General features: G+C 58.8%; 49 protein-coding genes and 1 tRNA gene (2 of these 50 running past the window's edge). 21 read left to right on the forward strand and 29 right to left on the reverse strand.

The window, feature by feature from the left end; all coding sequences use genetic code 11:
- On the forward strand, positions 1 to 2,301 hold the 3' portion of the coding sequence (locus tag ACR0C5_RS10385) for a flavoprotein (protein ID WP_170790134.1). 1,485 nt of this gene lie to the left of the window's left edge; only the last 2,301 of its 3,786 coding nucleotides appear in the window; its start codon lies beyond the left edge, outside the window; it ends in the stop codon at positions 2,299 to 2,301.
- On the opposite strand, the gene ACR0C5_RS10390 is transcribed toward ACR0C5_RS10385, so the two are convergent.
- The 8 genes from ACR0C5_RS10390 to ACR0C5_RS10425 all read right to left on the reverse strand — a co-directional run bounded on the left by ACR0C5_RS10390 (position 2,294) and on the right by ACR0C5_RS10425 (position 14,766).
- Positions 2,294 to 3,457 carry a hypothetical protein gene (locus ACR0C5_RS10390; RefSeq protein WP_480876335.1) on the reverse strand — a complete coding sequence of 388 codons (1,164 nt, stop codon included), beginning with the start codon at positions 3,455 to 3,457 and terminating at the stop codon, positions 2,294 to 2,296. The genes ACR0C5_RS10385 and ACR0C5_RS10390 overlap by 8 nt on opposite strands.
- A 12-nt stretch (positions 3,458 to 3,469) precedes the next feature.
- Positions 3,470 to 6,736: an adenylate/guanylate cyclase domain-containing protein gene (locus ACR0C5_RS10395; RefSeq protein WP_480876336.1), complete on the reverse strand. Its 3,267-nt coding sequence runs from the start codon at positions 6,734 to 6,736 to the stop codon at positions 3,470 to 3,472.
- A 117-nt stretch (positions 6,737 to 6,853) separates the two neighbouring features.
- Positions 6,854 to 8,563 carry an ABC transporter ATP-binding protein gene (locus tag ACR0C5_RS10400; RefSeq protein WP_480876338.1) on the reverse strand — a complete coding sequence of 570 codons (1,710 nt, stop codon included), beginning with the start codon at positions 8,561 to 8,563 and terminating at the stop codon, positions 6,854 to 6,856.
- Between the two features lie 4 nt (positions 8,564 to 8,567).
- Positions 8,568 to 9,518, reverse strand: coding sequence for an ABC transporter permease (locus ACR0C5_RS10405; RefSeq protein WP_170353864.1), 951 nt, complete (start codon positions 9,516 to 9,518; stop codon positions 8,568 to 8,570).
- Positions 9,515 to 10,492: an ABC transporter permease gene (locus tag ACR0C5_RS10410; RefSeq protein ID WP_170353866.1), complete on the reverse strand. Its 978-nt coding sequence runs from the start codon at positions 10,490 to 10,492 to the stop codon at positions 9,515 to 9,517. The genes ACR0C5_RS10405 and ACR0C5_RS10410 overlap by 4 nt, the downstream gene beginning before the upstream one ends.
- A gap of 48 nt (positions 10,493 to 10,540) precedes the next feature.
- Positions 10,541 to 11,488 (reverse strand): glutathione S-transferase family protein, encoded by a 948-nt coding sequence (locus ACR0C5_RS10415; protein ID WP_480876341.1) that lies wholly within the window; start codon positions 11,486 to 11,488, stop codon positions 10,541 to 10,543.
- A 4-nt stretch (positions 11,489 to 11,492) separates the two neighbouring features.
- On the reverse strand, positions 11,493 to 13,058 hold the full coding sequence (locus tag ACR0C5_RS10420) for an ABC transporter substrate-binding protein (protein WP_480876343.1): 1,566 nt from the start codon (positions 13,056 to 13,058) through the stop codon (positions 11,493 to 11,495).
- Positions 13,059 to 13,185: 127 nt separating this feature from the next.
- Positions 13,186 to 14,766: an ABC transporter substrate-binding protein gene (locus ACR0C5_RS10425; protein WP_170790142.1), complete on the reverse strand. Its 1,581-nt coding sequence runs from the start codon at positions 14,764 to 14,766 to the stop codon at positions 13,186 to 13,188.
- A gap of 390 nt (positions 14,767 to 15,156) precedes the next feature.
- Between ACR0C5_RS10425 and ACR0C5_RS10430 the strand changes: the two genes are divergently transcribed.
- From ACR0C5_RS10430 to ACR0C5_RS10460, 7 genes are all read left to right on the forward strand, one after another.
- Entirely contained in the window at positions 15,157 to 16,080 is a 924-nt protein-coding gene (locus tag ACR0C5_RS10430) for an alpha/beta fold hydrolase (protein WP_480876344.1), read from the forward strand.
- Positions 16,077 to 17,564 carry an FAD-binding oxidoreductase gene (locus ACR0C5_RS10435; protein ID WP_480876346.1) on the forward strand — a complete coding sequence of 496 codons (1,488 nt, stop codon included), beginning with the start codon at positions 16,077 to 16,079 and terminating at the stop codon, positions 17,562 to 17,564. Before ACR0C5_RS10430 ends, ACR0C5_RS10435 begins: the two co-directional genes overlap by 4 nt.
- Positions 17,561 to 17,971 (forward strand): hypothetical protein, encoded by a 411-nt coding sequence (locus tag ACR0C5_RS10440; RefSeq protein WP_480876348.1) that lies wholly within the window; start codon positions 17,561 to 17,563, stop codon positions 17,969 to 17,971. Before ACR0C5_RS10435 ends, ACR0C5_RS10440 begins: the two co-directional genes overlap by 4 nt.
- Positions 17,968 to 19,014 carry a hypothetical protein gene (locus ACR0C5_RS10445; protein WP_480876350.1) on the forward strand — a complete coding sequence of 349 codons (1,047 nt, stop codon included), beginning with the start codon at positions 17,968 to 17,970 and terminating at the stop codon, positions 19,012 to 19,014. Before ACR0C5_RS10440 ends, ACR0C5_RS10445 begins: the two co-directional genes overlap by 4 nt.
- Positions 19,004 to 19,294, forward strand: coding sequence for a hypothetical protein (locus ACR0C5_RS10450; protein WP_170771156.1), 291 nt, complete (start codon positions 19,004 to 19,006; stop codon positions 19,292 to 19,294). Before ACR0C5_RS10445 ends, ACR0C5_RS10450 begins: the two co-directional genes overlap by 11 nt.
- A 203-nt stretch (positions 19,295 to 19,497) precedes the next feature.
- The gene (locus tag ACR0C5_RS10455) at positions 19,498 to 20,184 is read left to right on the forward strand and encodes a sugar transferase (protein ID WP_480876352.1); all 687 of its coding nucleotides are present in this window, start codon (positions 19,498 to 19,500) and stop codon (positions 20,182 to 20,184) included.
- A gap of 90 nt (positions 20,185 to 20,274) precedes the next feature.
- Entirely contained in the window at positions 20,275 to 22,392 is a 2,118-nt protein-coding gene (locus tag ACR0C5_RS10460) for a GumC family protein (protein WP_480876353.1), read from the forward strand.
- Positions 22,393 to 22,419: 27 nt separating this feature from the next.
- Here ACR0C5_RS10460 and ACR0C5_RS10465 read toward each other — a convergent pair whose 3' ends face one another.
- Entirely contained in the window at positions 22,420 to 22,671 is a 252-nt protein-coding gene (locus ACR0C5_RS10465) for a hypothetical protein (protein ID WP_170771165.1), read from the reverse strand.
- 350 nt (positions 22,672 to 23,021) lie between these two features.
- Between ACR0C5_RS10465 and ACR0C5_RS10470 the strand changes: the two genes are divergently transcribed.
- The 6 genes from ACR0C5_RS10470 to ACR0C5_RS10495 are packed head-to-tail and all read left to right on the forward strand — an operon-like array spanning position 23,022 to position 30,515.
- A complete protein-coding gene (locus ACR0C5_RS10470; protein WP_480876355.1) occupies positions 23,022 to 25,052 on the forward strand; it encodes a YjbH domain-containing protein in 2,031 nt (676 codons plus the stop codon).
- Complete coding sequence (locus tag ACR0C5_RS10475) at positions 25,049 to 25,690, forward strand: YjbF family lipoprotein (RefSeq protein WP_480876357.1); 642 nt, start codon at positions 25,049 to 25,051, stop codon at positions 25,688 to 25,690. The genes ACR0C5_RS10470 and ACR0C5_RS10475 overlap by 4 nt, the downstream gene beginning before the upstream one ends.
- Before the next feature lie 25 nt (positions 25,691 to 25,715).
- Entirely contained in the window at positions 25,716 to 27,095 is a 1,380-nt protein-coding gene (locus ACR0C5_RS10480) for a polysaccharide biosynthesis/export family protein (protein ID WP_480876359.1), read from the forward strand.
- A gap of 57 nt (positions 27,096 to 27,152) precedes the next feature.
- Positions 27,153 to 28,433: a lipopolysaccharide biosynthesis protein gene (locus ACR0C5_RS10485; protein ID WP_480876361.1), complete on the forward strand. Its 1,281-nt coding sequence runs from the start codon at positions 27,153 to 27,155 to the stop codon at positions 28,431 to 28,433.
- On the forward strand, positions 28,430 to 29,632 hold the full coding sequence (locus tag ACR0C5_RS10490) for a glycosyltransferase (RefSeq protein ID WP_480876363.1): 1,203 nt from the start codon (positions 28,430 to 28,432) through the stop codon (positions 29,630 to 29,632). Before ACR0C5_RS10485 ends, ACR0C5_RS10490 begins: the two co-directional genes overlap by 4 nt.
- Entirely contained in the window at positions 29,625 to 30,515 is an 891-nt protein-coding gene (locus ACR0C5_RS10495) for a sulfotransferase (RefSeq protein ID WP_480876365.1), read from the forward strand. Before ACR0C5_RS10490 ends, ACR0C5_RS10495 begins: the two co-directional genes overlap by 8 nt.
- Here the strand turns inward: ACR0C5_RS10495 and ACR0C5_RS10500 are convergent.
- From ACR0C5_RS10500 to ACR0C5_RS10530, 7 genes are all read right to left on the reverse strand, one after another.
- The gene (locus ACR0C5_RS10500) at positions 30,466 to 31,782 is read right to left on the reverse strand and encodes a hypothetical protein (protein ID WP_480876367.1); all 1,317 of its coding nucleotides are present in this window, start codon (positions 31,780 to 31,782) and stop codon (positions 30,466 to 30,468) included. The genes ACR0C5_RS10495 and ACR0C5_RS10500 overlap by 50 nt on opposite strands.
- 151 nt (positions 31,783 to 31,933) lie before the next feature.
- Positions 31,934 to 32,821 carry a phage head spike fiber domain-containing protein gene (locus ACR0C5_RS10505; RefSeq protein WP_480876369.1) on the reverse strand — a complete coding sequence of 296 codons (888 nt, stop codon included), beginning with the start codon at positions 32,819 to 32,821 and terminating at the stop codon, positions 31,934 to 31,936.
- On the reverse strand, positions 32,818 to 33,087 hold the full coding sequence (locus ACR0C5_RS10510) for a spike base protein, RCAP_Rcc01079 family (RefSeq protein WP_480504249.1): 270 nt from the start codon (positions 33,085 to 33,087) through the stop codon (positions 32,818 to 32,820). The genes ACR0C5_RS10505 and ACR0C5_RS10510 overlap by 4 nt, the downstream gene beginning before the upstream one ends.
- Before the next feature lie 90 nt (positions 33,088 to 33,177).
- Complete coding sequence (locus tag ACR0C5_RS10515) at positions 33,178 to 34,272, reverse strand: glycosyltransferase (RefSeq protein ID WP_480876371.1); 1,095 nt, start codon at positions 34,270 to 34,272, stop codon at positions 33,178 to 33,180.
- Positions 34,273 to 34,539: 267 nt separating this feature from the next.
- Positions 34,540 to 35,292 carry a metallophosphoesterase gene (locus ACR0C5_RS10520; RefSeq protein ID WP_480876373.1) on the reverse strand — a complete coding sequence of 251 codons (753 nt, stop codon included), beginning with the start codon at positions 35,290 to 35,292 and terminating at the stop codon, positions 34,540 to 34,542.
- Positions 35,293 to 35,374: 82 nt separating this feature from the next.
- Positions 35,375 to 35,863 (reverse strand): hypothetical protein, encoded by a 489-nt coding sequence (locus ACR0C5_RS10525; RefSeq protein WP_480876375.1) that lies wholly within the window; start codon positions 35,861 to 35,863, stop codon positions 35,375 to 35,377.
- Between the two features lie 417 nt (positions 35,864 to 36,280).
- Positions 36,281 to 36,357 (reverse strand) — tRNA-Arg (locus ACR0C5_RS10530).
- Between the two features lie 114 nt (positions 36,358 to 36,471).
- Between ACR0C5_RS10530 and ACR0C5_RS10535 the strand changes: the two genes are divergently transcribed.
- The gene (locus tag ACR0C5_RS10535; RefSeq protein ID WP_480876377.1) at positions 36,472 to 37,497 is read left to right on the forward strand and encodes a LacI family DNA-binding transcriptional regulator; all 1,026 of its coding nucleotides are present in this window, start codon (positions 36,472 to 36,474) and stop codon (positions 37,495 to 37,497) included.
- 4 nt (positions 37,498 to 37,501) lie between these two features.
- The gene (locus ACR0C5_RS10540) at positions 37,502 to 38,713 is read left to right on the forward strand and encodes a winged helix-turn-helix domain-containing protein (RefSeq protein ID WP_480859500.1); all 1,212 of its coding nucleotides are present in this window, start codon (positions 37,502 to 37,504) and stop codon (positions 38,711 to 38,713) included.
- A gap of 3 nt (positions 38,714 to 38,716) precedes the next feature.
- Here the strand turns inward: ACR0C5_RS10540 and ACR0C5_RS10545 are convergent, their stop codons facing one another.
- A complete protein-coding gene (locus tag ACR0C5_RS10545; RefSeq protein WP_480876380.1) occupies positions 38,717 to 39,415 on the reverse strand; it encodes a fumarylacetoacetate hydrolase family protein in 699 nt (232 codons plus the stop codon).
- Positions 39,416 to 39,873: 458 nt separating this feature from the next.
- On the reverse strand, positions 39,874 to 40,308 hold the full coding sequence (hpaR, locus tag ACR0C5_RS10550) for a homoprotocatechuate degradation operon regulator HpaR (RefSeq protein WP_170771204.1): 435 nt from the start codon (positions 40,306 to 40,308) through the stop codon (positions 39,874 to 39,876).
- Positions 40,309 to 40,513: 205 nt separating this feature from the next.
- Here hpaR and ACR0C5_RS10555 point away from each other — a divergent pair, with 205 nt between their 5' ends.
- Together ACR0C5_RS10555 and ACR0C5_RS10560 are read left to right on the forward strand one after the other, a co-directional pair.
- Positions 40,514 to 41,926 carry a pyridoxal phosphate-dependent decarboxylase family protein gene (locus tag ACR0C5_RS10555; protein ID WP_480876603.1) on the forward strand — a complete coding sequence of 471 codons (1,413 nt, stop codon included), beginning with the start codon at positions 40,514 to 40,516 and terminating at the stop codon, positions 41,924 to 41,926.
- A gap of 10 nt (positions 41,927 to 41,936) precedes the next feature.
- Positions 41,937 to 42,707, forward strand: a complete 771-nt coding sequence (locus ACR0C5_RS10560) for an HpcH/HpaI aldolase family protein (RefSeq protein WP_170790162.1) — start codon at positions 41,937 to 41,939, stop codon at positions 42,705 to 42,707.
- A 4-nt stretch (positions 42,708 to 42,711) separates the two neighbouring features.
- On the opposite strand, the gene ACR0C5_RS10565 is transcribed toward ACR0C5_RS10560, so the two are convergent.
- On the reverse strand, positions 42,712 to 43,854 hold the full coding sequence (locus ACR0C5_RS10565) for a DUF3095 domain-containing protein (protein WP_170771209.1): 1,143 nt from the start codon (positions 43,852 to 43,854) through the stop codon (positions 42,712 to 42,714).
- A gap of 141 nt (positions 43,855 to 43,995) precedes the next feature.
- Here ACR0C5_RS10565 and ACR0C5_RS10570 point away from each other — a divergent pair, with 141 nt between their 5' ends.
- The 3 genes from ACR0C5_RS10570 (at position 43,996) to ACR0C5_RS10580 (ending at position 47,360) form a co-directional block, all read left to right on the forward strand.
- Positions 43,996 to 45,168, forward strand: coding sequence for an MFS transporter (locus ACR0C5_RS10570; RefSeq protein ID WP_170790163.1), 1,173 nt, complete (start codon positions 43,996 to 43,998; stop codon positions 45,166 to 45,168).
- A 23-nt stretch (positions 45,169 to 45,191) separates the two neighbouring features.
- Entirely contained in the window at positions 45,192 to 46,226 is a 1,035-nt protein-coding gene (locus ACR0C5_RS10575; RefSeq protein WP_480876383.1) for a glycosyltransferase family 4 protein, read from the forward strand.
- 111 nt (positions 46,227 to 46,337) lie between these two features.
- Positions 46,338 to 47,360 (forward strand): aspartate-semialdehyde dehydrogenase, encoded by a 1,023-nt coding sequence (locus ACR0C5_RS10580; protein ID WP_170771216.1) that lies wholly within the window; start codon positions 46,338 to 46,340, stop codon positions 47,358 to 47,360.
- Between the two features lie 72 nt (positions 47,361 to 47,432).
- On the opposite strand, the gene ACR0C5_RS10585 is transcribed toward ACR0C5_RS10580, so the two are convergent.
- From ACR0C5_RS10585 to ACR0C5_RS10630, 10 genes are all read right to left on the reverse strand, one after another.
- Positions 47,433 to 48,116, reverse strand: a complete 684-nt coding sequence (locus ACR0C5_RS10585) for an imm11 family protein (RefSeq protein WP_480876386.1) — start codon at positions 48,114 to 48,116, stop codon at positions 47,433 to 47,435.
- Between the two features lie 155 nt (positions 48,117 to 48,271).
- The gene (locus tag ACR0C5_RS10590; protein WP_480876388.1) at positions 48,272 to 48,724 is read right to left on the reverse strand and encodes an SRPBCC family protein; all 453 of its coding nucleotides are present in this window, start codon (positions 48,722 to 48,724) and stop codon (positions 48,272 to 48,274) included.
- A gap of 97 nt (positions 48,725 to 48,821) precedes the next feature.
- Positions 48,822 to 49,598 carry an XdhC family protein gene (locus tag ACR0C5_RS10595; protein ID WP_480876390.1) on the reverse strand — a complete coding sequence of 259 codons (777 nt, stop codon included), beginning with the start codon at positions 49,596 to 49,598 and terminating at the stop codon, positions 48,822 to 48,824.
- 12 nt (positions 49,599 to 49,610) lie between these two features.
- On the reverse strand, positions 49,611 to 50,798 hold the full coding sequence (locus tag ACR0C5_RS10600; protein ID WP_480504262.1) for a vWA domain-containing protein: 1,188 nt from the start codon (positions 50,796 to 50,798) through the stop codon (positions 49,611 to 49,613).
- The gene (locus tag ACR0C5_RS10605) at positions 50,798 to 51,664 is read right to left on the reverse strand and encodes an AAA family ATPase (protein WP_480876392.1); all 867 of its coding nucleotides are present in this window, start codon (positions 51,662 to 51,664) and stop codon (positions 50,798 to 50,800) included. The genes ACR0C5_RS10600 and ACR0C5_RS10605 overlap by 1 nt, the downstream gene beginning before the upstream one ends.
- Positions 51,665 to 51,764: 100 nt before the next feature.
- Entirely contained in the window at positions 51,765 to 54,182 is a 2,418-nt protein-coding gene (locus ACR0C5_RS10610) for an aerobic carbon-monoxide dehydrogenase large subunit (protein WP_480876394.1), read from the reverse strand.
- Positions 54,179 to 54,673: a (2Fe-2S)-binding protein gene (locus ACR0C5_RS10615; RefSeq protein WP_170771236.1), complete on the reverse strand. Its 495-nt coding sequence runs from the start codon at positions 54,671 to 54,673 to the stop codon at positions 54,179 to 54,181. The genes ACR0C5_RS10610 and ACR0C5_RS10615 overlap by 4 nt, the downstream gene beginning before the upstream one ends.
- Before the next feature lie 14 nt (positions 54,674 to 54,687).
- Entirely contained in the window at positions 54,688 to 55,521 is an 834-nt protein-coding gene (locus ACR0C5_RS10620) for an FAD binding domain-containing protein (protein ID WP_170771238.1), read from the reverse strand.
- A 140-nt stretch (positions 55,522 to 55,661) separates the two neighbouring features.
- Positions 55,662 to 56,747 (reverse strand): MHYT domain-containing protein, encoded by a 1,086-nt coding sequence (locus tag ACR0C5_RS10625; RefSeq protein WP_170771578.1) that lies wholly within the window; start codon positions 56,745 to 56,747, stop codon positions 55,662 to 55,664.
- A gap of 188 nt (positions 56,748 to 56,935) precedes the next feature.
- Positions 56,936 to 57,671 carry the 3' portion of an ABC transporter substrate-binding protein gene (locus ACR0C5_RS10630; protein ID WP_480876395.1) on the reverse strand. It continues 269 nt past the right edge of the window, so only the last 736 of its 1,005 coding nucleotides appear in the window; its start codon lies beyond the right edge, outside the window; its stop codon occupies positions 56,936 to 56,938.

Genomic DNA, 57,671 nt, shown 5'->3' on the forward strand with positions numbered 1-57,671 from the left:
CATAGTCTGAACATCGAAAAAGACCGGCATTTGATGATCAATATCGACTTCAACCGCGTGCTGGGGTTCGAAGTGATTCGCCCGCCTGCGAATGTGTATCGCGAGACCGCGCTGCTGGAAGAATTCTGGTGCCTGTGCATCGCCTATGATGAGGCAACCGATCTGGTGACCGTGGTGGATATGAGCCCCGCGACCTCGCAAGTCTGGCAAGCGCCGCGCGGGCATCTGTTCCGCGGCCTACGCGACCTGTCAAACCCTGCGATGCTGGTGATCGAGGAACACGAGCCGCCCGAGGACCCCACTGATGTGGAACGGATCGTACGCGAGAATCCGATCGTCCTGTTCTACGCGGATGAGGACCCGTGGTCCTATATGCTGCGCAGTATGCTGGCCAATATTGGCATCACCACCGCCCGTCTAATCGACATCGAAGGCCACGGGGCCAACGTGATGAAGATGCGGCGGCAATTGACGATGATGACCGGCAAGGAAACCGCGCCCTACCTGTTCTTTCAGGGCGAATGTCTGGGGCGGCGCAAGGATATCGTCGATGTTGTTCTGGATGGCAGTTTTCAGCAAAGCGTCAAAGATGCCGGGCTGCCGGTGTTGCTGCGCCATGAATCCCCCAGCCTCGACAAGAATATCTTCGGCTATCCCAAAGGCGGGCTGACCGATGCGCCCAGCGAAAAGCGCAATGTACTGCTGTGTGCCTGCGGGTCCTCGGCGGCGGATAAGGTGCCGGATCTGGTCAAACGGATCAAGGATGCTGGCCATAACGTCAAGCTGATCCCATCCGTCTCGGCCGAGAAATTCTTTCGCGATATCGAGGTCGAGGACGAAACAGACGGCCCCAGAACCATGCGCCCCAAAACGATCGAGGATTACATCTCGCATCATGATTACTACCGCGACGATGATGAGTGGAATTTCCGCTATACCGAGTTCGGAATGCCCCTTAGGGCCTCGCATCTGGCTCTGTGCGACTGGGCAGATTGCGTGATCGTGGCGCCGGTGACGTGCAACACGATGGGCAAGATCGCTAATGGTATTGCTGACAATCTGCTGACCTCGGTCTTTGTGGCGTGGCAGTACCGGAACAAGCCGGTGATCCTCTGCCCTGCTTGCAACACGAATATGTGGAACAATGTCACAACCCAGAACAATGTCGAAAAGCTGCGGGATCTGGGGGTCGATATCGTCGGACCGCGCCGGGGACGGCTTTCGAACGGCATGATGGGGATCGGCATGATGGCCACCCCGGATCAGATCATGGAGGTCCTGGACGAAGCCTTCGAAGAACTAGCCGATCAGGAGCACAATATCTGCAAATGGGCGCAGGAGGCCGCAGCCTCGGACGAGTTCGCCCAATGGGGGCGCGTCTTTGATGCCATCGACCGAGGCATGGCTGGGATAGACATCGTCGATGACAGCAATGGCGACACGCTGCTGCACTATGCGGCCGGTGGTGAGGGCGAGTTGCACGAGAACGGGCAAGACCTTGGCAAGCCCGACCTTGAAGCAGCGCAAGAGCTGATAGATCGCGGGATCGACGTCAACGCCACCAACGATCACGGCTTTACCAGCCTACATGTGGCGGTAATGAACAACTCGGCCAAGATGGTGAAGGTTCTACTGGGCGCGCCGGGGATCGACGCCAGTTCCTGCATCAATTTCCTGCGCGATCCCAAGAACGCAAGGGACGTGCGGAAGGTAAAGCCCGAGATTGCGGCGATGCTGGACGATTGGGCCAATGCGCACACGGTCATCGCCCCCGAAGAGGTGGACGAAGACGATCTGATCGACGACCGCGAGCGGACTTATCTGTATTTCACCTACGGGTCGCTGAAGAAAGGCTTCCCCAACCACGACGCCCATGCCGAAGTGCTGGATGATTTCGTCGGGCAGGCGGTGACGCGGCAACGGATGCCACTGATCGTTCCGCACGAACCCCATTGCGACAATCCCAATTGCGGCTATCTGCACCGGATGGCCACGCTGGTCGATCAGAAAGGCCGAGGCGAACCGATCCAGGGCGAGGTTTATCGCGTGTCATCCTCGGGGTTGAAGGATCTGGACAAGCTCGAAGGCTATCACGGCCCCGGCTCGCCCGAGAATGTCTATGTCCGCAAGCGGATCAATGTGCTGCTGGATGGGGTGAAGAAACCCGCCTATGTCTATGTGATCGCGCATCCGACCAAATATCTGGACCAATGGGCCGATGGGTCTGCCGGGGTGGTGGCGGAATACACGCTGGATATGGCGACCGGCACGCCAAAGCCGGGTTTTACGCCCCCTAGTTAAGCATCTCGATCACGGCCTCATCCTCGGGGTCCGCCTTGAGGCTGAGGTTGTAGGCCGTGATCGCCACCATGCACAGCAGAACAAAGGGCCAGAACGCGGCCTTGGGGATCAGGTTGTCCTTGTAGTGAATGAACCGCAGGGATGGCACTGCCTCGGACGCAAACAGATAGGTGTTCACCGACACGGCCAGCAGCAGGAAATACATCAGGAAAAAGAACGACTCCATGTAGATCACCGGCGAACCGGCAAAGCCTTCGCGTAGTTGCACATGGGCCAGCAGGATCACGAAGAACAGAACCGAGCAGGTACCGATCACGCTGGAGGTACTGAAATCATGCCTCTCGACCAATTCGGGGCGACGGGTCACGGTCATCACCGCGCCAAACAGCAGCATCGTCACAACGATCAGCGGTATCATATGCACGATGAACGCGTTGCCGAAATTGCGCTTGATGACAAAGTTATAATGCAGCTCGGGCAGGTTGGTCTGAAAGTCGATATCCTTCAGGCCCATCGTGGTGCCCAGATCGGACAGGCGATAATCGAAATAGGTATTCTCACGCTCCCACGTGCCCATGACGATGCGCTTGTCGATGCCGAAAATATCCTTGGGCCCTGTGGCGGGATAGGCGTCGAAATCGGGGATTAGCGCCACGGCAGTGTCGAAACTGGCAGGCCAGAACCGCACCCAGACGGTTTTGTGGTCGAACGGATAGCTGGTGTAGTCGAAACGCTGTCTTAGGGTCTGTTCAAAATACCAGCCGATCAGCTCTTCGTCGCCCTGATCAATGCGATACGCCTCTTCAATCGTCCCGCTGGCCGCGTCCGAGGCATCGGGCAAAACGAACCCGACATCGTCCTTGGCCGGTTTGATCGCATCATGCACGCCATCCTTGTAGTGCTGCCAAACATAGCCGGTCACATGAACGTCGCTGGCACCGGTAAAGACAAAGGACTTGATGAATATCCCGGTTTTAACGCGATATTCGGGCACGGTCTCAAGGTCTTTCAGATAATCCTCGACCGAAGCCTGATCGGGCAATTGCGTCGGATCGCCTTCGAAATGGTTCAGCGCGTTCCAAAGTACGATCAGCAAAACGGACAACAGAACCGTCAATACACCTGAGATGCGCCAGACTTTGCGTTCGATACTCATTCAACCCCTTACCTAATCGTCCAGCCGCCCGACCAGCGTCTGCGTGATGCCCATGTCGCGGAACCCGGCGCGCAGGGCCTCCAGCCCTTCATGTGCGGATAGCGGAATGCCCCACGCACCGCATTCCGCCAGCGTTTTGGTTTGCTGAATGGACAGGTCCACCATGGGCAGCGGCTCTTTCGCAGTAAAGGCGGCCAGGGCATCGGCATAGGCCGTGGCCCGGTCCCATTCCTGCCGGTTCAACATCACCGCGCTGGCATCGGTGTAGAAATGCAGGTGGCTGTGGCCGACGCAGCCCTCGGCGATGATCTCGGCCCCCAGTTTCAGATGACGATCCTGCACCTCGGGGTCCGGCTCGGCCATGGCCAGCGCCGAAAGCGCCTTGGGGCCCACAAAATTTCGACCGTGTTCCAGCGCGATCTCGACCGCATGCTGGCCCGTCTTCCGGGCCTGATCCAGTTGCCCGGCATAAACCTGTGTGCGGGCCAGATGCTCTAGCGCCTGCGCCTCAAGCCGTTTGGCCCCGACCCGGTTGGCAATCTCGGCGGAAACCGAAAAGGCCTCGGACGCCTGATCCAGCTCACCCAGAAAGGTATGCGCCACGCCAAGACAGGTTTGAGCCACGCATTCCGGCACAAAGGCAAAATACTTTTGCGACACCTCGATGGCTTCTTGCGCGTCCATCTTGCCCTGCGCCACATCGCCGGAATAGCTGCGCGCAACGCTGAGGTTGTGCAGGTTCGCCGCAAGATCCCGAACAAGGCCCTTCTCACGCGCCCGCTCTACTGCCTGCGTATAGAACCCGACCGCCGTCTGCATCGTGGCGCTCATGAAATTGGCATCGCCAAAACCGCTGAGCGCACCAACCTCAAGTCGCACCGAATCCAGCTTGCGCGCCAGTGTTAGAGCCGTTTCATTGCTGGCCAGCGCCTTGTCGACCTGCCCCAGCGGGAAATAGACATTGCCGCGCACATAGTTGATCTGGGCGATGTCCCGATCCGAGCCACAGCGCTCGGCGGCGGCCTCAGCTGTCGCCAGACTTTCCAAAGCCTCGGTATACCGGCTGGCCTGACGCGCGGCCTGCGCCAACCCGATATGGGCGCGGCAGGTCTGTTCGTCGGTATCGGCCAGCGATGCGGCCTCGTGGAACTCGCGCAGGGCCTCATCAGACAAGCCCTGTAGGCGGTGTGTCTCCCCCCGCGCGCAAAGCAGATCAAACCGCACTCCGGCCGGTGCAGGCAGTTCCAGTGCCCGTTCAATCAGCGGGCTGGCATCGTCGAACTGGAAGGCCTGGATCAGCTTGTCCGCAGCCTCAAGATAGGCTTGCGCAGCGTTATTTGCCCCGGCGCGGTCCAGATGTTGCGCGCGTAGGGTGGCGTCGCGATCCTCGAACCATTTTGCTGCCTGCCGATGCAGCCGCGCACGTTCGGATTTGACCAGCGTGGCGTAAGACCCGTCGCGGATCAGAGCATGGGCAAACATCAGATCCTGCCCCGCCTCGCGGATCAGGGCCGAGCGGATCAGGGTGGACACATCCAGATGCCCCTCACCCAGCACGAAATTCAGCACCTCGGGCGAGAACCGCTGCCCCAGGACCGAGGCCGCCTGAATTGCCGCCCGGTTCTTGCGGTCCAGTGAATCCAACCGCGACTGAACGATGCCCTGTATGCTGCCGGGCACGGATTCGCGTTTCAGCACGTCGATATTGCGCAGAAGCTGCTCAAGAAACAGCGGGTTGCCACCGGCCCGTTCTACGCAGGCCTCCAGCAATTCAGGGTCTATTCCGGTGAATTCCTCGACCAATTGCCGCGCCTGATCATCTCCCATCGGCGCCAGTTCCAGCTTGGAGATCAAGGCACCCTCCGTGCCCATCTGCCATTCCCGGTCGATCGGGTCGCCTTCAACGCGGCTTGTCATCAATAGTACACAGGGCAAGTCACGCGTCGCCGCCGCCATATGCGCGCAAGCGGTCAGGATATCTGGCGCGGCCCAGTGGATATCCTCGATCTGGATCAATAGCGGGTTGTCTCGGCTGCGCCCGGCGATCAACTCATCGATCACACTACGCCGCCCGCGCAGGCGCGTGGCGTTGTCCATCACGGCATAAACTTCCGCCAGACCGGGGTCCTGTTCCAGCTCAAGCAAGGCATTCAGATGCGCGGCATTGGAGGGCGACACCCACCCTTTCGCAACTGCCCGCTTGGCAGCGTCGGCGCTGGTGGCGGCATCGGCGCTAGGCTCTAATCCCAGAATGCTCCGCGCGACGGATTGAATGGCGGAATGCCCCTCGCGCGCGCCGAAATCCATCACGACGCCTGTATGCGTGGAATAAGACAGCCCACTGGCCAGCTCGGCCACCTGTTCCGACAAATGTGTTTTGCCGATACCGGGTTCGCCCAGAATGATATGCACCTCGCCCTTGCCGTGGCGCTTGCACCGGTCAAATGTGGCCTCGAAGATGGACATCTCGCGCTCGCGCCCGACAAAGCGGTGACGGCGCGACCGGATGTTTTGTGCCAGACGCTCCAGCCGCCACAGCTCGACCGGGTCATTCAGACCCTTGATCGCCTTCTCGCCCATCGACTCGCCCACGAACAAGGGCCCCAGCGCGCGCTGAATGTCGTGGGACACCAGCGTCTCGCCAACCCCCGCCATATCGGTCACGCGCGAGGCCAGGTTCACCCCATCGCCCGTCACCGTGTATTCGGTATGCGCTTCGCTGCCGGTCGTGCTGGCGATCACCTGCCCCGAGGCGATGCCGATATGGCAGGTCAAAGGCCGCGTCAGGCTGGGAAGGACCGCGTGAATTTCCAACGCCGCCCGCGCCGCCCGTTCGGTGTCATTGGTGTGCGAGATCGGCGCGCCAAATACGGCCATGACCGCATCGCCGATGTGTTTGTCGATCCGCCCGCCGTATTTCTCGACCACGTGATCGACCTTGTGAAAGAACTCGTTCAGCAGCGCGTGCATGTCTTCTGCATCCAACTCGCTGGACAGGCGCGTGAATCCGGTCAGGTCCGCGAACATGACGGTGACTTGCCGCTTGGCAGGCTCGAGCGGGGCCTGCGGCGTGTAGGCCGAGACCATTTCGGCCACGTCCAGTTCCGAAATCGCACGCAGAAGCCGTCGGCGATCACCGACTGCGGTCACTCCGATTTCGATCAAGTCTTCGCCCGTCAGATCGGGCAAAATGGCGAAATCAATTTTGTTATCCAAAAAGGCTTGCGCATAGTCAGACAATCCAAGCGCGCTCAGCCAGTCCCTAAGGTCCTGAGACATGTCGCCCCTCTGAAGCCCCCAACTCCAAAGGTGAGACTAGCACGGCAGACACGCCCGAGTCTGCAATGGTTAACGAATTTAATGTTTATTTTCGCATATTTGCACGGATTGCGAGAGTTAGGTTTCGGCGTTCAACCCTTCCGTGGACAGATCGTCCAGTTTGGGCATCAACCGCAACAGCTCGCTCGCATATTCGGTCTGTGGATTGGCGAACAGGTCGTTGGTCTCTTGCAGCTCGACCACCTTGCCCTGTTTCATCACGGCCACCCGGTCGCACATCTGGCGCACAACTGGCAAATCGTGACTGATGAACAGCAAGGTCAGACCCAGATGCTCCTGCAAATCCTTCAGGATGTTCAGGATTTGGGCCTGAATTGACACGTCCAGCGCGCTGGTCGGTTCGTCACAGATCAAAAAGCGGGGCTGCGTGGCAAGTGCGCGGGCAATGGAAATCCGCTGACGCTGACCGCCCGAGAATTCATGCGGGTATTTCAGCCCGGCCTCATGACCCAGCCCAACCTGATCCAACAGCTCATCCACGCGGCGCTTGATATCAGCCCCGTCCATCAGCTTGTGATGGCGGATCGGCTCTGCCACGATTTCATCCACGCGCATCCGGGGGTTGAGAGAGGAATAGGGGTCTTGAAAGATCATCTGGATGTTCTTGCGATACGCATCCAGCGCGGCTTTGTTGGTCAGATCGCTGACTGTCTGCCCTTCGAATGAGATCGTGCCGCCATCAACCGGATAGAGCCCCGCAATCATCCGCGCGACGGTGGACTTGCCCGAGCCGGACTCCCCCACGACGCCAAACACCTCGCCCGCGCGGATGTCAAAGCTGACATCGTCCACAGCGGTGAAATAGGTGCGGTCCCACGGCAGAAGCCCTCGCTTTTGCAGGAACTTCTTGGTCAGGTTGCGGATCTCAAACACCGGTTTGCTGGTGTCATTGTCCACTTTGGGCCAGTGGCGGGCCATGTCTTCGATCGCAAAGCGGGTCTCGCGCCCGCCATAGCTGATTTGCGGAAAGCGATGCAGTTTGAGTGTTGGGCGCGGTACGGCGGCGATCAGGGACTTGGTGTATTCGTGGGTCGGCTGGCCCATGACCTGAGACGTAGGGCCGCTTTCGACCACCTTACCCGCATACATCACCGTCACCTTGTCGGTGGTGTCGGCAATCACGCCCATGTCGTGGGTAATTAGGATAACCCCTACCTGCCGCTCGGTCGCCAGCTCTTTGATCAGGTCCAGAATCTGCGCTTGAACGGACACATCCAAGGCTGTCGTCGGTTCATCCGCGATGATCACGTCGGGCTCGGTACACAACGCCAAAGCAATCACCACACGCTGCCGCATCCCGCCCGAGAACTGGTGCGGGTACTGGTCCAGCCGTGTATCGGGGTCAGGGATACCTACACGGTCAATCAGATCGCGGGCGCGTTTGTTGGCCTCACTATCTGAACCACCCAGATGCGCCTGAATGGTCTCGACCAGTTGCTCGCGCACGGTGAACAGCGGGTTCAGCGAGGTCAGCGGGTCCTGAAAGATCATCGAGATCTTTTTGCCGCGCAGCCCACGCATCGCCTCGGCGTCGATACCGCTGATCTGGTCACCGCTCAGCTTGATCGTACCGCTGGCGATACGGCCGGGTCGGTCGAGCAGACCCATAATGGCGGCTCCGATTGTGGATTTACCGGCCCCGGATTCACCCACAAGCCCGTGGATTTCGCCGGGCTCAACCGACAGGTCCACATGGTCCACGGCAGTGAACAGTTTGCGGCGGGTCGGGAATTCGACCGTCAGGTCATTGATTGTCAGAAGGCTCATGAAATCACCGCAGCTTGGGGTTCAACGCATCGCGCAGCCAGTCGCCCAGCAGGTTCACAGACAAAGCCAGCGCCAGAAGGGTGCAGGCCGGGAAGAACAGAATCCACCACTCACCCGAGAACAAGAAGCCCTGTCCGATGCGGATCAATGTCCCCAGAGAAGGCTGGGTCGGTGGGGCGCCGACGCCAAGGAAACTCAGCGTCGCCTCGGCGATGATAGCCAGAGCCAGCGAGATGGTGGCAATCACCAAAACCGGACTGAGAACATTGGGCAGGATGTGGCGGAACATGATCGGGAAGGACCCACGACCGATCAGGCGGGCCGCTTGAACATATTCCTTGTTTTTCTCGACCAGAGCCGCGCCGCGCACCACGCGGGCGAACTGGACCCAGTCAGACAGCGCAATGGCGACGATCAGGACGTAGATCGCCATCTCATCGCGGTATTCCGGCGGGGTGACGCCTTTGGCAATACCAAAGATCAACATAGCGACCAGAATGGCCGGGAAAGTCAGCTGCACATCGGCGACCCGCATGATCAGGGTTTCAATCCAGCCGCCGAAATAAGCAGCGACCAGCCCAAGAACGATACCGATGATCAAGGCCAACAGCACGGCAGATGCGCCCACGAACAGGGAAACGCGCATCCCGTACAGGATGGTCGAGAATACGTCGCGCCCCTGATCGTCGGTGCCCAGCAGAAAGGTTTCCTGCGTAAAGGCGTTGGGTGTTCCGGGCGGCGTAAACCCGTTCATCAGGTTCAGTGAGGACGGGTCGAACGGATTATAGGGCGCGATCAGCGGCGCAAAGATCGCCGAAAGCACAAGTATGGCGACAACCAGAGTCGCGACAATAGCAACAGGTGAATGCCGAAAGGACCATGCGAAGTCGCCGTCCCAGAACTTGGCGAACCGCGACTTTTCCGGCGCTTTGGGGGTATCGAGAATATCGGTCATGTGGCCCTCGCGTCGACACGCAGGCGCGGGTCAATAGCATAGTAAAGAAGATCGACAATAAGGTTGATCGTCACGAACATGACCGAAATCAGCATCAGATAGGCGGCCATGACGGGGATATCGACGAACTGGATCGCGTTGATGAACAGCAGACCGACGCCCGGCCATTGGAACACCGTCTCGGTGATGATGGCGAACGCAATGATCGAGCCTAGTTGCAAGCCGGTAATGGTGATCACCGGCACCAGTGTGTTCTTCAGCGCATGACGGAAGTTGATCACCCGGTCCGACAATCCGCGGGCACGGGCAAAACGAACGTAGTCGGCGCGCAAAACTTCCAGCATCTCGGATCGGACCAGCCGCATGATCAGTGTCATCTGATACAGGCCCAGCGTAATCGCGGGAAGGATCAACGCCTTGAGGCCCGACGACGTCAAAAAGCCCGTAGACCAGTTCCCAATCATAACGGTTTCGCCCCTCCCGAAGCTAGGAAGAAGATCAAGCTCGACCGAGAAGATATAGATCAGCAGTATCCCGATCAGGAAGGTCGGCAACGAAACCCCAATCAAACTGACGGTCATAATCACATTCGCCGCGATCCCTTGTCGTCGGATCGCTGTGAAGACGCCCAGAGCAATACCCATTGTGATGGCCAGAAAACCTGACACAAAGGCCAGTTCCAGCGTCGCGGGTGCACGTTCTGCGATGATGGTCGAAACCGGACGACCCTGGCGGTAAGAGACGCCAAAATTGCCCTGAACGGCCCCTTGCAGGAACTTGAAATACTGGACCGGGAAGGGCTTATCCAACCCAAGCTCGCCCCTAAGCCGGTCGATATCGGCCTGGGTGCGCTCTTGCCCCAGCATGTTGTCGATCGGATCGCCGACAAATCGGAACATGGAAAAAGCGACCAGACCCACGACCAAAAGTACGATCACGGATTGGAACATCCTTCGAACGATATATGCGAACATTTAGTTTCCCCGTTGATCTGCCTCTCTACGCATGCCCCGCCCGAATGGTCAAGATGTCGCAGAGGACAACGCCGCCCGGTCCTGTGGCTCAGCCCAGTTTATCTTTGGCCCCAACGGCACGATCCCCAGCGGGTTTCGCAGCTCGGAGGGTGAGAAATACCCGGCCTTGTATATCTCGGGCTTCACTGTCCGGGCAATCTCCGGTCGAGAATACAAGTCCCGCGCATAACCCCACAGATGCGGATAGTCGACCAAACGCCGCAAATTACAGCGGAAGGCATAGTGATAGGCCACATCGAACCGCGCCAGGGTCGGGAACAGGCGCAGGTCGGCCTCGGTCAGATCATCGCCGCACAGGTATCGGTTGGTGGCCAGATGCGCCTCGATCTCGTCCAGCATGGTGAAGACATCGTGAAACCCGGCCTCATACGCCTCTTGCGTGCGGGCGAACCCGGCGCGATAGACACCATTGTTCAGGCGCGGATAGATTTTGTCGTTCCAGGCATCGATCTGATCCAACTTGTCTGGCGGGGCCAGATTGGGGCCATAGCCTTCTAACGTGCCCAGCATACGCACGAGATCGGCGGATTCATTCGATATCGCGCGGTTTTCAGCGCGATCCCACAGCAAAGGCACGGTGATGCGCCCGGTATAAGCAGGATCAACCTTTGCATAGGCTTGATGCAACGCGGTGACACCGAACAAAGGATCGGCATATTCTCCTTCGGCGTCGAACACCCAACCGTCCGGCGTGCGGCGCGGGCGGGCATAGGCGACGGTGATCAACTCCTCCAATCCCTTAACGGCGCGCGTCAGCAGGACCCGATGCGCCCAAGGGCAATTCCACGCGGCATACAGGTGGAACCGCCCCGGCTCATAAGGACCGTTTGGCAGAGCGTTGCGGATGGTCGACGCCTGACGACGGTATGCGCCGTCAAGCGATGTGTCGGGGGCGGGGTCGTCCACGTGGTAGACCCCGGCAATCATGACGCCCATGCGGTTAGTTCACCGTGACCCAACGCAAGATGAAGAAGTTATCCGGGCGTTGCGTCAGGTCGATATTGCTGCCGGTCCCCCAAACCAGAGGCTGCACATACATCGGCACATAGACATGATCATCCTGATAGATGGCCGTCACCTCATCCAGCATGGCCTGACGCTTCGTCGCGTCTAGCTCGGATTGGATCATCGGCAACAGTTCATCCACCCGTTCGTTCGAGTAGCCGCCGAAATTCCAGCTGCCCAGCTTCTTTTCCTCGTTCGGCGTGGCTACCAGAAAGCGAACGGGATGTTCGGCGTCGAATGTGCCGGGGCTCCAGCCCAGCATATACATGTCGTAGTTATCCTCGCGCAGCTCTGGCCAGTAGTTGCGGACGGGCATGGCATCCAGTTCCGCCGTGATCCCAATCTGCGCGAGCATGGTGACGACAGCCTGACAGACCGGTTCGTCATTCAGATAACGGTCATTGGGGCACTTCAACCCGAACGAGAACCCATCCCCGTAGCCCGCCTCGGCCAGAAGCGCCTTGGCACCTTCGACATCAAAGGCGGGGCGATCTGCATTGGCGGCGGAATAGCCGCTCATAGCCGGGCTTACCAGTTGCGAGGCGGCTTCGGCATTGCCGCGCATGATCGTGGCCAGAATTGCATCCACATTGATCGCCTGCGCCACCGCCTGACGGACCCGCGCATCACGGAAAGGGTTCGGTTTGCCCGCGTCATCGGTGTATTTCAGCGTCTCGGCTTCATGATCGAAACCCAGCATGATCACGCGCGCCTCGATCCCCTGAATGACGTCCACATCGGCGTTTTCCTTCAGGCGTGCAACGTCTTGGATCGGGACAGGATTGATCATGTCCACATCACCCGACAGCAGCGCCGCAACGGCAGTCGCTGGGTTCTGGATCGGGTTGAATTCGGCGCGAGTAATGTTGTGTTCAACCTCACCCCACCAAACGCCATGTGGCTCTAACACGGTCTTAAGCCCCGGTTCGCGGGCCGTCACCTTGAATGCACCGGTGCCATTGGCATTGATCGTGGCGTAGTTGCCGGTTTCCTTGTCAGGCACCAAGGCGTCATTCGCCTCGGTCCAGCCTTGATCCATGATCATCCAGTTGGCGATCGAGGACGGGAACAGCGGGTTCGGCGCCGAGGTCATGATATCGACCGTATAGTCATCGACTATGATCACCTCACTGACCGGCGCAAACCAGCTGCGCGTATCCGCCGCCTCGCTTGAGGCCCGCTGATAGCTGAACAGCACGTCTTGCGCATCGAAGGTGCTGCCGTCGTGAAAGGTCACGTCCTCACGCAGCTTGAATCGCCAGCCTTCACCCTCTCCGATCGGCTCCCAGCTTACGGCCAGCGCGGGTTCGACCGTCATGTCTTTGCCGCGGCGCACCAGCCCTTCGTAGACATTGTTGAGAAAACCCAGAACCGGGGCCGAGTTGACGGCGTGCGGGTCCATGGTCTGCGGATCGGTGGTCGAGGCCCATTTGAACTCGGCCGCCTGAACACTGGTCGCAGCCAGCAGGGCCAGGCCAATGGCACTGTTTCTAAGGATCATTTTTATCTCTCCCTGTTCTCTGCGCCTGAGTTTTCTTGGTTTTTCGCTTGCACGCAAGGAAATCTCAGGGCGAAACAAAAAACAGGGCGCGAAATCCGCGCCCTGCCTTGTTCGCAACCGAACCGATTTAGTTCATGGTGAAGTATTTGACTTTCGGCTGGTCTTCCGCATCCACTTCGATGCCCACGCCATCAGCCATACCCCAGTTCAGAACCTGGTGGTGGATCGGGATGTACAGCGCTTCGTCCTGCACCACACGCCAGATGTCGGCGATGTCGGCGTTCCGCGCATCAAGATCGGTGTTCGAGGCCAGCGACTTGATCTTCGCATCCAGCGCATCGTCCTGATAGCCGGTGCCGTTCCACGTTCCGATATCGTCCTCGCGACCATGGACCAGGAAGTTGAAGATGTATTCCGAGTCATATGTCGGCACACCCCAACCCAGCATGTAGAAGTCGGTCTTGCTGTCGGTGATCAGCGGGAAATGCTGTGCCTTGGGCTTGGCGTCCAGATTCACAGTCACGCCGATCTGACCCAGCATACCGACAGCCGCCTGACAGATCGCCTCATCGTTGATGTAGCGGTCATTCGGGCAGTCCAGCCGCAGCGAGAAACCGTCGCCATAGCCTGCCTCGGCCATCAGGGCCTTGGCTTTTTCCAGGTCGGTCGAGGATTCGCCGTCCATATCAGCAGTCCAACCGTTGACAAAGGGCGGTGCGATCATGCCCGCAGGCTGCGACTGGCCGCGCATCACGACCTGCTTGATCGCATCGCGGTTGATCGCCATTGACATGGCCTGACGCACACGCACATCGGCGAGGGGGTTCTTGCCGTCCACGTTATCCGCTTCGATGTCATCTGCGCCCTGGTTCATCCCAAAGAAGATCACACGGTTCTGCGGCGCCTGCTTGACCATCAGGCCATCGGCACCGTTGACGCGCTCAATATCCTGCACTGGCATATCCTGAAGGAAGTTCACTTCACCCGACAGCATCGCGGCCACGCGGGTCGCAGCGTTCTGGATCGGCGTGTAGACGATCTCGGTCACTTCCATCGGGAACTGGTCGATGCCCCAATAGTCGTCGTTGCGCACCATCACCGTTTTCACGTCAGGCTCGCGGCTTTGCAGCTTATATGGCCCCGTGCCGTTGGCGTTGGTGGTGGCATAGGTGATCTCGCCGCCCTCAAAATCCTGAACGTTGACGGTGTTGTTCGCCTCGGCCCAGCCTTTGTCCAGAATGAACAGGTTGGTCAGGTTCGACGGCAGGATCGGGTTCGGACCATCGGTGACGATCTCGACGGTGTAATCGTCAACCGCGCGCACTTCGGTGATCGAGCCAATCAGCTCTTTCATGTCCGAGTTCGGCTGCTTGGCGCGCTCAAAGCTGAACACCACGTCTTCTGCGTTGAAATCCGCGCCATCGTGGAACTTCACACCTTCGCGCAGCTTGAAGACCCAGACGTTCGGATCATCGGCCTTTGGTCCCCACTCGGTCGCTAGCGCGGGTTCAAACGCGCCGGTCACGTCGCGGATGATCAGCGGCTCATACATCTGGTGGCGAATGGTGTGCGACGGACCTTCGTTTTGCGAATGCGGGTCCAACGTCAGCGCGTCACCCGCGCGCGCCCAGCGCAGAGTTTCAGCCGATGCACCTGCCGCCATCATTGCGGTCGCACTGGCGGCAATCATCAGATTTCTTAGGATCATTATAATCTCCCCGTTTATTGTTAGCGCCGCCATCCCAGACGGCAGGCCGTTGTCGCGGCCTTGGTGGTCCTGATCATCCAGATCATTTTCACAGTTGCAACACTAGATTGTGAGCCAACTGAAATGTTTATCTCGACTCTTGGTTTTCCCATTGATTAGAGACTGTTTTGTATAGAAATTAGTTGACCGCTTGGTCAAGTTTAGAGCGCTGAATGCAGTGTCATCACCCGGATTCTGCTGTGCGTCCGAATTGCAGCACCCTTGCCCGGTAAGGATTTCCGGCGGTTGCATTTCCGTCTAGCGCGCACAACTATCCGGGCAATGAAGGTATTTTTCAGGTTCATTTTTTCAGCTCTGTTGCTTGTCACTGTTGTGCTGACCGGGTTTTGGGTGGCAGCCAGCAACCGTGAGACTGTTCCGGTGGGCCACTTGCCTGATGACACAGGCCGGATGATCGAAACCTCTGAGGGTGCGATCTTTGCTTTGGACGTCGGCGACCCTTCGGCGCCGCCGGTTCTGTTTGCACATGGAACAGCGGCGTGGTCGGGTTTGTGGCGACCCACGCTTTCCCACATGTCCGACGCCGGGTTTCGCGCGATCGCCTTTGACATGCCGCCTTTCGGCTGGTCGGAACCAGCACAGGATGAGGACTACAGTCGGACGCGTCAGGCCGAACGCATTATCGCCCTTCTCGAAGAGCTGGACAGCCCTCCGATCGCCGTCGCGCATTCTATCGGCGCAGGGCCCGTGGCCGAGGCTGTTATGCTGCGCCCCGATTTGGTGTCCGGGTTGGTCATAGTTTGTGGGGCGATTGCGCTTGAGGCGCATGAATCTCCAACTTCTGAGCCCATTTACCTGCGAAATGGGCTGCTGCGACAGGGTATAGCCACCACAACAGTCTCTAATCCACTGCTAACGCGCCATTTCCTTCGCGCGTTTTTGCATGTGAAACTGGCTGCAACGCCTGAAATCGTCTCGATATTGCGCAATCCAATGGCCCGCGAAGGATATACCAAGGCCGTTGCGGACTGGTTGCCGCACCTGCTTGTGCCGCCGCAGAACGCGCGCAGCACACGGGCAGAAAGCTGGCGTACGCTCGACCTGCCGGTCGCATTGATCTGGGGCGCGGAAGATACCGTGACCCCGGTCGCGCAAGCCCACGCCTTGCACGCGCTGCTATCCGAAGCACCGCTGATCGTCTTGCCCGATGTAGGTCACATCCCGCAAATCGAGGACCCAGAGCAGTTTCAAACCGCATTAATTGACGTGCTGAAGGCCATGCCCGGGCCGACGCTATCAAAGGAAGACGTATGACGATTTTCACCAGACGCGCCGCACTTTTCGCCGCCGGTGGAGTGGCGGGCTGGGGATTGTCTCGTTGGTTGGGACCAGACCTGCCCGTTTATGACGGCACCCGCTACACGCCTGCCGTGTCGGATGCCACGATCCTGAATGACGCCAGCGGATTGTCACCGACGCCGGTATACAAGCATCTGGTGATGACCGAGAATGCTGATGAAGCCCTGATCACGGCCATCCGTCAGGAACTGGCGCAGGCACAGGCCGAGGGCCGCCCGGTGAATGTCGGCGCCGCGCGCCATTCGATGGGGGCGCAAGCCATCCCGCGCGATGGCACAGCGATCACCTTTGACAACGGCTCGGTCGAGATTGACAGCGCAGCGCAGACATACCGCGCCCATGCCGGGGCACGCTGGTCTCAGGTCATTGCGGCGTTGGACCCTGCAGGATGGTCGCCCAAGGTGATGCAATCGAACCACGACTTCGGCGTTGCTGCGACCTATTCCGTCAACGCCCATGGCTGGCCGGTTCCGTTCGGACCAATGGGCGCAACCGTGCGATCCCTGCGCATGATCCTACCGGACGGAGAGCTTGTGACATGCTCGCCCACGGAAAACGCCGACCTGTTCAATCTGGGCATGGGAGGCTATGGGCTGATCGGCATCATCGTCGATCTAGAAGTCGAAATGGTCTCTAATACACGGCTATCACCTACTTTCAAATTGATGGAAGCCAGCGCCTTTGCCAACGCTTTCCGCCAGGCCGTGGCTGACCCGGCTGTGACGATGGCCTATGGCAGGCTCAATGTCGAAAGGGCGTCCTTCTTTGAAAAAGCCTTGCTGATCACCTACCGCGAGACCGAGGATCAATCGGACCTGCCGCCGGCATCCGGCTCGGGATGGATGTCGCATGCCGCCAGTCGTCTCTACCGCGCGCAGCTAGGCAACGAGGCGTTCAAGTCCTTTCGCTGGTGGAACGAAACCACGCTAGGCCCAGCCTTGGGCGGGGGTGAGGCAACGCGGAATTCCCTGATCAACGAACCGGTTGTCACGCTGGACGACCGCAACCCGGACCGCACCGATATCCTGCACGAATATTTCGTGGGCTTCGACGCCTTTGACGATTTCCTGACCGCCTGCCGCGAGGTGATCCCGGCCTCGTATCAGGAGTTTCTGAACGTGACCCTGCGCTATGTGGCGCAAGACGATCAGGCGGTTCTGTCCTTCGCCTCGGAACCACGCATCGCTGCGGTTATGTCCTTCAGTCAGGAGATGACCGACCGCGCCGAGGCCGACATGGCCCGTATGACGCAAGAGCTGATCAACCGGATCACCGCGATCGGCGGGGCTTATTACCTGCCCTACCGCCCGCACGCGCGGCTGGATCAACTGACCGCCGCCTATTCGCGCGCGCGAGAGTTTGCGCAGGCCAAACGCGCGTTAGATCCGCAACTGGTGTTAAGAAACAACCTTTGGGACAGCTATTTGGGGCAGCTATGACCAATCTTCAAAAACTCTGTATGGGGTATTTTGTGGCACTGATGATTGCCGCGTCGCTGAATTACATACCCGGTCTGACGGATGAAAACGGTCTGGCTTTTGGCATCTTTGCCCTGGATATCTATGACGACGCGCTGCATGTGGCGTCGGCCTTCTGGGCGCTGATTGCCGGGCTTTGGTCCCATCGCGCTGCGCGCACCTTTCTGATCCTGTTCGGGCTGGCCTATCTGGGCGACGGAGTTTTCGGGTTCTTCACTGGCTACGGCTATCTGGATCTGGGGATCTTCACGAACAACTCAGCCGGGATGAACCTGTCCCTCGGACGCGTGCTGGCAAACCTGCCGCATCTGGCGCTGGGAGGGGTGGCCGCCTGGGCCGGTCTGCGTGACGCACGGAGGACGGCATGAGATTTCTGCTGAGATGGCTGCGCAGGCTGGTTCTGCTGTTGGTGCTGGTCGGGATCGGCTTGGCCGCCCCGATCATCTATGTCGAAACAAGTTGCAAGGGCACTGCGCAGGCGCAACCCTATGACGCCCTGCTACCGGCCGAGCATCACCGCCCCGAAACCCGCAGCCTGATGACCTATCCTGAATGGCACATCGTCCACGCCTATGAGGATTATGCCGAGGTTCTGAGCCAAGGCGATCCACATGACTACGGCTTCTGGCAAGGGATCACGGGGTTCTGGAGCTCGCTCTGCGCGCTGACCGAAACAGCCGCTGCCCATGGCGAGATTGACGGTGAGACCAAGCAGACGATCTATGTGATCGGGGCCAGTTTCACGGCGGAACTGGCGTTGAAGGCACTGTATGAAGAGACAGTCGGCCGCCTGTTTACCGCCCTGCGCGGCCCGGAACGGGCTCCGCTGGATGAACTGTCGGCGCAGCAGGCATCAGATTACGCTGAATTCCTGCAACAGGTGCCATGGTACAAGTGGCGCTTTGACGACGATGCCCAAAGCTTGATTGACCAGTCCAGCGGCTCGATCCGCGACACTGAACGCGCAATAGCTCTGGGTCTGGAATACACCACCAAGGGTGGCTATGCCGGGGTGATTGAACAGGCCGTTGAGCAGGTCGGTCAGGATGAGCTGACCCTTCGCATGATCGTCACGTCAGAGGGCGAGTTGCCCGCCTATCCCGACATGCAAGTCATCGCCCAGCGCCCTGAAGGGATTGAGATCGAGACGCCACGCTACCGCGCCCTGACCAATCTGCTGGTGCAGATGGCCGGTGACGGTGTGAACGTGGTCGAGATCGCAGGCAATGACGACATCCTGTTTACCGCAATTTCGGATCAGCCCACGCGGGCAGACGCGATCTACAGCGCGCCTCGCCAAGGGTTCGGCGACCACCGACATCTGATCGTCGTCAAAGTGTCCGATCTGGCCGAACGTCTGCGCCAACTTCCGGGGTCAGGCCTGGCACTGGAACATATCCATGACTATTAGGGCGGTTCTGATTGCCCTGCCGCTGATGTTTCTGGGGTGGCTGTCCACGCTTGTTGTTGTGGCTTTGCTGACAGACGACGCCCCGGCCTATGTGGTTGTCCTGCCCAAAACGCAGATGCTTGAGGCGCTGCCCGGCGACGTCTCGGTCCTTGCGGCCTCGCCCTTCAGCCTGACCGTCGCGTCAGAAAGCGAGGGATTTGTAAAATCCCTATATAATATGGGCGCTCGCCTGGTGCTCCCTGCGGGCCTGCCGGGCTGTCTGCCACTGCCCAAGGCCTGACATCTCGGTCTCGTGCCTTCCTCCATGCTAAAAACCCACGTTTGATCAGGCTGCTTTGCGTATACGCCTGCGCCATCGAGTTTTCTGCAAGTTGGTCAACAAAAATTTGCTGCACTCAGCTCTTATCAACCTTTCATTAACTAATTTTCGCTTTCTACACCTAAAAGTTGTATCTCAACATTTGGGAACCGGGATTTTTTTGAATGCTGGATTTTGGCGCAACAACAGTTGCCGAGGATGCCGCGGCCCCCTCATCCGTCCCGCCTGATACACCATCGGGGATCTATTCCGGGTTGGGCAAACGCGCTTTTGATATCTGCCTTGCGCTGCTACTGCTGCCAGTTGTAACGCCGGTCGTTCTGGTCCTTTGGGCCTTGATGCGCTGCGAGGGCGGTCCAGGTTTCTTTGGGCAAAAACGCGTTGGCAAGAACGGAACGTTGTTCAAATGCTGGAAGATCCGAACCATGTGCGTCGATGCCGAGGCACAACTACGTGCTTATCTTCAGGCCAACCCGCAGGCTGCGATTGAATGGGAAAGAGACCGCAAACTCACCCATGATCCACGCATCAACCGGCTGGGTCATCTTCTACGCCGGACCAGTCTGGATGAGTTGCCGCAAATCTGGAACGTCCTGAAAGGCGAGATGAGCTTTGTCGGCCCACGCCCAGTCGTCACCGTCGAGTTGGTGAAATACGGCGCCGCCGCTTCGGCCTATGTGGCGCAGAAACCGGGCATTACAGGGCTGTGGCAAGTTTCGGGGCGCAATGATGTCAGCTATGACGCACGGATCGCGATGGACGTGGCCTATCTGGCTCAGCGCAGTTTTCGAAAAGATATCAGCATCCTTTTCCGAACAGTCTCAGCCGTGGTCATGCGAACGGGACGATAAACGCACTGTCAGGGTTTATTCTACCCTTACGTGTCTATATGGTTTCTAAAACGCGCATAGAATGCATTTCGAGCAGACGACCAAACTCTGATGAAGCAATTCACTGTTCCAAACCCGCCCCTGACCGCTCCGCGGCCCACGGGCGCTGACCCATTTGATGGCGAGGTCGTTGACCTGAGCGCCCTTTTCGCAACCCTTTGGTGCGGGAAATGGGTGATCGCCGCCGCCACAGCGCTGACTGTGATGGCAACGCTCGCCTACCTGATCTTCGCGGCGGTGCCGATGTACCGGTCCAGCGCCGTTGTGATGCTTGAGACGCAACAGCAGAGCATTGTCGACCTCCAGTCTGTTGTCGGCGGTTTGTCCGGCGAGTCGACCGAGGTGAATTCCGAGCTTGAGGTTCTCAGATCCCGTGGACTGATTGGCAAGGTCGTCGACAGGCTGGACCTGACCTCCGATCCGGAATTCAACGCTGCGCTGCTGCCTAAAACGCTGAGGGACAAAATCAAGGATGGTTTAGGCCTGTCACCGCAGCCCGCGCCTTTGCCGGATGAAATCAGCGCCCAAATCACCCGCGATAGCGTGATCACCGCGCTGTTGCAGAAAACTTCGATCCGAAACCTGCCCCAAAGCCTTGTGTTCCGCGTGACGGTCGAGACTGAATCGGCCCGCAAATCAGCCCTGATTGCGGATACGATCGTTGACCTTTATGTGCGCGACCAGATCGAAGTAAAATTCGCAGCGACCGAGCAGGCTACCGCCTGGCTGACCGACCGAGTGGCTGAGTTGCAGCAGGAATTGGAATCGTCAGAGGCCAAGTTGAGTGCCTTTGACACGTCAACCGCTTTGGTATCTGCCGAGGCGTTGCAGCTTCAGGAAGTCCAGCTCAAGGATTTGCGTGACCGGGGCGAAACCGCTGCGGCTGCGCAAATCGCAGCGCAAGCAAGGTTTGATCGCCTGACCGCCGCGACCACCCGCGCGGAACAGGCGCAGGAGGCGGGTGATCCGCAACTGGACCGGTTGTTTGCGCAATTGGCGGGTGGCCAAACGACTGAGTTCGACACAGCCTTCGAACGTCTTTTGGCCCGCACCGCGCTTGAGGCACGGCGCGCCGCGCAACAGGCGCAGGCTTTGACCCAATCTGCGCAAGACCTGTCCGAACAGATCACTCAGCAGAATGCGGACCTCATCGCATTACAGCAACTCACCCGAGAGGCCGAGGCTGTTCGTCTGCTGTACGAGTATTTCCTGACCCGTCTTAAGGAGACCTCGGCGCAGGAGGGGATACAGAAGGCTGACAGTCGCCAAATCTCGCGCGCCGTTATTCCGACGGACCCGTCGCGCCCGAGAAAACCGCTGATGCTGGTTTTGGCCGCAATCCTTGGTCTGATCGTGGGTACGGCCATTGTCTTTGTACTGGAGGCGCGGAGAAAAGGGTATCGTTCAGCGCCCGAGGTTGAGCGCAAGACCGGCTACAGCGTTCTGGGTCAAATCCCGACCTTTCCAGCCCGCGACCGGCGCAAGGTTTTGGACTATCTCGCCGCCAAGCCCGCCTCCGCAACGGCTGAGGCGGTGCGCAATCTGCGAACCTCTCTGATGTTGTCCAACGTGGATCGCCCACCGCGGGTTATTGTCATGACGTCATCGCTGCCTGGCGAAGGCAAAACCACCAACACCATGGCATTGGCGCAGAACTTTGTCGGGATTGGTAAAAAAGTCCTGTTGGTCGAGGGAGATATCCGCCGGCTGACCATGACCGACCAATTGCGCGATGTGCCGAATACCGGGATCGTTTCGGTTCTGGCCGGAGATGTTGCTGCCACGGATGCAATCTTTCAAGACCCGCTGATCGGGTGCGATATCCTGGCAGGTCAGAAAACAGCGACCAATGCGGCGGATCTGTTCGCCTCGGATCGCTTCCGACAGTTTCTGGAGGATACGCGCAAGTTCTATGATGTCATCCTGATCGACACACCGCCCACGCTACTGGTGTCAGATGCCCGACTGATCGCGCGCAATGCCGACGCCGTTTTGCTGACTATTAAGTGGAATGCCACAGCCGAACAGGATGTGACCGAGGCCATTCGGCTGTTCCACATGGACAATCAACGCCTAACGGGGATCGTCATGGGGCAGATCAATATGCGCAGCGCCAAGCAATATGGCTATGCCTATGGCCGCTACGGCGCATCCTACTATAGCAACTAGGCGCGCCATTTTTGGCGGGGTCAAGGATCAGTTGGTGCTGACCGTGCTGGTCGTTGTGGTCGACGACCCACCCCCGGCAGCCGCCAAACCCACAGCGGCGGCAGCAGCACCCAGCGCAGGGGCGACCAGAGGGACAAAGCCCGTTACACCTGCCTCTTCAGCGGCTTCGGCGGCTGTGACTGTATCCTCGACGTCTTCCGTGGCGTCGGTGTTTTCCGCCTGTTGAGCAACTACACCTGTGGTTGATAGAAAAAGAACCAATGCTGAAGTTCTGAACATCCGAAAGCTCCTGAAGCGAAACCTGTGCCGCCGATACCACACCTGAGAAATTCCACTGTCTTTATAGCGTCAATGGTGAACGATGTATTAAAAAAATCAACTTGTATTTCAATAAATTGAATGACTTTCAGCGGTAAATTAAATACGCCCCAGAATTTTCGGCCCAATTACCGACCTTTTATCCCAAAGGAAATTCAGCTACCGGGAATTCAAAACTGTTTTTCTCCTATAGGGTGATTATTACTTGGTGCTGACTACAATCCACATTCCTGTGTCGGGATCGCTCGGAAAGTTTGAAGTGACAAGGTGACGTGACGAACCAAACGGGAATACGAGGCTGGACAATTGCGATGGCTGTGATCGGCGCAACTCTGGCAGGCATAGTACAGGCGCAGACCGTGTCCACATACGGAACGCCGGGCCTGATCGAGTTGCCCACCGCCGAGATGTTCGATGATGGCGCGCTGGTCTTTACCGCATCCGCCTTTCGGGACACCGCGCGCGCAACCATGACCTTTCAGATGCTGCCCTGGGTTCATGGCAGCTTCCGCTACGCCGTCCTGAAAGGCTTTGATGGAGAGCGCGGTGATCGCTATGACCGCAGCTTCGACATCCATTTCCGCCTGCGCGAAGAAAGCCGTCGGGCGCCCGCCATCGTGCTGGGATTGCGGGATTTCGGCGGGACCGGGCTTTATGCCTCGGAATATATCGTTGCGACCAAAACGATCCGCGACCGGTTCAAGCTGACCGGAGGCATCGGCTGGGGGCGCCTGGCCGGACGTGGCAGCTTTGCCAACCCGCTGGGTCTGATCAGCAGCCGCTTTGACGAGCGCAGCGATCCGCGCGCCGGTGATATTTCGGAGACCGGACGTCTGGACTTCGGCAACTGGTTTCAGGGCGACGCCGCCCTGTTCGCCGGGGGCAGTTGGCAATATAACGACCGGCTAACCTTTTTGGCAGAATACTCCCCCGATCTTTATGATGAGGAGCGCGACCGGATCGGGTTCGACATCCGCGCTCCGTTCAACATCGGCGCGCAGTACCGGTTTCGGAATGGATCGCAACTGACCACCTCGGTGCTGTACGGAACCACGCTGGGGCTGACCTATAGCTATTTCATCGACCCGCGGCAGACGCCTGCGCCGGGGGGTCAGGGGGCTTCGCCCCCGCCCTTGCGTGCGCCCGGTGACAGCCAAGGGGACATTCGAACCGCGTTGGACCGTGAAGGGCTGCGGCTGGTCTACCTGTCGCAGGACCGCGATGCTGTCACGGTCGGGGTCGAGAACGAAACCTATGGACAAGCGGCGCAGGCCTTGGGCCGCACCGCTCGTGTTCTGGCCAATACCAAGCCGCCGCGGACGAAGACCTTCAACATTGCGTTGATGTCCAACGGTGTTCCACTGGGTGCTGTGCAGGTGGACCGCAACGATCTGTACGAATTGGAGCATGACCCGGACAACGCATGGCGCAGCCTCGCGCGGGTCGAGATTTCGGACACGATCCCGATCTTACAAGGCGGCGTACTGCGCGACGCCTATCCGCATTTTTCCTATCGGTTCGGGCCTTACCTGAACTTTTCCTTCTTCGATCCCGACGACCCATTGCGGTATGAAATCGGCGCCGCGTTGGGGTTGGACTATACGCTGAGGCCGGGCCTGACCCTGTCCACCGGGCTGCGCCAACCAGTTCTGAGCACGCTGGACGACAGCACGCGCGTCTCGGATTCCACCCTGCAACGTGTTCGGTCGGACTGGGCGATCTATACCCGTGAATCCAACCTGCGGGTCGAGCATATGACCGCCGAATACCTGTGGAGACCACGCACCGATTTCTACGCCCGCACCACGCTGGGATATCTGGAGACCATGTTTGGCGGGGTGTCGGCCGAGCTTCTGTGGTACCCGACCAACAGTCGCCTCGCCTTGGGGGTCGAGGCGAATTACGTGGCGCAGCGTGATTTTGACGTGCTGTTCGGCTTTCAGGATTATTCCGTCGCCACAGGCCATGTCTCGGCCTATTACGACCTGCCAGGGGACTATCATGCCCAGATCGACGCGGGCCGCTATCTGGCAGGGGACTATGGCGCGACGTTCTCGTTGGATCGGGAATTTACCAACGGGTTCACGGTAGGTGCTTTCTTTACCCTGACCACGGTAGGGTTCGAAGAGTTCGGCGAAGGCTCATTCGACAAGGGCATTCGGCTTGAGATCCCGATCTCATGGCTGACGGGTCGCCCATCGCGCAACAAGATCAGACAAACCATCCGCCCCGTCCTGCGCGACGGTGGCGCGCGGCTGAATGTGCGCAACCGGCTATATGGCGTCACCCGCGAGGCGCGAGCGCAGGAATTGTCGCGCGGCTGGGGTAGGTTCTGGCGATGAGAGTTTTCGCGCTCCTCTGCCTTGCCCTCTCGCTGGCCGCCTGTGGCGAGGCGCGGGATGAGTTCGACCTTTTGCGCGGCGCGCTGCGTCCCGATGCGCCCCGCTTTCACCCCCGCGCCGATGCGCTGGCCGCACAACGCCTGATCCCACCCCGGCTTGAGGTCGCCTTTCCGTCGCGCGACCTGAGCGGTGTGATGCTGTTAGAGGTGACACGGGACGACGTGCAAACCTGGTTGACGGCAGATGGGGCGACCATCACGCTGGAACAGGGTTTTCTGACCTCGACCAAAGGGTTCGGCTCTGGCATGACTGGGTCGGACATCCGGCACAGCGCCGGGTTGATCCTGAGCCGTCAGGAAGGGCGCGCCGAGCGGTTTCACAGCTTTCTCAACGGTAATGATGAGATCGAGCTGCATGCCTATGACTGCCGGATCACAGCGCTTGGGCCGGATACCATCGTGCAGCAAGGTAATCCTGTGGCCACCCGCAAGTGGCAAGAACAGTGCTTTGGCACCGCGCAGAGTTTCACCAATACATATTGGGTGCGAAATGGCAGCCAAACCATCGTCCAGTCCTCGCAATGGACCGGCGATTTCCTCGGCAACCTGTTCATAAAGGCGGTGCCGGATGCGAGTTAGAATCATACAGGGCAGGAGGCTAACCATGCGCCGAATTCCACTTTTCGTCTTTGCGCTGGCCATGGGCGGCCTGATCTCAGGCTGTTCGACGATCTACCGCAGCCCATCGGTTACGGCGGGTGTGTCAGACAGCGGAAAGGTGCGGGTGGTGCCGGTGACACCGGAAACCGTGATGGTCGCCAATCGCGCACCTTATGCGCCCAAAACCCTGCCATCGGTGTTTCGAACCTCAGCCGGGTCCGGCGCGGGCACCAGCCAGCGGGGACTGGGTCCGCTGCCCGATGCCCCCTCAACTCAAGATGGGTCGCGCAGCGGGTTGCGGCTGGACCCACCGCCCGATGTCACGCCGGGGCCCTATACGATCGGCACCGGGGATGTGCTGGTGCTGTCGACCCCCTCGACCCAGGGCACAGCCGGAGAACTATCTGGCCTGCTGGCCGCCCAAAACAGCCGCAACGGCTATACGGTGCAGGATGACGGAGCGATCAACATCCCCGATGTTGGCCGCGTGCGCCTAGAAGGTCTGACCGTGGACGAGGCCGAAGCCGTGCTGTTCCAGCGCCTTGTCGAAAACCAGATCGACCCCACGTTCAGCCTGGAAATTGCCGAGTTCAACGCCCGCCGCGTCTCGGTCGGAGGGGCGGTCGGACAGCCCGGCGTGCAGCCCATCACCCTGACGCAACTGACGCTGGGCGAGGCGCTCTCTGCCGCCGGGTCGGTCAAGGTCAGCGATATCGACAACAGCTCGGTCCGCGTTTACCGCAACGGGCAGATGTACCAGATCCCGCTTGAGGACCTTTATGCGCGCCCGGATTTGCAGAACCTGACCCTGATCGCTGATGACTCGGTCTTTGTGGATACAGATTACGATCTGGACCGGGCCGAGCGGTATTTTGCGCAGCAAATCCAGCTGCGCGAAACGGTGCTGGAGGGTCGCCAGACCGCCCTGCAGGAACTGTCGACCGCTGTTACCCTACGCCGGGACGAATTGAACGAGCGGCGCGAGACATTCCTGCAAACCATCGAGTTGGACGCGGTGGACCGGGACTATGTCTATCTCAGCGGCGAGGTCCGCAATCAGGGCCGCTATGCCCTGCCCTTCGAGCGCACGGCCACACTGGCGGACGCGCTGTTTGACACGGGCGGCGGGATCGCCAAGAAAACCGGCGACGCGTCCGAGGTTTATGTGCTGCGCGCGTCCGAAGATATCCGCGAATTCGGCGCGGTGACGGCCTGGCATCTGGACATCCGCAATGCCGCGCACCTGACGCTGGCGGCCCGGTTTGAACTGCGCCGCAACGATATCATCTTCATCGCCGAAAACCCGGTTACGCGTTGGGGCCGCACGATCGACCAGATCACTCCGTCTCTGATCACCGCGCCGATTGTGGCGGTGGGAAGCTAGGGGACCCGTGTAAATCCGCCGATGCCAGACAAGTCCAACCCCATAAGACAGCGCCTGATGAAAGGCGGGCTTGCCGCCCTTGTCATCAAGGTTGGGGCCGCAGGCCTGCAATTTGCCATGTTTCTGGTCTTAGCACAGGCGTTCAATGCCTCGACTTATGGCACCTTCGGTTTTGGATTTTCGCTGGCGGTATTGCTGGCGGTGGCGGGCAGTTTCGGACAACGGATGCTGAGCCTGCGCTATGTCTCGATCTACGCAGCGCAAGGTCAGAACAGGCTTGCAACGGGTCGGATTCGCGATGGATTCTGGATCATCACGCTCGGTACTGTGGCATTGGCGGTTCTGACGGCCCCAGGCTTTGTGTGGATGCAACCCAAGCTTGGATGGCCTTTCATTGCGGCCACGGGGGTATTCGCGCTGACAATGGCCTGGGCGGAATATTTTGCCTTTGTCCTGCGTGCCTATGACCGGATGAGTCTGGCCCTGGCGCCTCGGGATGTGATCTGGCGCGGGATGGTGATCCTGTCGGCGATCCCCCTGATCCTGCTCTGGCCAGGGCAGAGCAGTGCTGCGCAGATCACCTGGTTGCTGACCGCGCTGCTTGTGGCCACGGTATTGGTTCAGCTCCATCTGCATCCGGCGACCCGGCCCAAGGCCTTGTTTCTGGCTCCAGCTGCCTATGACCGGGCCACATGGCGGCCACGCATGTGGGGTCTTTGGGGTGTATCCGTCCTGCAAATCGCCGCTCCGAACCTTGTCGTGGTTCTGCTGGGACTGATGCTGAGCCCGGCGGACACCGGACCGACCTTTGCCGCGCTGCGCATTGCGCTGTTGATGAACCTCGTCTTGCTGGCCGCCAACATGGTCGTCTCACCCACAATCTCGCGCCTGCATCACAACGGCAAAACCCGTGCGTTGCAACGCACATGCGCCACCGTCGCCGCCATCGCTGGGGGATCAGCCTTGCTGATATTCCTCGGGCTGATCCTGTTTGGTGTCTGGCTGTTGTCTTTGTTCGGAACCGGGTTCGAAACCGGCTACAATGTTCTGTTAATCGTGGCAGGTTCCTATGCGGTGAATGCGCTGACCGGACCAACCTCGGTCCTGCTTGAGCTTACGGGCCATGACCGAGCGGCCTTTCGGCTGCTGGCGCGGATGAACTTGATAGCAATGGCGGCGATGATCCCAATGATCTGGGCCTTCGGCCCGGTAGGGGCCGCGCTGTGTCTGGCTCTGTCCGTCGCTGGCTGGAACCTTGAGGCCGTAAGATACACCCGGCGCGAGATGGGCATTGACCCTTCGGTTCTGGGTCTCATGCGTCAAGGGCAGCTCTCATGAAGATCGCCATTCAGTGTTTTAACTATGCCCCCAACGTGCTGGGCGGGTCCGAGCGATCAGCACGGGACATCGCGCGCAGCTTAAAGGCACGCGGGCATGACGTGCGGGTTGTGGTCTCGGACGGGTCGCGCCCATATCCGGATCATGTCGATAACATCCCCATTGAAGTCGTTCAGGGCCTGCCGATCGGCAAAAGCCCCCTGCATGGCGTGCGCCACTTTGCCACCCGCATGGCCTGGATCTTGCGCAGCGAAATAGACCCCGTCCTGTTCCTGCGCTCTCTGCAATGGCTGCGGCGCAACTGTCCAGATGTGGTGCTGATGAATAACCCTGCCGGACATGGGTCGGCTTTCATGCTGGCTTGTCTGCTGACCCGCACCGCCTGTGTCCCGGTCATCCGCGACTACGGCTGGTTTTGCGCCTTTGGCACGATGGAGCATGGCGGCGCAGGCTGCAATTCCGCTCTCAGCCCGTGTTTCTACGCCACTGGCCTGCGCCGGTTGATCCTGCGACGACAAAAACACGTCGTGGCGATTTCCAATCACGTGGCGCGGATTTACGAAACCATGCTGGGATATGCGCCAACCGTCATCTACAACGCGGTGCCGGACAGATTTCTGCAAGCACCGCGCGCACCTGCGCCGGATGCGGGCACGCCCCTGACCTTTGGTTATCTGGGCCGCCTTCACCCCAGCAAAGGCGTGGCCGAGCTGATCACCGCATGGCAAAACACTGACCTCGCGCAGAACGGGCACCGATTGCTTCTGGCCGGGGACAATCAGGGCATCGCCCTGCCGGATGACCCCGCTGCCGCCGGGATCTGTCTGACCGGTCGACAGGAGGCCATCGCATTTCTCGACAGGCTCGACGTGCTTTTTCTGCCTGCGCTTTGGGCCGAACCTTTTGGGCGCACCGTGATCGAGGCCATGGCGCGCGGCTTGTTCGTGGTCGGCAGCCCAAATGGCGGCATACCGGAACTGATCCCACTCCATCGCGGCCTGACCCCCGAACAAATCGACGCCCCGACGCTCTCAGCGGTTTTCAACGACCTTGCCCAAAATCCCGACCGGGTGCGCGCGACACGCATGCAAGACCCTGAACCCAATCTTGCCCCGTTTCGCACGACGCGGATGATCGACGCCTACGAGGACCTGCTGTATCGCGCCACCGGTCTGCCGAAGGAGACCCGCGATGACTGAGCGCCCCCACCGCCTGCCCGATCTGTTCATCTGCGGCTTCACCAAATGCGCCACCAGTTCGCTGCATGACTGGTTGGTTCAGCATCCGCAAATCTCGGGCGGTGTGCGCAAAGAGCTGGGGTTCCTCTATGACCGCGACAGCCACTTTTTTCGACCCGAACACAGCGTTTTTACCCAGGGTCTTGCGGGATATGCTGCGCTGTTTCCCGATGCGCCCGACAATGCGTTGTGGCTGGATTCAACACCTGCCTATGCGCATCACGAAACCGCCCGTAAAACCATCGCCGCGATGGCGCACCGGCCGCCGGTCATCTTCATCACACGTGACCCGGTGGATCAGATCACCTCGACCTATCACTACTTCTCGAACAACAAGAGCTATATCGACGCGTCAATTTCGATCGAGATGTTTTTCGAGATGGTTCTGGACGGGCGTGCATCCAGCCATTTTCCTCAGGATCACCTGCGCAACGCTCTGGACTGGGCCGCGTTCGGCTATTGGTTGGCCTTGTGGCGGCGGGATCTGGGGCCGGAACGCGTCATCCATCTTGAGATGCGCCATATGTTGTCCGACCCTGCAAATACTGTAGCTGCGTTGCTTGGGCGGTTGGGGCTTGAAACGAATGTGCCGCTGTTCTTTGACGGGTCGAACGAAACCTATTTTGTCCGTAACCGGTTGCTACAATCTTTGAACACGGCGATCCGGGGCAAACTGCCCAAAGGCGCTCTGTATGAGACAGCGCGCCGAGTGTACCGAAGGCTCAATACAACCCCGCACAAGCCCGGCCAAAGCGCCCGCGAGGTTGAACTGCGCGCAGCTCTGGCCCAAGCCATCAGCGACCGGGAAACGGCACTTTTGGAACGCTTGCAACCGGAGCTCTGAGCCGCATTCTTGCCGCCCAAACAACCAGCCAAATCGGTATACACCACAGCACAACCCTTGGCAGTAGTTGAATGGGCGAGCCTTCGGGCATCACGATCAGCACCAACACAACCGACAGCATGACCGACAAGGGCTGATCCGCGCCCATCTTGCGATAGCCCGAATGGATCACTGTCAGCATCACGCCAAACACGATCCCGCCTAGAATGACACCCGCCAACCCGAAGTTCACCAGATACTCGCCCGGTCCCCCGACCGTCCAACCGTTGACCGCGTTCGGCTCATACCATTGCCGGAACCACTGGCCGATCAACAGTTGCGAAGGCTTGTCTGGCCACAGAGCGCGCGGGATGACCATGATCAGACCGTTGTAAAAGTCTTCTCCGACCCGCGTGTGAAGCCCCGAAGTAAAATCCTGCACCACCAGCATCAGGGAATCGAACCGCGTCATATGCATGGACACCGCGGTCGTCGTGGTCAAATCGCGGGAAAAGGCGACCTCCCAACTGCCGGACAATTGCGCAAGGCGGTAGATGTACAACACTGTCGCACCAAACAGCAGGCAAAACCCCCAGACCGAGAATTTCATGATACCCCACAGGTCGATCTGCCCCGCGCGCGAGGTCAAGACCAGCAGTGTACCGGACAGCAGTACGAACGCTTCCAGCCGAGTGCCCCACAGGGAAAAGACAAACAGATTGATACCAAAACAGAGGCTAAATATGGCCGTTTTGCCGATACGTCTGTCGCGCAAACTGATCAACAAGGCGACCGAAGAAAAGAATGCACCCAGCCCTACAAGGGACCTGAGCCCAAAAGTGCCCGCCAGATCCTTGGTGATCTTCGCGGCAAAAAGGATTGCCTGAAGCGACCCGAATTTCAGAAAAAGCTGTACGCCGATTCCCATTGCAACGATGGTCAGAAGAATGGCCACAAGCGCCGAAACGGTATCGACGCGTGACGACATTTCGGGGAACAGACCGGCACCTAATCCGGGGCGCACGGCACTCAAGATCACAACCGTGACCAGCGCCGCAGACAGATACAAGACCGCGTAGATCAACGCGAATGCACCCAGCTTTGCTGTGTCATTGAACAGCGCAGGATTCACCAGATTTGCCCCAAGCATGATCATTGCGGGACGGATGCAATAGATCAGGGCGAAGAACATCAGGCTCAGCACAATCGGAGCTGACCGCAACGACAGGGCCACCCAAAAGAACAGCCCCAGTACAGCGCATATCAGCATCCAAGCCAGAAAGAACATCGCAGGAGGACCGCCTTATTGCCGAACCCGAAAGACCTTCTGCAAGCCTATCCGCTCGCTTGGCGAGAAACAATCTTAAGTTGTTTTTTGAATGCCGAAATGCCGTAGACCAAACACAGATCCACGGCATTTCAGGTGGATGCAGGCCCCATCAGCTCAGCACGATGGACTTGACTCTGGGCCGCGACAGCACGGGCCACCAGCCGTCGGTGACGGTCTGATTGGTCATCACGTCCTGACTGTCATCCTCGTATGTGACAGTGACCTCAAACGCTCCGGTCAAACCGGTCAACCCAGCTTGATCGGCTGCGCGCGTGACCTCGGCCCCGTTTGTGGCGATATTGCTTGTCAGTGTGTTGCCGGTTTCTGCCTGCGCGCCCCAGATAAAGAGGTCAATATCGCTGTTGATGGCCTCGTACAGGATAAAGATCCGGTTCTGATTGTTGGGCAACAGATCCGTGTGACTGAACCGTTGCCATTGGGTCGTGACGTTAATCGTTTTTGATGTCTTGTCCGACTGCCCGAACCGCATGGTCAAAGGTACGCTGGCACGCAACCAGATACTGACCGTCGCCATGCCCGACGCCCCAAGATAGGGGATAAGTACCCCGCCTCGGTTCAGGTCCGGGCCGCCCGTGGTATCCGCGCAATTCCATGTCAGGGCCGAAGCCGTCCCGTCCGGCGCAAGCTGCCCGCCGACGAAACTGGGCTTACGCGCATATCCGTTCCAGTAGGATTGGGTAAAGTCATCTGAATAGTGCAGCAGATTGGTGGCCTGACCTTCGAACAAGGCCCCCCGGAACGCTCCGGTTCCGACCACATGATCTCGCCGCAATACGCCATTGCCCACCGTCTCGATCATGCCCGAGGCCCCGGCCTGCCGGGCCGAAGAGGCACGCGCGAAGGTCATCGCCTCGCTCAACGCGATGGGGCGCCCGAACCGCCGGTACTCCTGCCGCTCGAAATCAAGTGACAGGGCTGGGCCAGATACCCGGCGCGCAGGGTGCGACGTAACAGAAAGGTCGCGGGTCAGCTTCATGCCAGCACCATTGCATGGATTCCACTGGCCGTTGTGCCCGTGGCATGCACACGGCTGACGCCCACTGGCAGGATCGAAAAGTCCAGAACCTGCACCGTGCGGATTTCCCTGCGAACAGTCGTCAACACAATCGTCCCGCCCGATTCAACGTATAGCCCGATCGCCACATCGGGCAGGTCCGCAGTATCCGAAGGCGTCACGGGTGCAATATCTCGGGCAGGACCGGACAGGCTGGATACTCGGTTTACGAAAGGATTGGTGGTCATGGGTCAGGACTCGCTGTCTGTGTGTCAATCAGCGGCACGTTAGGAAAAACCGCTTAATGACCTACAAGTCCTGCGTGCGTTGCGTCCGCGTCAGGCGTTTGCCCGCGCGTCAGCGATTAGTGCCCATATCTTTTGCTTGAAGACCTCAACATCGAATGTATCCGCCAACGCCCTGATCGTCGCTGGATCCTTCACCAAATCCGGGTTCTTCTCGAACCGGTCGATGGCCAGGTTTAGGGCTTCGGCGGTCTGTTCATGAAACAAAACACCGCTGACACCCTCGATGACGGTGTCCAATGCCCCACCGCGCCCATATGCGATCACCGGTCGTCCGCTGGCCATCACTTCGACCGGAACTATGCCAAAGTCCTCCTCACCGGGGAAAATCAGCGCGCGACAGGTGGCGAATTGACGCTTTAGCTCGGCATTATCAACCCGGCCAAGAAAAGTGATATTGGGGCAGGATTTCTTTTCCAACACGCCGCGCATCTCACCATCACCAACAACCACCAGTTTACGGCCAGAGGCGTTGAACGCATCAATCGCCAGATCGGCCCGTTTGTAAGAAACCATCTCACCTGCAAGCAGGTAGCGGTTTTCAACATGGTTCGATATCTGAAACGCCTGCGTCTCGACCGGAGGAAAAATAACCTCTGCTTCGCGCCGATAATAGGTTTGGATTCGGTCACGAATGAAGGACGAATTGGCCACGAAACGATCCACGCGAGCAGCAGTCGTGACATCCCAAACGCGCAGCCTATGCGCTAGGAAGGGCATCGCCATCCGAGCAACACCCCCCGCCTGTTGCCGATAGCTGTGATAGTGATCCCAAATATAGCGCATCGGTGAATGACAATAGCAGACATGCAACGCATCGGGGCGCGGCACGATCCCCTTTGCCGGACCGGATTCGCTGGACAGAATCAGATCAAATTCCTGCATGTCCATCTGTTCAAGCGCCAGAGGCATAAGGGGCAGGTATTTCTGATAGTGCTTTCGCGCACCGGGCAAGCGCCCGATAAAGGTCTCTCGCACCTCGTGTTTTCTGACCTTGGCGCTGACCTTTTCGCGGTCATAGACATGAGTCACAATCACTGCGCCCGGAAATAGATCCAGCAGCGCCTCCAAGACTTTTTCACCGCCGCGCATTCCCACTAGCCAATAATGTACGATGGCAACTTTCAATCTGCCCAACACTCCGCTGTCACTGCGGGCCTGATTTGTAAGCCCGTGTTGCCACCACCCCGCAATGCCATGAGGCCCAAGTCATCTCCTGAAGGGTGCAGCCGACGTCCAGTTTGCAGAACGCCGTAAAATGGGATCCGAAGGGTGCACATGAATCGCTCGAAATACCTAGTTATCTCAGGTTTAATTCGCTCTCTTTTTGCGAAACAATATTTCGATTAATTCTGCCTTAGATTGTTTTATTCAGTGTTGCAAAAACAACCAATACTAACCAAGCGCCGTCAGAAACTCTGGCTCAGAACCGTCCAGATAGACTGCGCTGAGCACGCCGGTCGCGAACGCGCCCGTGTCGACAGCAATTCGGCCGCCCCGAACCGCAGCGCGACTCACGATTGTATGGCCATGGACAACCCACTGACCGTCTTTCCTGTCTTTGGTCTGAAAATGTTTGTTGCCCCAAAGCAGGTCGTGCTCAGATTGCTGGTCAAGCCGACATGTGGGGTCTGCCCCAGCATGCGAGATAAAGATATTCCCACTATGGAAACTGGTCTTCAAATCTGCGATCCAGCCAACAAGTTCATCACCCATAGCGCGCCGCAAACTATCCCGACACTTGGTCAGTTCGTCGGAGGTCATTTCTGGCCGAGCGGCTGGGATGCGAAACGACGCCAGTGTCTGCAAGCCCCCATTTCGTAGCCACTGACGACCGTGTTTCTTCGGATCGGCCAGGAAACGCAGTAGCATTTGCTCATGATTTCCCATCAAACACATAAATTCGGGGCAGGCTTGCATCATCCGCAAAACCTCCGAGCTGTGTTCGCCTCGGTCAATGTAATCTCCAACCAGAATGATCTGGGCGTCATGCGGTACTTGGGACAAGAGCTTTTCCAAAAGCCCGAAGCAGCCATGGACATCCCCTATGACGCAAATCGGCTTTGTCGGCGCAGGAGCTCTGCACGCTTTGCCCCCATGAATTCGATGAAGGAGTCCCGAAATCAACCAGACTAATTTCCTATGCAAGGCTACCCGTCAAAGCACACGCTATGATTGTGCTCACACAATACACTCATACCTATCTAGAGGTTTGAAGACAAGCGCGACGCTACGCCGTGCGGCAAGCAAGAACACCCAATCGAATAAGCTCTGCACCCTTGATTTTGTGTACGCCGCGAATTCGGTTTCGTCCTGTTTCCATGAACCAAGTCTTGATGGGCTCGGGGTAGAACTCCGCCATCACTTCGCTGAAATACTGAAAATCTGAGGCACTGAGCGGCTGGCCATGACGCGACGGACCATGAAATCCAAATATTGTGTCCGGTGTTACACATGTCCCTGGCAGGCCAAGAAACATCGTACAGGTCGAATAACAGATCCGCCCGCGCAGCTCGACACGTATGCCATTTCTTTGAAGGTTCTCCAATTCGACCAAACGATCATGCAAGAAACCGCCTCGATCACTGCCAACCACCAAAGGTTGTTCCGAGTATCCGGCGCCAGGCACTGCAAGCACGCATGACAGGACAGAAAGCCCCATCACATAACCTGCAAACCGTCTCTTCCATTTGCAGAGCCTCAAACTCAGAAATTGCATTAGCCGCACTCCATTCCCGTTGGTAGTTGGGAACAGTGCTAAGGAGGGACATCGTCGTCTTGACGTGTGGCCTGGGGCGTAAATGTGCCTTTTGCGGACAAGTTATCGCGATTTTGTCTAAACGCTTTGTAACCATTCAGTGCTGTCGATTTCTGATCAGGTCCAATTTGGCAGTTCGGTTCAATTGTTGGCAAAAAGACCGGCCTTTAGCCTAGTTGGGCGACAGATTCTGGTGTGGAGCCATCTTGATCGAAAGACGCATGAACTGGCTCGCCAAAAAAGCAGCTGGCCTCCAAATCATGCCTGGCAATCGCGGCCGCTAAGTCCGGTTACACTGCAGTCTCCGAAGGTTTTTCAATGCTCGCTCATCACGCGAAATCATCCAAAGCGAGAGGTATGTTCGTTCATAAGACTGGCTGGCGACCCCGGCAGGATTCGAACCTGCAACCTGCCCCTTAGGAGGGGGCTGCTCTATCCAGTTGAGCCACGGGGCCGCGCAAGCCTCTCTCTAGCTTGGTTTTTCGGGGTTGTCATGGGCTTTGATGGGCAGTTGTAAATTGCGCCCTGTTCACGCTACCATTCCTCAAAACAACGACGCAGGTGCCCTCGTGACAACAGAAACAAAACGCCCGCTTACCCTTCGTGATGTCTCAGAGGCGTCGGGGGTGTCCGAGATGACGGTCAGCCGGGTTCTGCGCAACCGGGGCGATGTGTCCGATGCCACCCGCACCCGCGTTCTGGCTGCGGCGAAAGAGTTGGGGTACGTGCCCAACAAAATCGCGGGCGCGCTGGCCTCTAGCCGGGTGAATCTGGTGGCAGTGATCATCCCCTCGCTGTCGAACATGGTCTTCCCCGAGGTGCTGACTGGGATCAACCAGGTGCTGGAAGATACCGAGTTGCAGCCTGTTGTCGGCGTCACGGATTATCTGCCCGAGAAAGAAGAAAAAGTACTGTACGAGATGCTCTCGTGGCGACCTTCGGGCGTGATCATTGCAGGGCTGGAACATACAGAGGCAGCCCGCGCGATGTTGGATTCTGCGGGGATTCCGGTTGTTGAAGTCATGGATACCGACGGTAAGCCCGTAGATGCGATGGTGGGTATTTCCCATCGGCGTGCAGGGCGCGAGATGGCGCAGGCGATCCTGAAGGCGGGGTATGAACATATCGGATTTATGGGTACCAAGATGCCGCTGGACCACCGCGCCCGCAAACGGTTCGAAGGCTTCACTGAAGTGCTGGGCAAGAACGGAATCGAGATTGAAGACCGCGAGTTCTATTCAGGTGGTTCGGCTCTGGCCAAGGGCCGCGAGATGACGCAAACGATGCTGGAACGCTCACCCGAGCTGGATTTTCTGTACTATTCCAACGACATGATCGGCGCGGGCGGGTTGCTATACCTGCTGGATCAGGGCATCGACGTGCCAGGGCAGATCGGGCTGGCCGGGTTCAACAATGTCGAACTGTTGCAGGGCCTGCCACGCAAGCTGGCCACGATGGATGCCTGCCGGCTTGAGATCGGGCGCAAAGCTGCCGAAATCATCGCCTCGCAACTGGCTGATCCAGAGGCTGACGTTGAAACCCGTGTGACCCTGACCCCCAAGATCAGCTTTGGCGACACTCTGAAGCGGCGCTGACGCCGTGGCGTTGCGACGGCTGGACAACCGCGCAGCGCGGGCGCTGTTCATGGATCGGCACGCATTGCTGGAACGGCCCTCGGGCAATGCCAAGGGTGCGGGCCTGCTGGAGTTGATCCAGCGTCTGGGCTTTGTGCAACTGGACAGCATCAACACCGTCGCACGCGCCCATGACATGATCCTGTTCTCGCGCAGGCCCAGCTATCGGGCGCGCAACCTCAGTCGGCTGTATGAACAAGATCGTGCCCTGTTTGAGCACTGGACCCATGACGCCGCCGTAATTCCGATGGCGTTCTACCCCCATTGGCACCTGCGGTTTCAACGTGACGCAGCCCTGTTGAAATCGCGCTGGAGGAACTGGCGGCGGGATGGTTTCGAGCAACAGTTTGAATCGGTGCTGACCCATATCCGCAACCACGGGCCAGTTTCGTCCTCGGATGTCGGCAAGGACGAGAAAAAAGGCTCGGGCGGATGGTGGGACTGGCACCCCTCGAAAACGGCGCTGGAATTCCTGTGGCGGTCCGGCGCACTGGCCGTTGTGGGCCGTCAGGGGTTTCAGAAGCGCTATGATCTGACTGAGCGGGTGATCGAAACCCATCTTTGTCCTGGCAACCTGCCTTGTGACGCAGAGCAGACCATCGACTGGTTGTGCAACGCCGCGCTGGACCGATTGGGCTTTGCGACATCCGGGGAACTGGCTGCATTCTGGGATACGGTCAGCGCGTCTGAGGCTCGGGAATGGGTCAAACAGGCTCTAATCAAAGGCCATGCCGAGGAAATCGAAGTCACTTGCGCCGACGGGCGCGCGCGCAAAGTGATAACACGGCCAGAATGGCCCGATCCAACAAACCTGCCCCCGGCCCCTGGTCGGATGCGGGTTCTCAGCCCGTTTGATCCAATGTTACGGGATCGCAACCGGGCTGAGCGACTGTTTGATTTTCACTATCGGATCGAGGTTTTCGTGCCTGCCCCCAAACGCAAATATGGCTATTACGTCTTTCCCCTGCTTGAAGGGGACAGGATGGTGGGTCGGATCGATATGAAAGCTCATCGGGATCAGGATGTCCTGCGCGTCACCGCGCTGTGGCCGGAACGTGGCGTGCGTTGGACGGATGCGCGCACCCGACGCCTTGAGGCCGAGTTGGACAGAGTGCGCAGATTTACCGGTCTGACGCGGATCGAGTTTGTCGGTGAATGGCTGAAAGACCCTGTTTAGGGTCTATTCTGCCTCAGTTAGCGTTAGGCGAATTGGATGCAGCCCGTCAATGCCGCCCTCCAGCACGTCGCCTGCCTGAACTGGTCCTACCCCTGCCGGTGTTCCGGTCATGATCAAATCACCTGGGCGCAGATGGTAGTAACCGGAAAGATGGCTGATGATCTCGTCGATCTTCCAGATCAGCTCATGCAGTGTGGCACCCTGACGGGTTTCGCCGTTGACGTTCAGATGGATCCGCTTGTCATCGCTGGGCGACCAGTCCGTGGCGCGGGTCAGAGGGGCAAACACCGAGCCGTTTTCTAGGTCCTTGCCCAAATCCCAAGGGCGCTGCTTGTTCCGCTCCCGGATTTGCAGGTCACGCCGCGTCATATCCAGCGCGCATCCATAGGCATAGACCGCCTCGGTCGCTTGGGATTTCGACGCTTGAAACACGGGCGCGCCAATGGCGACCGCCAATTCCATCTCATGATGGAAATTCTCAGTTCCCGGTGGATATGGCACGGTTGCGCCGGTCAGGATCGCGTTTGCCGCGGATTTGGTGAAATAGAACGGTGCCTCACGATCCACTTCATGGCCCATCTCTGCGGCATGGGCGGCATAATTGCGCCCAACGCAGAATATCCGGCCAACAGGATAGGGGGTGGAAAGCCCCTGAACCGGTAAAACAACCGGCTTGGGCAGGGAAAACAAAGTATCGGCCATATGAGTCTCGGGTCTGCTTGGTTTCGGGCATATTAGGCGACCCCACGCGCAGGGCAAGCAGATGACTGCCGTCAACTCAACCCGGTTCACAATCCGGTTTCACATCTTGGAAATCCGCCGAGATAGGCTAGATTATGCGTATAAACGCATGACATCAATACGATGCGCCTGAGCGCCGCGCTATGGGATGGGCGGGTCTCGCGCAACACAATATCACCGCACTAACACATTTGCGGTAGACTAGTTTCGGATCGCCTCGGTCAGAGGCTACTCACCCAAGGGTCTCAGGACCGTACGTACACCTTATTCTAGGTTGACAGGTTATCCGAAACACAAGCCGATCGCCCGGATCGTTCCGGGGCATCTGCTTGTGGGCCAGACACGCAGTCCAGTCTTGGTCTGGCCAACCCCGCCAGAGGGCGCCCCCCATACCTCTGGCGGGACTGCGTTTTTTGAGGTCAGGATTTCAGATCGTGCAGGTCGTTCAACAAGTCCAGCAAAGCCTCATGGCGCTCGGGGCCAAGTTGGATGCGAATGCCTTCTGCCTCTTGCAGGATGAGGTTGATATTGTCCTGGATGATCTTATCCCCAGCAGCCGTGATCTCTACAATCTGGCGGCGTTTGTCGACAGGGTGCACGTGTCGACGGATCAGCCCTTTGGCCTCAAGCTTCTGCAGGATGCGGGTCAGGCTGGGCAGAAGAAGACAGGCTCGCTCGGCGATATGGGTTGGTTCTTGCGGGCCATCTTCCTTGAGAACACGCAACACACGCCATTGTTGCTCGGTCACGCCGACATCCGCCAACATGCGACGGATCGGCCCCATGACCCTTTCACGCGCCCGAAGCAGCGCAATCGGCAAAGAGCGGGAAGTCAGTGGCAAATCTCTGGACATATGAAATCTTGAACGAAATTCCCAAAAACTGCAACCAAACTCAATAATTAAGATGATTGAATTTATTTGCAAACTCCACTCTCGACGAAAAGTTCGCAACCCTTTTTTCGGCGATTTGGATTGACCTTTTTCGCCCGATAGCCACCACTGGCATCGCGGGTTTTCCGACGAAAACCCGAAGATGATACATCACATGGGGCAGGACATGGATTGGGATTCCTTTGCAGAGTGGGGCGAGAAAGCCGCCAGATGGGCGCAGGACTATCACCAAACCGTCAAAGATAAGCCAGTACGCGCGCAGACCGAGCCAGGCGACATCCTGAATGCCTTGCCAGAACTTCCGCCCGAGCAAGCGCAGCCTATCGAGGACATCTTTCAGGACTTCGAACAGATCGTCATGCCGGGCATCACACATTGGCAACATCCCCGGTTTTTCGCATATTTCAACGCAAACACTTCTCCGCCCTCGGTGCTGGCCGAGTTTCTGACCAGCGCGATCGCAGCGCAATGCATGCTGTGGCAGACTTCACCCGCGGCGACCGAGATGGAAACGCGGATGATGGAATGGCTGCGTCACGCGCTGGACCTGCCCACAGGGTTCGCCGGCGTGATCCAGGACTCCGCCTCATCCGCGACGCTGGCTGCGGTGCTGACCATGCGCGAAAAGGCCCTGTCGTGGCAGGGCAATCAACAGGGACTGTTTGCACAGAAACCCTTGCGCGTTTATTGCTCGGCCGAGGTGCATACCTCGATTGACCGGGCGATCTGGGTCGCAGGGATCGGGCAGCAGAATTTGGTGCGCGTCCTGACCAAAGGTGACTGGCGCGGCATGGATCCTGTGGCGTTGGAACAGGCGATTCAATCTGATTTAGACTCCGGTTTGCATCCGGCGGGGGTCATTCTGTCGGTTGGCGGCACCAGTGTCGGCGGTACCGACCCGGTCGAAGAATGCCTGAAGGTCGCCGCCAAATACGGGCTCTACACCCATGTAGATGCGGCGTGGGCGGGGTCGGCGATGATCTGCCCGGAATACCGCCACTATTGGCAGGGGGTCGAGCGCGCCGATAGCATCGTGTTCAACCCGCATAAATGGCTGGGCGTCCAATTCGACTGCTGCGCGCATTTTCTGAAAAACCCTGAAGATCTGGTGCAGACCTTGGCGATCAGCCCAGAATTTCTGAAAACCCACGGCAAGGACGGGATCATCAACTATTCGGAATGGTCGGTGCCTTTGGGGCGGCGATTCCGGGCGCTGAAGCTTTGGTTCGTGATCCGCGCCTATGGGCTTGAGGGGTTGCGCACCCGACTGCGCAATCATGTAAACTGGTCTGTGGACTTGCATGACCGTCTGGCCGCCGAGCCGGATTTCGAAATCACCACGAAACCGATGTGGTCGCTATGGACCTTTCGTTATGCCCCGGACGGTGCGGTTGATCTGGACGATCTGAACCTGCGGCTTGTAAACGCCATCAATGACGACGGTCGTATTTACCTGACCCAAACCCGAGTGGACGGCAACCTGACCATCCGGTTCCAAGCCGGACAGTTTGAAACGACCGAAGATGATGTACGCGTGGCTTACGATGTCATCACCGAAATCGCCCGCTCTCTGACCTAAAGGATTGATCATGCCCGCACCGTTAAATTCGTTCAAACAGGCTCTCATTAACGGCGAAAGGTTGATCGGCTGCTGGACCAGTTTTGCCGAGGCCGTCACCGCCGAGATCATGGGAAGCGCCGGGTTCGACTGGCTGGTCATCGATGGCGAGCACGCGCCCAACGATATCCGGTCTATCCGGGATCAGTTGATGGCCCTGTCCGCCAGCCCGACCCATCCTGTGGTTCGTGTTCCGGTTGGGGATGCCGCATTGATCAAGATGGTGCTGGATGCGGGGTCGCAAACAATTCTGGTGCCGATGGTCGAAAGCGCCGAACAGGCAAGGGACCTGGTGCGTGCCTGCCGCTATCCGCCCGAAGGCGTGCGCGGCGTCGGCGCCATGGCCTCGCGCGCGACGATGTATGGGACGATCCCGGACTACATTCCCACCGCAGATGCCCAGATCTGCCTGCTGGTTCAGGTTGAAAACCGCGCGGGTCTGGCCGCCTTGGACGATATTCTGAAGGTCGACGGTATTGATGGGGTCTTTATTGGCCCAGCCGATCTGTCCACCGACATGGGCTATCAGGGCAACAGTGCCGCGCCCGAGGTGCGGGCGGCGATTGCGGATGCGATTGCGCGAACGCTTGCAGCAGGCAAAGCCCCGGGGATTCTGGGAGTTACGGACGAGTCGTCTCAGGCATTTCAGGACATGGGCGCGCAGTTTCAGGCGGTTGGCATAGACGTGATGCTACTGACGCAAGCCGCGCGGGCGCTTTCAGCCAAGTGGAAAGCGAAGTAACCCTTCAGCCCTGCATCGCAGCCGTCGCCTGTGCATAGCCGCCCGAAGCACCATCCACGAAGTGCACGTGGTCGTCGCGGGTGGCCGACGGCACAAAACAGGTCATCATCGCCTCATCCTGCGCATGCAGGCCGTATTTGATCTTTCCCTGGCCACGCGCCTGCTCCAGCATCGTGCGAATTTGCGCCAGCGTGGCCGGGTCGCAATCCAGCGTCATTTTCAGCCCGTCATCAAACTTGCGAAAATCCGCGTTGCTGCTGACCATGTTGCGATAGTGGACCGGCTCGAAATTTCCCAGCGGCTTGCCGCGCCGGAACAAAAGCGCGATCAGCAGGTTTTGGACCAACAGAAGCAGCTTTTGCACAGCTACATTCCGCCCAGCCCGTGAAACATGCGCGTCCAGATCCAAACCCGGAGGTGGCCAGCGCATTGGCGGTCCCCCGACCGGGACGGGATGGCCCGCCCGTTCCAACTCTTCCGAGGCACGCAGCACCGATTGCGCCAGATCGGCAAAATCGCTCTCGGTAGCCTGCGCCGTGGGTTCGACCACCAAAGACACGATCTGCCCGTTCTGCGACCGTACATTCGACCATCGACAGGACAAGCCGTTCAAATCGGGCAGCGCGCCCGGCCCGGACGGGTCGACGGAAGAGGACCCGGATTTCATCTGCGTCTCGGCCCAGGCCAGCCCGCCGCCCGAGAACATGGCGTAATCCACCCCGCTGGACGGGGCATAGCGGGCGACGCGCAACTCTTTCCCCGCCTGCCGGATTTCGGCGACCGTCGTCAGCGCAGCGCGCAACTTGATCCCAAACTCATCCTCGGCCCAGCGGCGCAAGTCTGCCAGTGCTTGCCGCGCATCATCCATCGCACTTGCGGGCACGGCGAATCCGGCCCCGTCGCCGCCAAACACATAAGGGAACTCAGCGCCTTTCATGGCGTTGATCATGGCCGAAATCACAGCCGCGCCAACCATATTCACCGTCTTATAGCGGCCTTTGGCGATCTCAGCCGTCGAGTCGACAATGTCCGCAACCCCCACAACCCAATCATCAGGCAGCGCCGAGAACTGCGCGGGATCGGTCAGCCGTGAAAAATCGCGCAAAAGGGGTAGGCTGTCATAGAAGGCGGCCTGGGCGTCTTTCATGAATACCTCGGTCTCAAATCATGATTTAACATAGCCCGAATGCGGCCCAAGTCCCGCGAAATCGTCAAGACACACGTGCTTGTGCGCAGCGGTGTCCCGTGCCAAGCATGTCCGGTCAGATGATGGCAAAAGGGGCATTTCATGAAGGCAGGTTTGGTCGTGTTGTGTCTGGGCTATGTGCTCAGCCAGTTTTTTCGTGCCTTTTTGGCCGTACTCAGCGTCGATCTGGGTCGTGATATCGGCGCCACGCCAGAGGACCTCGCTTTTGCCTCGGGCCTTTGGTTTCTGGTCTTTGCCGCCATGCAACTCCCGGTTGGCTGGGCGCTGGATCGGGTCGGGCCGCGGCTGACCTCGACCGTTTTGTTGCTGGTCGGTGGCGCAGGCGGCGCACTGATCTTTGCCGTGGCCAGCACGCCTTTTCATGTCGCCGTGGCCATGGGGCTGATCGGAGTGGGATGCTCGCCGATCCTGATGGCCTCGTACTTTATCTTCGCCCGTGAATACCCTCCGGCCCGTTTTGCCACGCTGGCCGCCCTGATGCTGGGTGTTGGGTCGGTTGGCAATTTGGTCGCCTCCTACCCCACTGCGCTGGCCGTTGAGCTGATGGGTTGGCGCGCTACGATGGTCACTTTGGCCCTGTTTTCGGGCGTGATCGCCATCGGCATTCTGTTCACAGTTCATGATCCCAAACGCGTTGAAACCGACCACAAGGGATCGGTTCTGGATCTGCTGAAGCAGCCCGCACTCTGGGCCATCTTGCCCCTGATGTTGGTGGCCTATGCACCGTCGGCTGCGACCCGCGGCCTTTGGGCCGGACCATATCTGAGTGATATCTTCGCCCTCAGCACCACACAGATCGGAACCGCCACTCTGATCATGGGCGCGTCGATGATTGCGGGCACCTTCGCTTATGGGCCGCTTGACCGGATATTGGGGACGCGGAAATGGGTGATCTTTGGCGGCAATGCGCTGGGCGTGGTCGCCCTGACCCTGTTGTGTCTGTGGATCGACAATGCGGTCTGGCTATCGGTGGTACTCATCTCGGTCATCGGGTTCACCGGGGCCAGCTTTCCGGTCATCATGGCCCATGGCCGCGCCTTTGTCCCTCCACACCTAGTGGGCCGAGGCGTGACCCTGCTGAACCTGTTCGGGATCGGAGGCGTCGGCCTTGCCCAATTTGTCACCGGCCGCGTCCATGCGGCCACGGTGGACATCAGCCCCTCTGCGCCTTACACAGCGATATTCGGCTTTTTTGCCATCTCGCTTGCCATTGGCTGCGTGATCTATCTATTCAGCCGGGACAGCGTCGACTGAAGCTGACCTCGACAGGAGACCTCATGTCCGACCCGCGCGTCATTGCCCCTAATCTCAAACGCAGGCTTTCGGGCGTGACGGCGACGATTGCGCGGTTGGTGCCGTTGCAAGTGCAATGGATCGACATTGCAGCCACCGGTCCGGGCCTACCGGATGACATCCCGCATATCCCGCTTGGCCGCCTGCCCTTTCTGTCGCGCAAAACCCTGCGCGTCTGGCACGCCCGCCGTAATACCGAGATGCTGTTGGGTCTGTTCCTGCGCAACATCCTGCGGCTGCGACTGAAACTGCTGTTCACCAGCGCGTCGCAGCGGGCGCATACGGGCTATACCAAATGGCTGATCGACAAGATGGATGCCGTGGTCGCCACCTCGCGCAAAACCGCAGGGTATCTGGATCGGGATGCACAGGTGATCATGCATGGCATCAACCTGCAGGATTTTACCCCGCCCGAGGATAAAGCAGCCGTTCGTGCCCGGTTGGGCCTGCCTGATGGGTTGCTGCTGGGCTGCTATGGCCGTATCCGCCACCAGAAGGGTACTGACGCCTTTGTAGATGCAATGATCGATCTGTGTGGCCGCTTTGACGATGTGCATGGCATTGTCATGGGCCGCGCTACGGAACAACACACCACCTTTCTGTCCGAATTGAAAGACAAGGTCGCGGTGGCGGGCCTGTCCGACCGCATCCTCTTCATGCCCGAGGTTACAGTCGACCAGATCGCCGAATGGTATCAGGTTCTGGACCTTTTCATCGCGCCCCAGCGGTGGGAAGGCTTCGGCCTGACCCCGTTGGAGGCGATGGCCTGCGGCGTGCCCGTCGTGGCCACCGATGTCGGTGCGTTCTCTGAGATCGTGACCGATCCGTCATTGGGCCATGTGGTGGAGCCCGGCAATATCCCGACCTTGGCCGATGCCGCCGCCCGGATGCTGGAAAACCGCGATTCCCTTGCGCAATCCGGCCGCGCCGCCCGTACCCATGTCGAGCAGAATTTCGACATCCATCGCGAAGCAAAGACCCTTGTCGCCCTCTACGAGCGGCTTTTGACCGACACCTGAGGCGATGCGCCGCGTCAAATCGGTGTCATCGGGCGGAATCCGACCCAAAAACCCTTTTTTCTTTGCCGCAACGCAGCTATGAACGCGCGTCCTTAACTTTGGAGACATGAAATGGGCTATCGCGTCGTTGTCGCCGGCGCCACGGGTAACGTGGGCCGCGAAATGCTGAACATTCTGGCGGAACGCCAGTTCCCCGTCGATGAACTTGCCGTGCTGGCAAGCCGTCGTTCGCTGGGCACCGAAGTAAGCTTTGGCGACAAGACACTAACCACCCAGGACATCGATACCTTCGACTTCACCGGCTGGGACATGGCGCTGTTCGCCATCGGCTCGGACGCGACCAAAGTCTACGCGCCCAAGGCGGCGGCTGCAGGCTGTGTGGTGATCGATAACTCGTCGCTCTATCGCTACGACCCCGACATTCCGCTGATCGTGCCGGAATGTAACCCGCAGGCGATCCACGACTACAAGAACAAGAACATCATCGCCAACCCCAACTGCTCGACCGCGCAAATGGTTGTCGCGCTGAAGCCGCTGCATGACCGCGCCAAGATCAAGCGCGTTGTCGTCTCGACCTATCAGTCGGTCTCGGGCGCGGGCAAAGAGGGCATGGATGAGCTGTGGGATCAGACCAAAGCGGTCTATAACCCCACGACCGAAGTGGAGCCCAAGAAGTTCCAGAAGCAGATCGCCTTCAACGTCATTCCGCAGATCGACGTCTTCATGGAAGACGGCTCGACCAAGGAAGAGTGGAAAATGGTGGTCGAGACCAAAAAGATCGTCGATCCGTCGATCAAGGTCACAGCCACCTGCGTCCGCGTTCCCGTGTTCGTCGGCCATTCCGAGGCCGTGAATATCGAGTTCGAGGAATTCCTGGACGAGGACGAAGCCCGCGACATCCTGCGCGAGGCCCCCGGCATCATGGTTATCGACAAGCGCGAACCCGGCGGCTACGTCTCGCCCATCGAATGCGCGGGTGACTTCGCCACCTTCATCAGCCGCATCCGTCAGGATTCGACAATCGAGAACGGCATCAACCTGTGGTGCGTGTCCGATAACCTGCGCAAAGGCGCAGCCCTGAATGCGGTGCAGATCGCTGAGTTGCTGGGCCGTGAGGTTCTGAAAAAGGGCTAAGGTCAGTCTGCTGTCACAGAGAAACCCCGCTGTCGATGCAGCGGGGTTTTTTGTTCCGACGCACCGTTTGCGTCACAGAACCCCAACAGGGCAGCGGACTAAACCCCAACCGTCATCGACTCCGGCTGCCTTCAAAGCTGAGACGAGACGTTCCGAGAGGAACAGGAGTTCGGGAACTTTCGGATCGATCCAGATGTCGGGACCACCCAAAGCTTCTGGAGCAACTACAAGCTCATGTTCCCGTCCAATTCGAGGACGAAAAACTACTCCGGAACGGTTACTTAGAGGAGCTGTTCTGTCTCCTAACGGCCCCAACGCCTCGTAGTTCCCCATCGACCATTTGTTGCACACATTAAGGATGTAGTATGGCTCGTCCGTGGTCGCATGGCCGGCCGGAGCCTGCAATCTGATCAAGTGGAAATAGGTTTCACCCAGTTCGAACTGTTCCAGAACCGTTTTGGCCGAGTTTGACAGCACCGGCAGGCCGCCTCCGTTCATGAAACTCGGTGCCGGATTGCCGTCCTGCGAGCCATAGTACCAGACATCGCCAACCTCGGCCTCAGTCAGCTTCCCTCCTTTTCGAACCTTTTCAAAAGTCCCGTCGAGCCGTGCGCGATACTTTTCTTTGACCTCATTAGGTTGGGCAGACAGCCAATGCCGCTCATATTCCCTCCGCGTCATCGGAGTTACGCCGGACTTGTTGTTCCAAGTCGTAGAAATCCAGACATAGGAATCCCCCCGAAGGGTCATTTTCATCAATCATTTTCGCCGCCAAATTGCTTAACTTTGCACATAAAACACAAAGCTAACTTAGCGACTTGCACCATGTGCGCAAAGAACAAAGCTTTTTGCGCGGGATCAATTCGCACAGTAAAATTCGGGCCAGTCCGGAAACCGACCCGAAAAAATGATCAGGACACAGCCTGTTCCGCTACGATTTCGCCAAATCGGGTGAAGAACTTGCCCGACAGCTTTTTGGCCGTTCCTGCAATCAGACGGCTGCCAAGTTGGGCGATCTTGCCGCCGACATCGACCTTCGCGGTGTAGGACAGAATTGTCTCAGCCCCGTCCTCGGTCAACGTGACCTCGGCACCGCCCTTGGCGAACCCGGCGGCACCGCCTTTGCCTTCACCGGTCAGGGAAAACCCGCCGGGGGCGTTGGAATTATCCAGCGTTACTTGGCCGGCAAACTTGGCTTTGACCGGACCGATTTTCAGAACCACCTTGGCCTCAAGATCCTCGGGCGAGTTCTGGATCAGCTCTTCACAACCCGGAATGCACTCCTGCAAAATATCGGGCGTATTCAGCGCCTTGTAGACCACGTCGCGCGGGGCGGCGATGCGGATTTCGTCACTCAGTTCCATTCATGTTTCCTTTGTTCAACAGCATTTCGGAAAAACCAGAAGGGCGGTTTCCGTCGCCTGTTCCGGTGTTTGTTTCGGGCGCGCAGGCCACAGACTTTTAAGCCAGTTTTTCATCTTCAGTGACCTCCGTCGAATTATCCGTGTTCCGCCACATCACGATCTCGGCCAGGATCGACAGGGCAATTTCGTGTGGATCAATGGCATGAATGTCCAGCCCGGCTGGGGATTTCAGACGCGCCGCGCGGGCTGGGTCCAAACCCTGTCCAATCAGCTTTTCCGTGAGTGTTTCAGCTTTGCGGCGGCTGGCCACCATCGACACCCGCGCGGCTTGCGTGTTCAGCGCGGCCCCAAGGGCTGCGCCGTCTCCTTGACCTTGCGAGGCCACGACAACAAAGTCGCGCGCCTCGATACCCAAGTCTTCGACCGTCTCGGGCGTGCTGCTCGTCACCCGAAACCCAGCCAGCGTCCCGTGTTCGCCCAGCGCCTTGGCAATCAACGAGGTGCCAAAGATCACTAATCTTGGCGCGTGCTGATACGGTTCAACCAGCAAATCCACCGTCCCGCCCGAGGGGCAACCGCTTTTGAAGGTTTGCACGCCATCCGGGTCCGTCATATCGACCACCTTGTCCGAGGGTTTCACGCGGATCATCTGCGGCGCACCGCTGGTCAGCGCTTGTGTCGCTGAACTGCGCACCGCGCGCTGCACACAGGCACCACCCAGATGGCCCAAAATTCGCCCGTCGCGGGTAATGGCCGCCTTGCCCCCCGCCTTGGCCGAGGTCGCATCCGCTGTCCGCAACACCGTAGCGACACAGAACGGCTCACCGGTTTGGCGCAGGGTTTCGATCGTGTCGAATATGTCGAAATTTGCCATATCAGACTCCTTTCACAACTTGCGAAACTGCGGCTCAAGCGCTGCCAGCGCCTCGAGCGTGTTGGCAGGCAAATGCGCGTCCAAATGGGGTTCCGCTGCCTGCATCGCCGCTGCGATGGGTTGGTAGTCTTTCCATCCCTTCAGCGGATTCAGCCAAACGATCCGCCGGACCTTGCGCCGGATGCGCGCCAGGACTGCGCCCAGCGCTTGCGGGTCGGAACTGCAATAGCCGTCTGACAGGATCAGCACGATGGTCCGCCCGTTCAAAGCACGCGCGCCATAGCCGTTCAGAAAGCTCTCTAGGCTCCCTGAAATATCGGTGCCGCCGCCAAACCCCTCGGCCATCAAGGACAACCGCCCAGCCGCACGGATCGAGTCGTGATCGCGCAAGGCGTCCGTCACCCGCATCAGACGCGTGTGAAACAGATAGGCATCCGCTTCGGTCCCACTGCCGATCAGGCCTTTGAGAAAAGCCAGAAACACCCGCGAATACACAGTCATCGACCCGCTGACATCACACAGCGCCACGATCCGCATAGGACGCGGCGGTTTCGCCCGTCGGTACAGGTCCATCGGCTCACCCCCACGCGCCAGGCTGGCGCGCTGGATCCGTCTCATGTCCAGTGCTGGCCCGCGCAATGCCCGTTTCCGCCGACGCGAGCGTCGATCCCGAATGGCGCGTGCCAAAGTCATTGCAGCCTTTTCGGCCTCCATCAGAGCCTGTTCATCCATCAGCTCCCGCAAATCCCTGCGCGATAGATTGGTGGTGCGCGTTGCGATTAGCTGGCCGTCTTTGCCTTCTGCTTCACCGTCACCCGAATCCGGCAACCCATCCTGATCCGAGCCATTTCCGGCCTCGGTTTCCGTTTGCGTTTCCTGCTGCCAGATCATCGGTTTTGCCGACTGCACCCGCACATGGCTGGTTTCCGCCACACCGCCCCGCTGTTTGCCGGTGTTGAACCAATAGGCATCAAACAGATCGTCGAACCGACGCCAATCCTCAGCATCCCCCGTCAACAAAACGCACAGAGCCTGCCTTGCCTGCCGCGCATCCGTCGCGCGTACCGCGGTCAAGGCGGCCAATGCATCGCCTGTCTCAGCCGGACCAACCCGCAATCCGTTCGATCGCAAATGCGTAATGAAGCCAGACATCCGATCTGCCAACCCATCGGCCCGAGAAGGAAACCGCGTGACCTGCATCACGCTACCTTCCCGATCAACCGGTCCATCACCTCGGGCGGGGCGGCGTCATAGTCGGCGGCGGTTTTCAACAAGCACACAAGCGTTGCCTGCACAGCGTCGCGCGATTGCGCCATGTCGTTGACGCCCAAACCTGACAGCGCCGCAGCCCAATCCAACATCTCTGCAATGCCCGGCGTCTTTTCCAAATCTTCCTTGCGCAACGCCTGTACGACCTCAATGATCTGCCGCGCCAGCACGCCTTCGACCTCGGGCATCCGCGCCCGAAGGATCGCCATTTCAACCTCTTTCGAGGGGTAATCAAGGAAACTGTAAAGACACCGCCGCCGCAAAGCATCTGACAAATCCCGTGTCCCATTGGCGGTCAGGATCACAATGGGCCGAGTCTTTGCCTCGACCGTCCCAAGCTCAGGGATGGTGATCTGAAAGTCGGACAGTATTTCCAGCAAATATGCTTCGAATTCCTCATCCGCCCGATCAATCTCATCAATCAACAAAACCGGAGGAACATCCTGAGAAATAGCCTCTAACAAAGGCCGTCTCAGCAAATACGCATCGGAAAACAACTGCGCCTCGCCAACCCCTCCCTGCGCGTCCGACGCTCGGATCGCCAACAGTTGCCGCTGATAGTTCCACTCATAAATCGCGTGGCTGGCATCCAGCCCTTCATAGCACTGCAACCGGATCAATCTGGCATCCCGCCAAGCCGCCATCGCCTTGGCCACCTCGGTTTTACCAACTCCTGCCGGCCCTTCCAGCAGCAAAGGTCGCCCCAGCGCCTGCGCCAAATGCAACGCCATCGCCAACCGATCATCAGCAACATAACCTTGCGCGGCCAATCCGTTCTGCACATCACTCAAAGTCAAAACCAGGATCCATTCTTCATCTGGCCAAAAATATCCCGGGGGTCCAAGGGGGCAGAGCCCCCTTGCTTAGTCGGACCGGCTCAGGCCGGTCCGAACCCATTCACCCGTGCATCCCCAACCCATTTGCGATCTTCCAGATCCGCCAATGATCATGCGGCATATGGCTCTGCACCAACCCAAAGGGCCGGAACGCATCATGCACCGCGTTCGAAAAACAGGGCACACCACCCACATTGGGGCTTTCCCCAACACCCTTCGCGCCAATCGGATGGTGCGGGGACGGCGTCACCGTATAGTCGGTGATATAGTTCGGCGTCTCCCACGCGGTCGGCAGGAAGAAGTCCATCAGCGTGCCGGTCTTCACATTGCCCATCTCGTCGTAGGCAATCTCCTGCCCCATCGCGATGGCCAACGCCTCGGTCACGCCGCCATGAACCTGCCCGTCGATGATCATCGGGTTGATCCGCGTGCCGCAATCGTCCAGCGCATAGAACTTGCGAACGTCCCACTCGCCGGTGTCGACGTCGATCTCCATGACGCAGATATAGGCCCCGAACGGGTAGGTCATATTCGGCGGGTCATAGTAGCTCACAGCCTCAAGACCTGGCTCCAAGCCAGGGATCGCCTGATTATAGGCAGCAAAGGCGATTTCCTTCATGGTCTTGAACCGCTCGGGCGCACCTTTGACCGCAAACCGGTCCACATCCCATTCAACATCGTCGTCGTGGACCTCCAGCAAATAGGCCGCAATCATCTGCGCCTTGGCACGGATTTTGCGCGCGGCCATTGCCGTTGCCGCACCTGCAACAGGCGTCGACCGAGACCCGTAAGTTCCCAGACCATACGGAGCGGTGTCGGTATCGCCTTCCTCCAGCGTGATGTCATCGGCAGGCAACCCGATCTCACTGGCAATGATCTGCGCAAAGGTCGTCGCGTGACCCTGACCCTGAGAGATTGTCCCCAGCCGAGCAATAGCGGACCCGGTCGGGTGGATGCGGATTTCGCAACTGTCGAACATGCCAAGCCCGAGGATATCGCAGTTCTTCACCGGTCCGGCCCCAACGATTTCCGTGAAATGCGTCAGACCAATGCCCAGCAGTTTGCGAGTCTTACCGGCTTTGAACTCCTCAACCCGCCGCGCCTGTTCGGCCCGCAGACCTTCGTAATCCACCGCTTTCAGCGCCTTGTCCCAAGCGGTGTGATAGTCGCCCGAGTCATATTCCCAGCCCAGTGCGGACTGATAGGGGAACTGATCGGCCTTGATGAAGTTGATCCGGCGCAGCTCGGCCGCGTCCATGTTCAGCTTGATGGCCAGAACCTCGATCATCCGTTCGATGAAATAGGCCGCCTCGGTCACACGGAAGGAACAGCGATAGGCTACCCCGCCCGGAGCCTTGTTGGTATAAACCCCATCCACGGCCAGATAAGCGGTCGGTATGTCATAGGACCCGGTACAGATGTTCATGAACCCCGCCGGGAACTTGGTTGGATCGGCACAGGCGTCAAACCCGCCGTGATCCGCCGTCGTGTGACACCACAGACCAGTGATCTTACCGTCCTTCGTTGCCGCGATTTTGCCCTGCATCCAGTAGTCGCGGGCAAAGGCGGTGGACATCAGATTCTCCATCCGGTCCTCGACCCACTTCACCGGCTTGCCGGTCACGATGGACGCCACGACCGAACAGACATAGCCCGCATAGGCCCCAACTTTGTTACCAAAGCCGCCACCGATATCGGGGCTGATCACGCGAATATTGTGCTCGGCAATGCCCGAGATCAGCGACACCACCGTACGGATCGCGTGCGGGGCTTGGAACGTACCGTAGAGAGTCAGCTTGCCGGTCACCTTGTCCATGCTGGCCACGGACCCGCAGGTCTCAAGCGGACACGGATGGGTCCGGTGGTAATAGACCATCTCTTCAGCCACCACATCGGCCTCGGCCAGAATAGCCTCGGTCGCGTCTTTGTCGCCCTGTTCCCAGGTGAAGATGTGGTTGTGATGCTTGCGCGGCCCGTGCGCACCTTCGGTCTGACCCTCAAGGTCTTCACGCAGGACCACATCGGATTTCAGCGCCTCGAACGGGTCGGTCAGAACAGGAAGTTCCTCGTATTCAACCTCGACCAGTTCCGCAGCATCCGCCGCGATATAGCGATCCTCGGCCACAACGAAAGCGACCTCCTGACCTTGGAACAGCACTTTGCCATCGGCCAGCACCATCTGTTTATCGCCTGCCAGTGTCGGCATCCAATGCAGGCCCAGCGGCGACAAGTCTTCGGCAGTCAGAACAGCGATCACGCCGGGCAGCGCCAGCGCGGCCTCTTTGTTCACGCTGACAACGCGGGCATGTGCGTAGGGGGAGCGCACAAAGTCGCCGAACAGCATGCCGTCCAGCTTGATGTCGTCGACATAGTTGCCCTTGCCTTGGGTAAAGCGCACATCCTCGACGCGTTTGCGCGAGCTGCCCATACCTTTGAGGTTGGCGGCGCGTTCTGCGGGGGTTAGTGTCTGATCGTTCATTCCGCCGCTTCCTTCTGTGCATTGAGCATGTCAGCCGAGGCCGAGATGGCCTTGACGATGTTCTGATAGCCAGTGCAACGGCAGAGGTTCCCAGCCATACCGAAACGAATTTCTTCCTCGGACGGATTCGGGTTTTCCTGCAATAGGCGATGCGCGCGGGTGATCATGCCCGGCGTGCAGAAACCGCATTGCAGGCCGTGGTGTTCGCGGAACATCTCCTGCAATACGCCAAGGCTGCCATCGTCGTTGGTAAGTCCTTCGACTGTTGTGATATCGGCGCCGTTCACCTGCGCCACGAAGGTGGTGCAGGACTTGACGGACTTGCCATCGATATCAACGGTGCAAGCGCCGCAGTGGCTGGTTTCGCACCCGATGTGAGGGCCGGTGATTTTCAGATCTTCCCGCAGGAAGTGGATCAACAGCGTGCGTGGCTCGGCCAGACCTTCGACCTCTTTGCCGTTCACGGTGAGTTTGACGTGCATTTTTGACATGGGTTCTCCTCCCCTCAACCCGCGCGGTTTTGGGCGCGGTCGATGGCGCGGCGCAGCATGACGCCTGCCACATGTTTCTTGAATTCGACGGGGCCGCGATTGTCGGCCACGGGCTCGATCGCATCCAGCATCGCGGCAACGCAGCCATTCACATCGCCATCTGCCAGTGCAGCACTTGCGCTTTCGGACCACACAGGCGTGTCAGCCAGATTGGTCATCGCGACCGAGGCCGTTCCGTTACCCACCATCACAGCAGCCGCAGCCGTGGCATAGTCGCCAATCTTGCGCTTTTGCTTTTCATACGCCTGACCGACTCCCGCGCTGGGCACCGGGATCGAGATACGGGTCAGGATTTCCTCATCCTCGCGGGCGGTGAAATACGCGGCCTCGTAAAACTCACGCGCGGCGACGCTGCGATTGCCATCGGGACCGGACAGATCAAACGTGGCATTCAGACATTGCATCAACCCCGGCATGTCATTGCCCGGATCCCCATTGGCCACATTTCCACCCACAGTGCCCACATAGCGCACCTGCGGATCAGCGATCTGCAATGCGGCCTCGCGGATCAGCGGAATGGCAGCGGCAAGGCCGTCATGAGTGATCAACTCGTGCTGCGTGACCATCGCACCCAAGGTGACGGTGTCGGACCCGACCTCAATGCCCTTGAGTTCTTCAATGGCCTGAAGATCGACCAGATGGCCCATCTCGGCCATGCGCAGCTTCATCATCGGGATCAGGCTGTGCCCGCCCGCGATCACGCGCGCCTCGTCTCCGTGTTCTTGTAGAATGCCGATGGCCGAGGCGATGTCGCCTGGCCGGTGATACTCAAAACCGGCTGGTATCATAATTTTCCTCCCTGGGTCCGAAGCAATATGCCTTGGGGTACCTGCACTCAGAAAAGAACGGTCACATCAGGGGTTCCAGCCAAGGGGAACGGGGCGCGTAGCTTGTTTCACGAAACGCGAATAGGCTGCACGAGTTGCGATCAGAGACCCAGCGCGTCGCGAATGTCGGACAGGCGCGACCGGCTGACCGGCACCTTAGTCAACGCATCCACACCGTCGAAATAACACGTGCCATTGTCCTTGTGACGTTCGAACCCCGAGACATGTTTGGGGTTCACCAGATAGCTGCGATGGGCACGCAAAAAGCCATCGGGGATCAGGCGGGTTTCGGCCTCGGTTATGGACCAGGGGCAAAACAATTTCTCGGCCCCGATATAAAGAACGGTGTAATGCCCCTCGGCCCGGATTGCGGCGATCTCGGTCGGGGCGGCGAAAAAGGTCTGGCCCTCGCGCTCAAACGGGATGCCCGCCCGCAGAGTCGCGGGTTCGGGGCTGAGTGGAGCAGGCTCCACAACTGCGGCAGGTTCAAGAAAGCTAACGCCGGTCAATAGGAATGCACCGCAGATCAAGAACACGGCCACCGTCACACCCATCGCCAGCACCTGATTGTTAAGCGCCGGACCGGCCCCCCCCGCGCTGTCGCTGGCCGTGAAATCCGTCAGGCCGGTGGCCACAAAATGCATGGTAAATACGGCCAGACCGAAACAGGCCGTTCCCAGCAAGATGTTACGCTGCGTGCGGTTGTCATAGGCCACCCAGATCGCCACGACCGACAGCACGACCGAGGCCAGCGTCGACAACAGCACGTCCCACGCGTTGTAGACCGGGCGACACAGTTCCATCCCAGCCATTCCGATATAGTGCATCACCACGATGCCCAGCCCGACGATCACGCCTGCGCCAATGATCGTCTGCACCGAACGTGGCCGGAAATGCAACAACAGTAGCGCCAGCCCGACCATCAGGATCGCCACAAGGGCCGAGATCAGCGTGATCAGCGCGTCATAGTAGAACAGGATTGGCAGTTGCAGCCCCAGCATGGCCACGAAATGCATCGACCAGATGCCGCCGCCCAGAACCACCGCTGCCAGCGCCACTATGATCTTGCGCTTCTGGTCGTCCAGCTTGGACGCGCCATGGGTCAGGTAAAGGCCGGTAAAGCCTGCCATCAGCGCCACGGCCAGTGAGGCCGCCACAAGCCAGGCGTTATGCGAATAGTCCAGCATCTTGGTCTGCACGCCCTCCCCGACGCGAGGGCGACGTTAGCAAACGGATTTGATTGGGACAATTGGCTGTAGACGGCGAATATCAGTTTACTGGCCCACTATTGTGGCCATCTCCATATAGGTTGGGTTTCGCTGACCGCCCCGACACTGAACCAATCGCTACCGACGTAAAGCTAGTGGTCCTTTTGCTATTGAATGACCGCGTTTTCCCACGCTGACAGGAACTTTTTTCGCTTTAGGTCATCCAAAAATGTCAACAGTGACGGGTTTAATCCTATTGTTTCTCGGTCTGTTGCGCCGTTCTGCAACACCAGTGGAGGAAGCGAAGACGGGCTGTCCTGTGCTACTGGCTTTTCAGTAATCAAGTAGTTGATAAACGCTTCGGCTGCGTCCAGCTCCTGCGTTTCTTCAGACACTAACGCTGTCCGCATCATCGTTGTTTGAAAATCTGTCGGAAAAATCACTTCAAGCGCATCCTTGCGCTCGGCGCGGATAGCTGCGTAACTTCCAAGGACATTATAGGCTACCAGAATTTTTCCATCTGCCAGATCGTTTATCATTTCTCCCGAACAGCAATACAGTCGCACATCCAGACCACCCATGACCTCCATTAGCCGCCAATAGGTTTCCGAGGCGCGCGCATCTTGCGTAGCGAAAAGATAACCCAACCCGGATTCACGTACATCGTATGTGCCAACCTTGCCGCGAAATTCCTCCGGTCGCTCGCGCAGCGCCTCGATCAAACTCTGCCGGGTGTGAGGAATGTCCTGACCTTCAAACGCTTCGCGATTGATGACGATAGCAGCAGGTTCGGTCGTGAATGCAAACAAGCTGTGGTGCCACTGCGTCCAGTGCGGAGCCTCGATATCCTTAAGCGCCAGCGCATAGCCATCATTCGCCAACTTCAGTTGCAGATCCATTGCG

This window comes from Ruegeria sp. N8 (assembly GCF_056531325.1).

Excerpts from the sequence above, each read along its gene's own strand:
- ACR0C5_RS10505 (WP_480876369.1), bottom strand. The coding sequence starts at position 32,821 with ATGAAGCTGACCCGCGACCTTTCTGTTACGTCGCACCCTGCGCGCCGG.
- ACR0C5_RS10440 (WP_480876348.1), top strand. The coding sequence starts at position 17,561 with ATGACCAATCTTCAAAAACTCTGTATGGGGTATTTTGTGGCACTGATG.
- ACR0C5_RS10585 (WP_480876386.1), bottom strand. The coding sequence starts at position 48,116 with ATGAAAATGACCCTTCGGGGGGATTCCTATGTCTGGATTTCTACGACT.
- ACR0C5_RS10490 (WP_480876363.1), top strand. The coding sequence starts at position 28,430 with ATGAAGATCGCCATTCAGTGTTTTAACTATGCCCCCAACGTGCTGGGC.
- ACR0C5_RS10475 (WP_480876357.1), top strand. The coding sequence starts at position 25,049 with ATGAGAGTTTTCGCGCTCCTCTGCCTTGCCCTCTCGCTGGCCGCCTGT.
- ACR0C5_RS10575 (WP_480876383.1), top strand. The coding sequence starts at position 45,192 with ATGTCCGACCCGCGCGTCATTGCCCCTAATCTCAAACGCAGGCTTTCG.
- ACR0C5_RS10610 (WP_480876394.1), bottom strand. The coding sequence starts at position 54,182 with ATGAACGATCAGACACTAACCCCCGCAGAACGCGCCGCCAACCTCAAA.
- ACR0C5_RS10425 (WP_170790142.1), bottom strand. The coding sequence starts at position 14,766 with ATGATCCTAAGAAATCTGATGATTGCCGCCAGTGCGACCGCAATGATG.
- ACR0C5_RS10445 (WP_480876350.1), top strand. The coding sequence starts at position 17,968 with ATGAGATTTCTGCTGAGATGGCTGCGCAGGCTGGTTCTGCTGTTGGTG.
- ACR0C5_RS10420 (WP_480876343.1), bottom strand. The coding sequence starts at position 13,058 with ATGATCCTTAGAAACAGTGCCATTGGCCTGGCCCTGCTGGCTGCGACC.
- ACR0C5_RS10570 (WP_170790163.1), top strand. The coding sequence starts at position 43,996 with ATGAAGGCAGGTTTGGTCGTGTTGTGTCTGGGCTATGTGCTCAGCCAG.
- ACR0C5_RS10390 (WP_480876335.1), bottom strand. The coding sequence starts at position 3,457 with ATGAGTATCGAACGCAAAGTCTGGCGCATCTCAGGTGTATTGACGGTT.
- ACR0C5_RS10435 (WP_480876346.1), top strand. The coding sequence starts at position 16,077 with ATGACGATTTTCACCAGACGCGCCGCACTTTTCGCCGCCGGTGGAGTG.
- ACR0C5_RS10470 (WP_480876355.1), top strand. The coding sequence starts at position 23,022 with ATGGCTGTGATCGGCGCAACTCTGGCAGGCATAGTACAGGCGCAGACC.
- ACR0C5_RS10395 (WP_480876336.1), bottom strand. The coding sequence starts at position 6,736 with ATGTCTCAGGACCTTAGGGACTGGCTGAGCGCGCTTGGATTGTCTGAC.
- ACR0C5_RS10560 (WP_170790162.1), top strand. The coding sequence starts at position 41,937 with ATGCCCGCACCGTTAAATTCGTTCAAACAGGCTCTCATTAACGGCGAA.
- ACR0C5_RS10415 (WP_480876341.1), bottom strand. The coding sequence starts at position 11,488 with ATGGGCGTCATGATTGCCGGGGTCTACCACGTGGACGACCCCGCCCCC.
- ACR0C5_RS10595 (WP_480876390.1), bottom strand. The coding sequence starts at position 49,598 with ATGGCAAATTTCGACATATTCGACACGATCGAAACCCTGCGCCAAACC.
- ACR0C5_RS10485 (WP_480876361.1), top strand. The coding sequence starts at position 27,153 with ATGAAAGGCGGGCTTGCCGCCCTTGTCATCAAGGTTGGGGCCGCAGGC.
- ACR0C5_RS10495 (WP_480876365.1), top strand. The coding sequence starts at position 29,625 with ATGACTGAGCGCCCCCACCGCCTGCCCGATCTGTTCATCTGCGGCTTC.
- ACR0C5_RS10565 (WP_170771209.1), bottom strand. The coding sequence starts at position 43,854 with ATGAAAGACGCCCAGGCCGCCTTCTATGACAGCCTACCCCTTTTGCGC.
- ACR0C5_RS10590 (WP_480876388.1), bottom strand. The coding sequence starts at position 48,724 with ATGGAACTGAGTGACGAAATCCGCATCGCCGCCCCGCGCGACGTGGTC.
- ACR0C5_RS10450 (WP_170771156.1), top strand. The coding sequence starts at position 19,004 with ATGACTATTAGGGCGGTTCTGATTGCCCTGCCGCTGATGTTTCTGGGG.
- ACR0C5_RS10465 (WP_170771165.1), bottom strand. The coding sequence starts at position 22,671 with ATGTTCAGAACTTCAGCATTGGTTCTTTTTCTATCAACCACAGGTGTA.
- ACR0C5_RS10545 (WP_480876380.1), bottom strand. The coding sequence starts at position 39,415 with ATGGCCGATACTTTGTTTTCCCTGCCCAAGCCGGTTGTTTTACCGGTT.
- ACR0C5_RS10615 (WP_170771236.1), bottom strand. The coding sequence starts at position 54,673 with ATGTCAAAAATGCACGTCAAACTCACCGTGAACGGCAAAGAGGTCGAA.
- hpaR (WP_170771204.1), bottom strand. The coding sequence starts at position 40,308 with ATGTCCAGAGATTTGCCACTGACTTCCCGCTCTTTGCCGATTGCGCTG.
- ACR0C5_RS10410 (WP_170353866.1), bottom strand. The coding sequence starts at position 10,492 with ATGTTCGCATATATCGTTCGAAGGATGTTCCAATCCGTGATCGTACTT.
- ACR0C5_RS10620 (WP_170771238.1), bottom strand. The coding sequence starts at position 55,521 with ATGATACCAGCCGGTTTTGAGTATCACCGGCCAGGCGACATCGCCTCG.
- ACR0C5_RS10600 (WP_480504262.1), bottom strand. The coding sequence starts at position 50,798 with ATGCAGGTCACGCGGTTTCCTTCTCGGGCCGATGGGTTGGCAGATCGG.
- ACR0C5_RS10460 (WP_480876353.1), top strand. The coding sequence starts at position 20,275 with ATGAAGCAATTCACTGTTCCAAACCCGCCCCTGACCGCTCCGCGGCCC.
- ACR0C5_RS10555 (WP_480876603.1), top strand. The coding sequence starts at position 40,514 with ATGGATTGGGATTCCTTTGCAGAGTGGGGCGAGAAAGCCGCCAGATGG.
- ACR0C5_RS10525 (WP_480876375.1), bottom strand. The coding sequence starts at position 35,863 with ATGCAATTTCTGAGTTTGAGGCTCTGCAAATGGAAGAGACGGTTTGCA.
- ACR0C5_RS10480 (WP_480876359.1), top strand. The coding sequence starts at position 25,716 with ATGCGCCGAATTCCACTTTTCGTCTTTGCGCTGGCCATGGGCGGCCTG.
- ACR0C5_RS10625 (WP_170771578.1), bottom strand. The coding sequence starts at position 56,747 with ATGCTGGACTATTCGCATAACGCCTGGCTTGTGGCGGCCTCACTGGCC.
- ACR0C5_RS10580 (WP_170771216.1), top strand. The coding sequence starts at position 46,338 with ATGGGCTATCGCGTCGTTGTCGCCGGCGCCACGGGTAACGTGGGCCGC.
- ACR0C5_RS10455 (WP_480876352.1), top strand. The coding sequence starts at position 19,498 with ATGCTGGATTTTGGCGCAACAACAGTTGCCGAGGATGCCGCGGCCCCC.
- ACR0C5_RS10400 (WP_480876338.1), bottom strand. The coding sequence starts at position 8,563 with ATGAGCCTTCTGACAATCAATGACCTGACGGTCGAATTCCCGACCCGC.
- ACR0C5_RS10510 (WP_480504249.1), bottom strand. The coding sequence starts at position 33,087 with ATGACCACCAATCCTTTCGTAAACCGAGTATCCAGCCTGTCCGGTCCT.
- ACR0C5_RS10500 (WP_480876367.1), bottom strand. The coding sequence starts at position 31,782 with ATGTTCTTTCTGGCTTGGATGCTGATATGCGCTGTACTGGGGCTGTTC.
- ACR0C5_RS10405 (WP_170353864.1), bottom strand. The coding sequence starts at position 9,518 with ATGACCGATATTCTCGATACCCCCAAAGCGCCGGAAAAGTCGCGGTTC.